The 57,200-nt window shown below is 68.0% G+C and carries 52 protein-coding genes and 1 tRNA gene (1 of these 53 running past the window's edge); 30 read left to right on the top strand and 23 right to left on the bottom strand.

Translation table 11 applies throughout. The features are described 5' to 3' along the window. The 9 genes from ABD260_RS23050 to ABD260_RS23010 form a co-directional block, all read left to right on the top strand. Positions 1-213, top strand: the final stretch of a protein-coding gene (locus ABD260_RS23050; RefSeq protein WP_344236188.1) for a GNAT family N-acetyltransferase. 318 nt of this gene lie to the left of the window's left edge; only the last 213 of its 531 coding nucleotides appear in the window; its start codon lies off the left edge, out of view; the stop codon is at positions 211-213. Between the two features lie 96 nt (positions 214-309). Further along, the gene (locus ABD260_RS23045; protein WP_344236186.1) at positions 310-531 is read left to right on the top strand and encodes a hypothetical protein; all 222 of its coding nucleotides are present in this window, start codon (positions 310-312) and stop codon (positions 529-531) included. 119 nt (positions 532-650) lie between these two features. Next, a complete protein-coding gene (locus tag ABD260_RS23040) occupies positions 651-800 on the top strand; it encodes a hypothetical protein (RefSeq protein WP_344236184.1) in 150 nt (49 codons plus the stop codon). A gap of 66 nt (positions 801-866) precedes the next feature. Further along, positions 867-2,099 (top strand): PucR family transcriptional regulator, encoded by a 1,233-nt coding sequence (locus ABD260_RS23035; RefSeq protein ID WP_344236182.1) that lies wholly within the window; start codon positions 867-869, stop codon positions 2,097-2,099. A 205-nt stretch (positions 2,100-2,304) separates the two neighbouring features. Further along, positions 2,305-3,645, top strand: coding sequence for an MFS transporter (locus tag ABD260_RS23030; RefSeq protein ID WP_344236180.1), 1,341 nt, complete (start codon positions 2,305-2,307; stop codon positions 3,643-3,645). Next, positions 3,642-4,883 (top strand): metal-dependent hydrolase family protein, encoded by a 1,242-nt coding sequence (locus ABD260_RS23025; protein ID WP_344236178.1) that lies wholly within the window; start codon positions 3,642-3,644, stop codon positions 4,881-4,883. The genes ABD260_RS23030 and ABD260_RS23025 overlap by 4 nt, the downstream gene beginning before the upstream one ends. Positions 4,884-4,915: 32 nt before the next feature. Further along, complete coding sequence (locus ABD260_RS23020) at positions 4,916-5,833, top strand: alpha/beta hydrolase (RefSeq protein WP_344236176.1); 918 nt, start codon at positions 4,916-4,918, stop codon at positions 5,831-5,833. 70 nt (positions 5,834-5,903) lie between these two features. Then, positions 5,904-7,283, top strand: coding sequence for an FAD-binding oxidoreductase (locus ABD260_RS23015; RefSeq protein WP_344236174.1), 1,380 nt, complete (start codon positions 5,904-5,906; stop codon positions 7,281-7,283). 31 nt (positions 7,284-7,314) lie between these two features. After that, entirely contained in the window at positions 7,315-8,610 is a 1,296-nt protein-coding gene (locus ABD260_RS23010) for an NAD(P)/FAD-dependent oxidoreductase (RefSeq protein ID WP_344236172.1), read from the top strand. A gap of 128 nt (positions 8,611-8,738) precedes the next feature. Here ABD260_RS23010 and ABD260_RS23005 read toward each other — a convergent pair. After that, positions 8,739-8,827, bottom strand: a tRNA-Leu gene (locus ABD260_RS23005). A gap of 343 nt (positions 8,828-9,170) precedes the next feature. Here ABD260_RS23005 and ABD260_RS23000 point away from each other — a divergent pair. Further along, the gene (locus tag ABD260_RS23000; RefSeq protein WP_344236170.1) at positions 9,171-10,502 is read left to right on the top strand and encodes a M20/M25/M40 family metallo-hydrolase; all 1,332 of its coding nucleotides are present in this window, start codon (positions 9,171-9,173) and stop codon (positions 10,500-10,502) included. On the opposite strand, the gene ABD260_RS22995 is transcribed toward ABD260_RS23000, so the two are convergent. Beyond that, complete coding sequence (locus ABD260_RS22995) at positions 10,493-12,880, bottom strand: glycosyl hydrolase (RefSeq protein WP_344236168.1); 2,388 nt, start codon at positions 12,878-12,880, stop codon at positions 10,493-10,495. The two genes, ABD260_RS23000 and ABD260_RS22995, sit on opposite strands and share 10 nt — an antisense overlap. A gap of 33 nt (positions 12,881-12,913) precedes the next feature. Beyond that, on the bottom strand, positions 12,914-13,552 hold the full coding sequence (locus ABD260_RS22990; protein WP_344236166.1) for a lysoplasmalogenase: 639 nt from the start codon (positions 13,550-13,552) through the stop codon (positions 12,914-12,916). Positions 13,553-13,702: 150 nt separating this feature from the next. Here ABD260_RS22990 and ABD260_RS22985 point away from each other — a divergent pair, with 150 nt between their 5' ends. Next, entirely contained in the window at positions 13,703-13,900 is a 198-nt protein-coding gene (locus ABD260_RS22985; protein ID WP_344236164.1) for a hypothetical protein, read from the top strand. Positions 13,901-14,063: 163 nt separating this feature from the next. After that, positions 14,064-14,186, top strand: a complete 123-nt coding sequence (locus ABD260_RS22980) for a PIN domain-containing protein (RefSeq protein WP_344236162.1) — start codon at positions 14,064-14,066, stop codon at positions 14,184-14,186. Positions 14,187-14,250: 64 nt separating this feature from the next. On the opposite strand, the gene ABD260_RS22975 is transcribed toward ABD260_RS22980, so the two are convergent. Beyond that, entirely contained in the window at positions 14,251-15,111 is an 861-nt protein-coding gene (locus tag ABD260_RS22975; RefSeq protein WP_344236160.1) for a LysR family transcriptional regulator, read from the bottom strand. 73 nt (positions 15,112-15,184) lie between these two features. On the opposite strand from ABD260_RS22975, the gene ABD260_RS22970 reads away from it, so the two are divergent. Further along, complete coding sequence (locus tag ABD260_RS22970; protein ID WP_344236158.1) at positions 15,185-16,372, top strand: MFS transporter; 1,188 nt, start codon at positions 15,185-15,187, stop codon at positions 16,370-16,372. On the opposite strand, the gene ABD260_RS22965 is transcribed toward ABD260_RS22970, so the two are convergent. The 5 genes from ABD260_RS22965 to ABD260_RS22945 form a co-directional block, all read right to left on the bottom strand. After that, positions 16,353-17,171, bottom strand: coding sequence for an ABC transporter permease (locus tag ABD260_RS22965; protein ID WP_344236156.1), 819 nt, complete (start codon positions 17,169-17,171; stop codon positions 16,353-16,355). The two genes, ABD260_RS22970 and ABD260_RS22965, sit on opposite strands and share 20 nt — an antisense overlap. Continuing rightward, a complete protein-coding gene (locus ABD260_RS22960; protein WP_344236154.1) occupies positions 17,131-17,988 on the bottom strand; it encodes an ABC transporter ATP-binding protein in 858 nt (285 codons plus the stop codon). The genes ABD260_RS22965 and ABD260_RS22960 overlap by 41 nt, the downstream gene beginning before the upstream one ends. Next, positions 17,985-18,440: a MarR family winged helix-turn-helix transcriptional regulator gene (locus ABD260_RS22955; protein ID WP_344236152.1), complete on the bottom strand. Its 456-nt coding sequence runs from the start codon at positions 18,438-18,440 to the stop codon at positions 17,985-17,987. Before ABD260_RS22955 ends, ABD260_RS22960 begins: the two co-directional genes overlap by 4 nt. Positions 18,441-18,508: 68 nt before the next feature. Then, positions 18,509-18,694 (bottom strand): DUF5703 family protein, encoded by a 186-nt coding sequence (locus ABD260_RS22950; RefSeq protein WP_145811853.1) that lies wholly within the window; start codon positions 18,692-18,694, stop codon positions 18,509-18,511. A gap of 32 nt (positions 18,695-18,726) precedes the next feature. Beyond that, the gene (locus ABD260_RS22945; protein ID WP_184832174.1) at positions 18,727-19,668 is read right to left on the bottom strand and encodes an aldo/keto reductase; all 942 of its coding nucleotides are present in this window, start codon (positions 19,666-19,668) and stop codon (positions 18,727-18,729) included. A 51-nt stretch (positions 19,669-19,719) separates the two neighbouring features. Here ABD260_RS22945 and ABD260_RS22940 point away from each other — a divergent pair, with 51 nt between their 5' ends. Both ABD260_RS22940 and ABD260_RS22935 read left to right on the top strand, forming a co-directional pair. Continuing rightward, positions 19,720-20,763, top strand: coding sequence for an LLM class F420-dependent oxidoreductase (locus ABD260_RS22940; protein ID WP_344236147.1), 1,044 nt, complete (start codon positions 19,720-19,722; stop codon positions 20,761-20,763). After that, entirely contained in the window at positions 20,763-21,590 is an 828-nt protein-coding gene (locus ABD260_RS22935) for an undecaprenyl-diphosphate phosphatase (RefSeq protein ID WP_344236145.1), read from the top strand. Before ABD260_RS22940 ends, ABD260_RS22935 begins: the two co-directional genes overlap by 1 nt. A gap of 18 nt (positions 21,591-21,608) precedes the next feature. Here ABD260_RS22935 and corA read toward each other — a convergent pair whose 3' ends face one another. Further along, positions 21,609-22,592: a magnesium/cobalt transporter CorA gene (corA, locus tag ABD260_RS22930; RefSeq protein ID WP_344236143.1), complete on the bottom strand. Its 984-nt coding sequence runs from the start codon at positions 22,590-22,592 to the stop codon at positions 21,609-21,611. 58 nt (positions 22,593-22,650) lie between these two features. Between corA and ABD260_RS22925 the strand changes: the two genes are divergently transcribed. From ABD260_RS22925 to ABD260_RS22915, 3 genes are all read left to right on the top strand, one after another. Continuing rightward, positions 22,651-23,346: a histidine phosphatase family protein gene (locus tag ABD260_RS22925; RefSeq protein WP_344236141.1), complete on the top strand. Its 696-nt coding sequence runs from the start codon at positions 22,651-22,653 to the stop codon at positions 23,344-23,346. A gap of 179 nt (positions 23,347-23,525) precedes the next feature. Beyond that, the gene (locus ABD260_RS22920; RefSeq protein WP_344236139.1) at positions 23,526-24,101 is read left to right on the top strand and encodes a DUF3090 family protein; all 576 of its coding nucleotides are present in this window, start codon (positions 23,526-23,528) and stop codon (positions 24,099-24,101) included. Beyond that, positions 24,098-24,892: an SCO1664 family protein gene (locus tag ABD260_RS22915; RefSeq protein WP_344236137.1), complete on the top strand. Its 795-nt coding sequence runs from the start codon at positions 24,098-24,100 to the stop codon at positions 24,890-24,892. Before ABD260_RS22920 ends, ABD260_RS22915 begins: the two co-directional genes overlap by 4 nt. Here the strand turns inward: ABD260_RS22915 and ABD260_RS22910 are convergent. Then, entirely contained in the window at positions 24,889-25,587 is a 699-nt protein-coding gene (locus tag ABD260_RS22910; protein WP_344236135.1) for a DUF6882 domain-containing protein, read from the bottom strand. The genes ABD260_RS22915 and ABD260_RS22910 overlap by 4 nt on opposite strands. A 102-nt stretch (positions 25,588-25,689) precedes the next feature. Here ABD260_RS22910 and mshC point away from each other — a divergent pair, with 102 nt between their 5' ends. After that, complete coding sequence (mshC, locus tag ABD260_RS22905; RefSeq protein ID WP_344236133.1) at positions 25,690-26,910, top strand: cysteine--1-D-myo-inosityl 2-amino-2-deoxy-alpha-D-glucopyranoside ligase; 1,221 nt, start codon at positions 25,690-25,692, stop codon at positions 26,908-26,910. Between the two features lie 48 nt (positions 26,911-26,958). Here mshC and ABD260_RS22900 read toward each other — a convergent pair whose 3' ends face one another. The 3 genes from ABD260_RS22900 to ABD260_RS22890 form a co-directional block, all read right to left on the bottom strand. After that, positions 26,959-27,861, bottom strand: coding sequence for a hypothetical protein (locus ABD260_RS22900; protein WP_344236131.1), 903 nt, complete (start codon positions 27,859-27,861; stop codon positions 26,959-26,961). Between the two features lie 11 nt (positions 27,862-27,872). Then, positions 27,873-28,643, bottom strand: coding sequence for a L,D-transpeptidase (locus ABD260_RS22895; protein ID WP_344236129.1), 771 nt, complete (start codon positions 28,641-28,643; stop codon positions 27,873-27,875). A gap of 127 nt (positions 28,644-28,770) precedes the next feature. After that, positions 28,771-29,619: a PAC2 family protein gene (locus tag ABD260_RS22890; RefSeq protein WP_344236127.1), complete on the bottom strand. Its 849-nt coding sequence runs from the start codon at positions 29,617-29,619 to the stop codon at positions 28,771-28,773. Positions 29,620-29,836: 217 nt separating this feature from the next. On the opposite strand from ABD260_RS22890, the gene ABD260_RS22885 reads away from it, so the two are divergent. The 7 genes from ABD260_RS22885 to ABD260_RS22855 all read left to right on the top strand — a co-directional run bounded on the left by ABD260_RS22885 (position 29,837) and on the right by ABD260_RS22855 (position 38,425). Next, positions 29,837-30,490: an HAD family hydrolase gene (locus ABD260_RS22885; protein WP_344236125.1), complete on the top strand. Its 654-nt coding sequence runs from the start codon at positions 29,837-29,839 to the stop codon at positions 30,488-30,490. 66 nt (positions 30,491-30,556) lie between these two features. Then, on the top strand, positions 30,557-32,125 hold the full coding sequence (locus ABD260_RS22880) for an ABC transporter substrate-binding protein (RefSeq protein ID WP_344236123.1): 1,569 nt from the start codon (positions 30,557-30,559) through the stop codon (positions 32,123-32,125). Between the two features lie 227 nt (positions 32,126-32,352). Next, positions 32,353-33,345, top strand: coding sequence for an ABC transporter permease (locus tag ABD260_RS22875; protein WP_344236121.1), 993 nt, complete (start codon positions 32,353-32,355; stop codon positions 33,343-33,345). A 56-nt stretch (positions 33,346-33,401) separates the two neighbouring features. Then, positions 33,402-35,180: an ABC transporter substrate-binding protein gene (locus ABD260_RS22870; RefSeq protein ID WP_344236119.1), complete on the top strand. Its 1,779-nt coding sequence runs from the start codon at positions 33,402-33,404 to the stop codon at positions 35,178-35,180. A 70-nt stretch (positions 35,181-35,250) separates the two neighbouring features. Then, complete coding sequence (locus ABD260_RS22865) at positions 35,251-36,303, top strand: ABC transporter permease (protein WP_344236117.1); 1,053 nt, start codon at positions 35,251-35,253, stop codon at positions 36,301-36,303. Continuing rightward, positions 36,300-37,340 carry an ABC transporter ATP-binding protein gene (locus ABD260_RS22860; RefSeq protein ID WP_344236115.1) on the top strand — a complete coding sequence of 347 codons (1,041 nt, stop codon included), beginning with the start codon at positions 36,300-36,302 and terminating at the stop codon, positions 37,338-37,340. The genes ABD260_RS22865 and ABD260_RS22860 overlap by 4 nt, the downstream gene beginning before the upstream one ends. A gap of 11 nt (positions 37,341-37,351) precedes the next feature. Then, on the top strand, positions 37,352-38,425 hold the full coding sequence (locus ABD260_RS22855; RefSeq protein WP_344236113.1) for an ABC transporter ATP-binding protein: 1,074 nt from the start codon (positions 37,352-37,354) through the stop codon (positions 38,423-38,425). 10 nt (positions 38,426-38,435) lie between these two features. Here ABD260_RS22855 and ABD260_RS22850 read toward each other — a convergent pair whose 3' ends face one another. The 3 genes from ABD260_RS22850 to ABD260_RS22840 form a co-directional block, all read right to left on the bottom strand. Then, entirely contained in the window at positions 38,436-39,245 is an 810-nt protein-coding gene (locus tag ABD260_RS22850; RefSeq protein WP_344236111.1) for an SGNH/GDSL hydrolase family protein, read from the bottom strand. Next, positions 39,242-40,537 carry an alpha/beta hydrolase gene (locus tag ABD260_RS22845; protein ID WP_344236109.1) on the bottom strand — a complete coding sequence of 432 codons (1,296 nt, stop codon included), beginning with the start codon at positions 40,535-40,537 and terminating at the stop codon, positions 39,242-39,244. Before ABD260_RS22845 ends, ABD260_RS22850 begins: the two co-directional genes overlap by 4 nt. A gap of 93 nt (positions 40,538-40,630) precedes the next feature. Next, positions 40,631-44,095 (bottom strand): NACHT domain-containing protein, encoded by a 3,465-nt coding sequence (locus ABD260_RS22840; protein ID WP_344236107.1) that lies wholly within the window; start codon positions 44,093-44,095, stop codon positions 40,631-40,633. A gap of 197 nt (positions 44,096-44,292) precedes the next feature. On the opposite strand from ABD260_RS22840, the gene ABD260_RS22835 reads away from it, so the two are divergent. Genes ABD260_RS22835 through ABD260_RS22825 form a run of 3 tightly spaced genes read left to right on the top strand, consistent with a single transcriptional unit; the run spans position 44,293 to position 48,458 of the window. After that, the gene (locus tag ABD260_RS22835; RefSeq protein ID WP_344236105.1) at positions 44,293-45,126 is read left to right on the top strand and encodes an MIP/aquaporin family protein; all 834 of its coding nucleotides are present in this window, start codon (positions 44,293-44,295) and stop codon (positions 45,124-45,126) included. Positions 45,127-45,174: 48 nt separating this feature from the next. After that, positions 45,175-46,692 (top strand): glycerol kinase GlpK, encoded by a 1,518-nt coding sequence (glpK, locus tag ABD260_RS22830; RefSeq protein WP_344236103.1) that lies wholly within the window; start codon positions 45,175-45,177, stop codon positions 46,690-46,692. Between the two features lie 53 nt (positions 46,693-46,745). Beyond that, positions 46,746-48,458, top strand: a complete 1,713-nt coding sequence (locus tag ABD260_RS22825; protein WP_344236101.1) for a glycerol-3-phosphate dehydrogenase/oxidase — start codon at positions 46,746-46,748, stop codon at positions 48,456-48,458. 51 nt (positions 48,459-48,509) lie between these two features. Here ABD260_RS22825 and glpK (ABD260_RS22820) read toward each other — a convergent pair whose 3' ends face one another. From glpK (ABD260_RS22820) to ABD260_RS22795, 6 genes are all read right to left on the bottom strand, one after another. Then, positions 48,510-50,021: a glycerol kinase GlpK gene (gene glpK / locus ABD260_RS22820; protein WP_344236099.1), complete on the bottom strand. Its 1,512-nt coding sequence runs from the start codon at positions 50,019-50,021 to the stop codon at positions 48,510-48,512. Continuing rightward, a complete protein-coding gene (locus ABD260_RS22815) occupies positions 50,014-50,406 on the bottom strand; it encodes a hypothetical protein (protein ID WP_344236097.1) in 393 nt (130 codons plus the stop codon). Before ABD260_RS22815 ends, glpK (ABD260_RS22820) begins: the two co-directional genes overlap by 8 nt. Positions 50,407-50,669: 263 nt before the next feature. Further along, entirely contained in the window at positions 50,670-51,422 is a 753-nt protein-coding gene (locus ABD260_RS22810) for an IclR family transcriptional regulator (protein ID WP_344236095.1), read from the bottom strand. Between the two features lie 110 nt (positions 51,423-51,532). Then, the gene (locus ABD260_RS22805) at positions 51,533-54,055 is read right to left on the bottom strand and encodes an ABC transporter permease (RefSeq protein ID WP_344236093.1); all 2,523 of its coding nucleotides are present in this window, start codon (positions 54,053-54,055) and stop codon (positions 51,533-51,535) included. Further along, positions 54,055-54,849 carry an ABC transporter ATP-binding protein gene (locus ABD260_RS22800; protein ID WP_344236091.1) on the bottom strand — a complete coding sequence of 265 codons (795 nt, stop codon included), beginning with the start codon at positions 54,847-54,849 and terminating at the stop codon, positions 54,055-54,057. The genes ABD260_RS22805 and ABD260_RS22800 overlap by 1 nt, the downstream gene beginning before the upstream one ends. Positions 54,850-54,923: 74 nt before the next feature. Then, positions 54,924-55,811, bottom strand: a complete 888-nt coding sequence (locus ABD260_RS22795; protein ID WP_319041061.1) for a RecB family exonuclease — start codon at positions 55,809-55,811, stop codon at positions 54,924-54,926. A gap of 113 nt (positions 55,812-55,924) precedes the next feature. Between ABD260_RS22795 and ABD260_RS22790 the strand changes: the two genes are divergently transcribed. After that, a complete protein-coding gene (locus tag ABD260_RS22790) occupies positions 55,925-57,079 on the top strand; it encodes a site-2 protease family protein (protein WP_344236087.1) in 1,155 nt (384 codons plus the stop codon). Positions 57,080-57,200: the final 121 nt, after the last annotated feature.

The following is a 57,200-nucleotide window of genomic DNA, read 5'->3' as shown; positions in this document are numbered from 1 at the left end:
GGGCTTGGCCTCGAGTACGGATTCCAGGAACTAGGCCTCCGTGAGATCTGGGCAGAAGCAGTAGATGCAAATCAGGCGTCGATTCGCATCCTGACGGCCCTCGGCATGACGGAAACCGGCCGAGGACACGAGGAACAGTTCCTCGGTGCCACAACCTTCTACAGACAGTTCAAGATCACCATGGCGAACTGGGAACGCCAGACGACCTCCTGAACCTCGGCCGCCTGGACCGCGACCCTGTCCAACCCCCGAGAACCTAGACCAGCGTGCGGAGACACCCTTACCCGCCGTGAAGTCGAGGTGCAGGTGATGATCCACAGATTTCGCTGCGGCATCAAGCGGTATGGGTCTGTGGCATCGTCGGTGTCCGGATCGATTCCGGCCGATGCGCCGTCGGTGTCCTCTAGCGGTCAGCAGGTCTGTCAGGCGGACCTGTCCGTGCGGAACATCGGGAAGCAGCGGCTCAAGAATGGAGTGCACGTGGACGGTCCGGTCCTCACCGCCATGCTCCGCCCAACGCGGCCAGCTTGACGGGGCTGCGCGTTGTAGATGTCTGTCTGAGGCAGCGCCGCGACGCACGAAAGTTGATCTGACCGCGAGCGAGCTCGGCAGCTCGTCCGGTACTTGGTGCCGCTCTGGAGTCGTTGTCGGTGCAAAGCGAGTCCGCCGCCGAAGGCGGCCAAGAGAGAGCGAGTCGCCAGGTGCTGGTCCGCGCGGCCGTGGACGCGTTCGAGCAGGTGGACGAGGACATGTTTCCGGTGTTCAGGGCGGACCTGCGGTCTGTGCGTCCGGTCGAGTGACCGTCTCAGGTGTAGGTGTGGCGCCTAGTATGGGTGGGTTCGGTACACCGGGAATGGAGTGTGTCCATGGCTGAGGATGAGTTGCAGGCCATTGTGGACGGGCTCGCTGAGCGGCTGGAGCGGTCGGTGGCGATCGATGATCCCGGTATCCGGCTGCTGGCGGCGAGCAGGCACTTCGGTGACGAGGATCGGCTGCGGATCGGGTCGGTGCTCAATCGGACGGTTCCGCCCGAGGTGGTTGAAATGATCCGCGCCCACGGTGTCTCGCAATGGACCAAGCCGGGCAGGCTCGACTTGGGGCTCCCGGACGCGTCGCCGAGGCTGTGCACACCCATTCGCTGCCAAGGGCAACTCCTCGGCTACCTGTGGCTGCTCGACCGCGTCGGAACTCTCGGGGATGCCGAGGTGGCCGCGGCGCGCGAGGCTGCCGATTGGGCCGGCACCGTCCTGTACCGGCGTCTGCTGGTGCGGCAACGCTCTCAGGCCCGCCACGAAGCCATCCTGCGGGACCTGGTCTCGCCCGACCTGATGATCCGGTCGCAGGCGATCGATGACCTGCGTACCGAGGACCTGTTTCCGGAGAGCCCCCTGCACCTCACGGTGCTGGCCGTGCAATGCGAATCCGGCGCTGAAGCACACGCCGAATGGGGAGTCGAGTTGGAGGCCGCGGTCGAAGAAGGCTGCCGTGCGGTCGTCGAGGACGTCGCATTGCTCGCCACCCACCGGTCCCGAGCCTGGCTGCTCCTCGCCCAACGGTGCCCACCCACGCGCGATCTCGTCGACACGATCGCCAACCGGATCACGATCCGGTTCAAACACCTCACGCACAGCAGGGCGGCACTCGTCTTCGGCCTCGGGCCGACAGTCGAGCGGCTCGACGAAGTAGCCGACTCCTATCGTAAAGCGGTACGAGCCGCACGGACGGCTGTGCTCGTCCCTGGCGTCGGCAACATCGCGCGCTGGGGCGAGCTCGGCCCGTACGAGCTTCTGGTCACCCTCGCCCCGGACGATCTGGCCGAAGCCTCCCGGACTCCAGACCTGGCCGCACTCGAGGACGCCGACGCGCGCGGAGTCCTGATAGCCACCCTCACTACCTTCTTCGACCACGGCGGCAGCGCCCAGCATGCCGCCGACGCCCTGCGCATCCATCGCGCGACCTTGTACCAGCGCCTCAGGCGCATCGAACAGGTCACCGGCCGCAACCTCCAGGACGGCGACGACCGCCTCGCTCTCCATCTCGGCCTCAAGCTCCGCGCCCTCGCGATCGCCTTCCGCGTCAACCCGCACGGCCACAGCTGACAGCCACCCCCGCCGACGTCAGCAGCAACCGTGACGCCACCGGCTCGGGCCCGTTGTCAGCGCGATCGGCAGGGTTCGCGACATTTGTCGTTCTGATCCGGGAGAACTCACGACACCTGACCACAGCCCCGCCCCGCCGGCATGGGCAATGCTGTGTCGATCAAGGCATCGAACAGGAACCGGTGGCGTAGCGGAGGGAAGCTTCGTGAGCGTTGAGAACGCAGGTCCGCGCCAAGGTGCGGCAGAACCGAGCCTGAGCCGGACGATTGTCGCGGCGTCGATCGGGAACTTCGTCGAGTGGTACGAGTTCGCCGTGTACGGCGTCGTCGCCGCCTTCATCTCGGTCGCGATGTTCCCTGCCGACGACCCAACGGCGGCCATGCTGAACACCTGGGCAGCGTACGGAATCGCGTTCCTCGTACGTCCGATCGGCGGCGTCCTGCTGGCGCGCCTCGGTGATCGCTACGGCCGGCGCCACATTCTGTACGTCACGATCACGCTGATGTCGGTCGCGACGTTCTCCATCGCGATGATTCCGTCGTACGCCACCATCGGGATCGCCGCACCGGTGCTCCTGATCTGCGCTCGCATCGCACAGGGCATCGCGGCAGGCGGCGAACTGGCCGGCGCTGCCGCGTTCCTCTACGAGCACGCGCCAGTGCATCGTCGCGCCAGGGTGGTCAGCTTCCTGGGTGTGAGCACGTTCTGTGCCATGGTTCTGGGGTCGACATTGGGGACCGTGCTCACCGTCGCGCTGCCGGCCGATGCGATGCAGTCGTGGGGCTGGCGCTTGGTCTTCGCCACCGCTCTGCCCCTCGGCTTCGTCGGGGCCTACATCAGGCGCTCCCTCCAGGAGACGCCCGCGTTCCAGCAAATGCACGCGCAGCGAGACACCCCGATGGCCGAACCGAGTCCGGAGGGCTTCTGGCGCGCGATGCGACAGAACGGCCGCGCCATCCTCCTGTACCTGGGTTTCGGCACGTTCTACTCGATCGCCGTCTACACCAGTGTCGCCGCGTACCTCGCGTACATGCTGGCCAACGGCTTGTCGAAGGAAGCAGCGTTGGCGATCAACACCATCGCCGGTCTGGCGATCATCGCGGGCATCCTTCTCTCGGGCGGCCTGGCGGACCGAGTCGGAAGGAAGCCGATCCTGATCGGTGGTGCCACGGCCATGGCGGTGGGCGTCGTGCCGACCTTCTTGCTGGGATCGACAGGCACCTTCGCCCTCGGGCTGGTGGGGGCACTGATCTTCGTCATCCCGCTGTCGGTGTTCATCACTCCGGCCGTCATCAACGTGGTGGAGCTCTTCCCGGCCAAGGTCCGCGTCACGGCGGGTGCCGCGGCCTACAACCTCACGGTCATCGTCGGCGGCTTCATGCCGTTCGTCGCCGTCTGGCTCGCCGATGTCACGGGCTCCCGCCTGGCCTTCCCGGTCTTCGTCGCATCGATGGCGGTCGTGGCGCTCACCGTTGTGCTGAGGTGGTACCGCGAACCGGAGACTGGTCACGTATCGATCCCAGTGGTGGAGGAAACGCGAAGATGACGCAGATCGTCCTGGAGAACGCCCGAGTCTTCGACGGCGTAGCCGAGGAATGTCCCGAGGGGATGTCGGTGCTGGTTGCCGACGGCAAGATCCGCGAGGTGTCCGATCGTCCGGTCCGGGCGGACGAGGCACACCGGATCGACGTCGGCGGCAAGACCCTGATGCCGGGCCTGATCGACATGCACACCCACTCGTACTTCTCCGATCTCGATCCCCGGGTGCTCAACGATCGTGATGCGCCCTACCGCACCGCGTACGCGATCAAGAAGCTCGGCCATGCCCTCGACAGCGGGTTCACGACCGTGCGCGACATCGGCGGTGGCGACTATCCGCTGGCCGCGGCCATCGCCGACGGACTGATCAGGGCGCCGCGGTTCTTCTACGCGGGCAAGATCCTGTCGATGACCGGCGGCCACGTCGACTACCGCACGCCCAACGAGAAGCACCACACGCACGGATACTGCTCGTGCGCCTCGATGAACTGGGCCGGCGTGATCGCGGACGGAGTCGACGAGTGCATCAAGGCGACGCGCGAGGAGTTGCGCCGCGGTGCGCACTGCATCAAGATCGTCGCCTCGGGCGGCGTGATGTCACCGAGCGATCCGATCTGGATGAACCAGTTTCGCGAGGACGAGATTCGCGCGATCGTCCAGGAATGTGCCGAGCGGCGTACCTACGTGGCCGCGCACTGCCTGACGAGCGAGTCGACGCGCCGGTCGGTCGAGTTCGGAGTGCGCTGCGTCGAACATGCGGCACTCATCGACGCCGAGACAGCGGCCTTCGTCGCGGAGCGTGGCGCGTACGTCGTACCGACCATGGCCTGCCTCTTCTCGCTCGTCGAGCAGGGCTTGGAGATGGGCTTGCCACCGGACCGCATGGACGGTCTGCGTACGGTCTATGAGAACTCCATGGCCGGGCTGGAGGTGATGCGGAGCGCGGGCGTCAAGATCGCCTACGGCACGGACCTGCTGGCCGGCTTCTACACCCAGCAGACGCGGGAGTTCGAGCTCCGCCGCGAGGTCTTCACGCCGCTCGAGCTGCTGCGTCAGGCCACCTCGGTCGGCGCGGAGATCCTGATGCAGCCGGGCAAGCTGGGCCGGGTCACACCGGAGGCGTACGCAGACCTGATCGTCGTCGACGGTGACCCGCTCCAGGACATCGGCCTCCTCGCGGCGGAGGGCCGGAACCTGGATCTCATCATGCGCGGCGGAGAAGTCGTCAAGAACCGGCTCGACTAAGACGCTCAACAGGAACGACCGAGGAGAAACGCATGACTGAGGAAGCCAAGACCGGCGATCAGCAGGGGAGTGTGGCCGTCTCCGCGATGTCCGCTGACCAGGTGCTCGGCGCCACGGAGTACTTCGAGCTGGAGTCGACGTCAGTCGGTGCCCGGTTCGCGATCTGGGTGACGACCTCTCCGAGGTACGCGCAGGACGAGCAGTCGGCCTATCCGGTCCTCTACGTGACCGACGGCAACTTCAGCGTCGGCCAGACGGCGCCGCTGGCGGCGATGCAGGGCGATCTGGCGCTTCCGATCGCTCCCTACCTGCAGGTGACCATCGGCTATGCCGGCGACGACGCCCGAGACTGGACCCGGGTACGCAACCGTGATCTCGTACCGCCGGGCGAGCCTGTTCCGCCGGCGATGCGGTCCTCGCTGGAGCTGGCGGTGGAGAAAGGGCTGATGACCCGGTCGGATGCCGAGGCCTATCTGGAGGACCTGGCCAACACCCGAGCCGACGCGTTCCTCTCGTTCATCACGGATGAGCTCCACCCGGAGATCAGCCGTCGCTACCGGGTTGCTCCCGAGGGCCACGGGCTGTTCGGCTATTCCTACGGTGGCCTCTTCACCTTGTACGCCCTGCTCACGGGGTGTTCCCTGTTCACCGCCTACGGAGCAGGCAGCCCGGGCGTTGCCTCGCTGGAGAGCAAGGCGCTCGTACTCGCCGGAAAGCCTCTCGATCTCACCGGCAAGCGACTCCATCTCACGATCAACGGGCCTGAGATGACGGGTGAGCTGCCCATCTACCGACTGATCGGACGCGGGTACACCCTCCTTGTCGAATCCCTGCGCTCGGCCGAGTCGGGACTCACGCTGACTACGCAGGTGCTGGGCGAAACCCACCTCACCGGCCTCCAGCCTTCGTTCCTCAGCTTCATGCGCACCTGCTGGTCGAGTCCTGCATGAGTTGTCGCAGGCGACGCGGCGCGGCGGCAGAGCACAACGGCGCGGCAGCGACGCGATGCGGAGGCGCCGGATGCTGATCGAACGCCTCCGGGAGCTGATCCCCGCTGATCGCATTCAGCTCGATCCCGCGGTGACGGCGAGCTATGCCCACGACGAGGCCGAGTGGGCTGCGTACGGGACGCCGCTCGTCCTTGTCCGGCCGCGCACCGCCGAGGAGGTCCAGCAAGTGGTGCGCGCCTGCATCGAGTACGAGGTGCCTGTCGTACCCCGCGGCGCCGGCACCGGCCTGTCCGGCGGAGCGAACGCCGTCGACGGGTGTGTCGTCCTGTCCACCGAGGCGATGACGGCGATCACGGAGATCAACCCCGTGGAGCGGCTGGCCGTGGTGCAGGCGGGTGTCGTCAACGATCACCTGCGGAACGCGTGTGCCGAGCACGGGCTCTGGTACCCGCCCGACCCCGCCTCGGCGCCGTGGTCGACGATCGGCGGCAACGTCGCGACGAACGCGGGCGGCATCTGTTGCGTGAAGTACGGCGTCACTGCGGACTACGTACTCGGACTGCAGGTCGTCACCGGTACCGGCGAGCTGGTCCGGCTCGGTCGGCGTACGGCGAAGAGTGTCGCAGGGTACGGTCTCGCCGGACTGCTCGTCGGCTCCGAGGGGACCTTGGGCATCATCACCGAGGTCACGCTCAGGCTGCGCCCTCAGCGGTCGCCCGAGCACACGGTGGCCGGCTACTTCTCATCGCTCGTGGACGCCGGGCGCGCCGTCACCGCCGTGGGCGCGGCGGGCATAGTTCCGTCCGCCCTGGAGCTCATCGACCGGCACTGCCTCGAGGCCGTCGACCAGTGGAAGAAGATGGATCTGGCCGTCGAGGCCGATGTCATCCTGCTGGCGCGGTGCGACGCCCCTGGCCCGGCGGGGGAGGAGGAGGCAGACGCGATCCGCGACTGCTTCGAGCGAGCCGGTGCGACCTGGGCGGCTCGTTCGACCGATCAGACCGAGGCGGATGCGCTGTTCGAAGCGCGGCGCCTGGCGTACCCGGCCCTTGAGCGTCTGGGGCCCGTGCTCACCGAGGACGTCTGCGTGCCCAAGGCGGCGGTTCCGGAGATGCTCGCCCGGATCGAGACGATCGGAACGAAGCACGAGACCCTGATCGCCAACATCGCCCACGCCGGGGACGGCAACCTGCATCCCCTGCTGATCACGCCGCGTGGAGACCACGAGGCCAGAGAACGTGCGCAGAGAGCGTTCCGGGAGATCATCGACGAGGCAATCGCACTGGGCGGCACGGTCACGGGGGAGCACGGAGTCGGCCTGCTCAAGATGGACGGACTCGCCAAGGAACTGCCCGCGGAGGTCTTGGAGCTCCATCGCGCGGTGAAGGCCGCCCTGGACCCGCACGGCATCCTCAACCCCGGCAAGGTCATTGCCGTGGACAACGAATGAGCCGCCGGAACACAGACCTCGGAGGTACCACATGAGCACGACCGCCGACGCCATCATCGTCGGGGCGGGTGTGGTGGGCGCGTCCACCGCGCTGGAACTGACCCGAGCCGGGTACTCCGTGCTCGTCGTCGACAAGGCAGGTGGACCTGGCTTCGGCTCCACGAGCGCGTCGAGCGCCATCGTCCGGTTCAACTACTCGACCTGGGACGGCATGGCCGCCGCGTGGGAGTCGAAGTTCCGGTGGGAGGCCTGGGCCGACCACCTCGGCTACGCCGACGCGACGGGACTGGCCTCGTTCAAGCGCTGCGGTCTGGCGTTCCTCGACGTCGACATCATGCCTCGCGAGCGGTTGGCGAGGATGTTCCTCGAGGCGGGGATCCCGTTCGAAGAATGGGGACCTGCCGAGCTCGCAAAGGCATTCCCCCATCTCGACACGGGTCGCTACTTCCCGCCGAAGCCCGTCACCTCCGACGAGTTCTTTGAGGCCCCCAAGGGCGTACTCGGCGCCATCTACACGCCTGACGCGGGGTACGTCGACGATCCCCAGCGCGCTGCGGCGAACCTCGCTGCTGCCGCGGCGCACATCGGTGCGACGTTCCGCTACAACAAGGCCGTCACCGCCGTCGAGCAACGACAGCAGTCGTGGACGGTGACTCTGCACGACGGCGACGTCCTCGAAGGCGCCATCGTCGTCAACGCTGCCGGGCCTTGGTCCACCGGACTGAACAGGCTCGCGGGGATCGGGTCGGACTTCACCGTCAAGGTCAGACCGGTACGGCAGGAGGTCCACCACGTCGCCGCACCGCCGTCGCTGCCCACCGGCTTCCCGATCATCGCCGATGCCGACCTCGGCACCTATCTCCGCGAAGAGTCGAGCGGCAACATGCTCATCGGCGGAACCGAACCCGCCTGCGACCCCTTGGAGTGGATCGACGATCCCGACGCCGCGAACCCGCACCCCACGACGCAGCGCTTCGAAGCACAGGTGCTGCGGGGGGCACGCCGTCTCCCCGATCTCGCCGTTCCCAATCGTCCACGTGGAATCGCAGGCGTGTACGACGTAGCCGACGACTGGACGCCCATCTATGACCGAACCGAGCTGCCCGGGTACTACGTCGCCATGGGCACCAGCGGCAACCAGTTCAAGAACGCCCCACTCATCGGCTCCCTGATGACCACCATCATCGACGGCGTCACAAACGGCGCCGACCACGACGCACACCCCTTGACGTACACAGCACCCCACACCGGCCACATCATCAACCTCGCAGCCTTCTCACGCCGCCGCCAAACCAACACCGCGTCGTCGGGAACCGTCCTCGGCTGAAAACCCGACGAAGTGACAACGCGGTCACAGCCGGGGCATCCGCATGAGACCCGCACGGGCCTACTGGAGACGGTGGGTACACGGGTCGATCCGTATACCCACCAGCCGACAAACAACCTGCTCAAAGCTGGTGTCCGAGGGGGGACTTGAACCCCCACGCCCTAAAACGGGCACTAGCACCTCAAGCTAGCGCGTCTGCCTATTCCGCCACCCGGACGAGTGGTCTGCGCCGCTGGTGCGGTGCCGACCGGAGAACAGTAGCAAACTTCAGGGGTGGAATTCACATCGGGGAGGGAGGGCGGGGGGAGGGGGTTGGAAAAGGTGGTGGTTGCGGAGGGTGAGCGGGTGGAAGGGGTGTGGGTGCGGGGTCGGCAGGTCGACAGGAGGTGGGGGCTGGTGGTGGGGGAGTTCAGGCGTGGCTGGGTGTCGGGTTGGCTGTAGTGGGCGTGTACGTACTGTCGAGCTGCCGGCTTGCGGGCGTGGGGTGGATCACAGTGTGGGTGGCGGTGGGGGATGGGTTGGGGAGTGCTTGGGGTTAGGTGCTGGGGCAGGATTGGGGCATGACTACTTCTGCCGCCGGGGATCGTTTGTCGTACGCCGCTGACGGTGAGGTGGTGGAGCTTTGTAGTGAGTTGATTCGGATTGATACGACGAACTACGGGAATGGGAAGAGCAACGGCGAGCGGGGGGCGGCGGAGTACGTTGCCGCGAAGCTGGATGAGGTTGGGATCGAGTCGACGATCTACGAGTCGGAGCCGGGGCGGGCGACGTTGGTGGCGCACTGGGAGGGGGAGGACCAGAGCGCGGACCCGCTGCTCGTGCACGGGCATCTCGATGTCGTACCGGCGGATCCGAAGGACTGGAAGGTCGACCCGTTCGCGGGCGAGATCTTCGACGGGTGCGTGTGGGGGCGCGGCGCGGTCGACATGAAGGACTTCGACGCGATGGTGCTGTCGGTGGTGCGGGCGCGGCAGCGGGCGGGCGTGAAGCCGCGGCGGCCGGTGCGGCTGGTGTTCACGGCTGATGAAGAGGCCGGCGGCGTGTACGGAGCGCAGTGGCTGATCAACAATCACCCGGAGACCGTCGCGGACTGCACCGAAGGGATCGGTGAGGTCGGCGGGTTCTCGATCACCGTCAAGGACGACCTCCGCCTGTACCTGATCGAGACCGCCGAAAAGGGCATGAACTGGATGCGCCTCAAGGCCCGCGGTACGGCCGGGCACGGCTCGATGGTGAACACGGACAACGCGGTCACGAACCTGGTCGAGGCGGTGACGCGGATCGGGTCGCACGAGTGGCCGTTGCGGGTCACGCCGACCGTCCGTGAGTTCCTGAAGACGCTCGAGGACGTACTCGGTACCGAGCTGGACCCGGATGACATGACCACGACGCTGGCGAAACTCGGCAGCTTCAGCCGGATGTTCGGCGCGACGATCCGCAACACCGCGAACCCGACGATGCTCAACGCCGGCTACAAGGTCAACGTGATCCCGGGTGACGCCGAGGCGCACGTCGACGGGCGGTTCCTGCCCGGGTACGAGGACGAGTTCTACGCGACCATCGACGAGCTGATCGGCGACAAGGTGCAGCGCGAGACGGTGGTGACGGACATTGCGCTGGAGACCGAGTTCAGCGGTGGTCTGGTCGACGCGATGAAGGCGTGCGTGCAGGCCGAGGACCCGCAGAGCCGGTTCGCGCCGCTGCTGATGTCGGGCGGTACGGATGCCAAGTCGTGGAGCCGGCTGGGCGTACGGTGCTTCGGGTTCGTGCCCTTGCAGTTGCCGCCGGATCTGGACTTCATGGGCATGTTCCACGGCATCGACGAGCGGGTGCCGACGTCGGCGCTGGAGTTCGGGTCGCGGGTCCTTGATCGGTTCCTCGATCAGGCCTGACGGATCACGGACGGTACGGCGAGTAGGCCGGAGTTGACGTAGTCGGCGGCATGCTCGATGTGCTGGAGGTCGAAGCGGTGGCCGAACTCATTCGTTACGGCCGCCGCGGTGTCGATCAGGTGCTGGTCGGCGGAGAGTGCGTTGGCGGCGGTGTTGTGTACGACGATGCGCAGCGCGTTGATGCCCGGTTTGGCGGCGGCCGTGATGTCCACGCGGAACGGTGGTGCCCAGATCGAGCCGCAGCGGACGTCGTTGAGCCAGATCTCGGCGGCTACTCCGATGGGTGGGGTGATCAAGGCGCGGTACGAGTTCGGTGGGAGGTAGGACTCGGTGCCGGGGGCAACGGGTTCGCCTGGGCCGAAGTCGAGGAACAGGCGGGCAGTGCGGTCGTGGAGGTGCAGGTCGGTCGTATAAGCGGCTGAGCCCGAGTACGCCTCCTGCTCGTTCTCCCAGCGGTGGGGGAGGTCGACGGGTCGCGGACCGTTGCCGAAGTCAACGAACCACGGGCCGGGGACAGGTGCACTGGTCAGAGGGTCGGCCCGAGGTGCGAGCTCTCGGTCCTGCGCGGCGGTCGGGAACAGCACGGCTGCCTCATAGGGGTGCAGAGTGGCGTACTGGCTGGTGGTGGGCTCAGCCGCGTGAGTGGTCCACTGTTCCATCGGTTGGGGCAAAGTCAGGGTCTGGACTGAGGCACCGGTGTTGGCGATGAAATAGACGTCGCCGTCGTCGAGGCGGCGGTGGGCGAGGCCGACGTCCGGGGGTGGGGTGATTGGTGCTGGGGGCAACTTCTCGGCGAGGGTCGCGGCGTCGGTGACGACGGTGCCACCGGCAGCGCGAACAGCATCCAACCAGCGGGAAGTCTCCGGCGGCAGAGTGGCGCCGGCCCCCTCGGGTACGACGATGAGCGCAATCTCCGTGGGATCGAGGACCGTGATCGCGTCGTCGTCCACCAGGTCGAAGTCCAACCCGGCCTCGCGGATCGTTCGCGGCACGCTCTCCGGGATCGACCGCCGCACGGCCCGGTACAGATTCAAGTCGCCCAAGGGCGGGACGTAGATCTTCACAGGGCGGACCGGTGTGCCCTGTTGGAGTAACCATGAGATTCGGTGCAATGAGGCGAACAGATCGGCCGCGACCGGCCACCACGGGTTGCGGTCGTCCAACGCCCCGGCGGCGTAGAAGATCCATCCAAGCCCAGGACGGTCAGACGGCGAGTACGGCCAACCATGGCCGATCAGCTGATTGACTCCGGACAAGAAATGCTCGTGCGCCTCACCCTGCAGATCCAGCGGCGTAGCGCGGAACGACGGTGAATGCACCCACGTCCACACCTCCGCCGACACCACCGATCGCCCGTAGATGCCAGCCGCCGACGACGCCCACCGCGTCTCCGGGATGCCCTTCCACCCCCACCCCTCGCCCTCGAACAGATCGGCGAAGCGGTAGCTGCTCATCGTCGCTGGCGGTTCGCCGTAGCTCTGGATGCGGAACGGTACGCCGTGCCCGGCCGCCCACCGCTGGAACACCTTGACGAAGTTGTCCTCGTACAACTCCGACAACGTCCGCCGGAAGTCGACCCGCAATGGCGTATCCGAAAGCAGTTCGTACAAGCGCGGTCGCAGTTCGTACCCGCGTCGGCGTGCGAACTCCTCGAAGATCGCCGGCGTCCAATCGGCGTCGTACGCCTCGAGGCTGTCGCAGAAGACCGAGCCGAGCAGCTCCGGCGTCGCGGCGCGTACGAGCGGCTCCGCCACGCAGCGGATGTGCTCCTCGGCCGCCGCAGCCGAGTAGTGATCGAGCGTCGGCCCCTCCGCCCCGGCGGCGGCGCGCTTGACGTTCTGCCCGGTCAGCCGGGAGGTCGCGATCAGTACCTCACGCGGCTGCCCGCCCGCGGGTACGTGGATCGCCCCATCGTTGAATGGCACCTCAACGTACGAAGTACCATCGCCGACGTACGCCGCGATGAACTCGTCACCCGGCCAACCAGGCACGATCGGTACGTCGTACGCGCGGCCGCCGATCTCCCGCCGATCCCAATGCAGGCGCCGGGCCGCGTGCTCCGGCCCTATGTGCCCGCCGCCGTACGACCAGCCGCTGCCCAGCGTCACGTCGAACCGCAGCCCCAGCGACTGCGCCGTACGCGCCGCGTGCCTGACCAGTTCAAGCAGCTCCGGCGAACCGAACGGCGCGGTCACCGGACCCATCGGGTACACGAAGGCGACCTCGACGCCGCCGAGCCCGGCCGCCGCCATCGCGTGCAGCTCGCGGTCCAGCTCAGCGGGTTCGATCGAGGGACCGAACCACCACCAGCGCATCATCGGCCGCGCCTCGGGCGGCGGGTTCCGGAACTGTCGTCGCACGTCGTCGACGGTCGCCATGCACTTCACCCCATAGCACCCACCGGCCGGACGTCAACGCGGATGACCAGTACTGGTCAGATTGTCCTGCCTGGTGACGCCGGACGCGATCAGGTACTGGCCGATCGTGTACGTGGACATGACCAGCGCCCCGCGGCCCCGGAAATCGCGACCGGCCATCCGGAGCGCGATCAGGCTGTCCGAGATCAGGAACAACGCACCGCCGAGACCGCTGCGCGAATTGTGCCAGCGCGACGAGATGGCGGTTGCCGTCAGCAACAACGCGTACGCCGCGACCGGTATCCGCTGGTTGCCGAGCCCCGGCGCGAGGATCGCGATCAAGGCGGCCCACAGTGCGGCGTACGCAGCCAGCACCCGCCACGACCGCTGCGCCGGATCGGCGAGGAACACCGCGAGATAACACGCATGCGCCGCCGCGAAAGCAGCCATGCCGGCGAGCTGCTGATCGGCTTCCAGCAACAGATCACCCGCCGCCGACGCAAGCAGGGCCGCCTGCAAGAGCGGCGGCGCGCCCTGCGTACGCGACCACTGCCACAGCAACGGCATCAACGCCGGCTTACTGGCCAGCTTCAAAACCTTGACATCGGCAACAATCGCGGCCACGTGCACCACCGTCGCCCCCCAGTACCCCGCCAGAACCCGCCGCCCCCGCGCCATCCCCGTAAGCCCCATACCCCCGAGTCTGCCCCACCCAACCCCCAAACCCCCCACAGTTCACGACAAGTTCAACGTGGTGCGGAGGATGGAGTCAGAGCGGGAGCGCGGTCAGGCGCCTGGGCCGTACAATGGCTCCGGAGGGGTCAGCGGGACTCAGGAGGGCTCATGGATCCAGAAAACGCAGATCGGTCGGGCGTTCCGTACATCCGGCCGTCGCAGTCCGTCACGGAGTTGCTGGCCGCAAAGCGGACAGAGCCGATCAAGTCACTCGATGAACTCGCCGCGGACACCTTTGGGTCGAACGAGGAACTGGATGACTTTCTCCAGTACACCTACGCCGAGCGGCACCGAGAGATCGCCTGATCCGTGCAGCCCGTCGTTCTGGACACCGACGTAGCATCACTCGTTCACAAGCGGAAGCTGACCGGTCAGCTGACGACGCGCCTGATCGGGCGCCAACCAAGCGGCGGCTGCCACCTGGGGACGGTTGTCGGCGGCGGCTGTTGAGCGAGGCCGGCCTCGACCGATGAACGACATGTGGGTCGCTGCTTGCTGCCTGACGCATGACCTGCCGCTCGCGACGTTGAACCTCAAGGACTTTGAGGACTTCCGGTCCTTCCACGGTCTCCGAATCCTCGGCACTGACTAACCTGCGCCAACCTCCCGCCTCAAACCAGTTCAGCCGAGATGGTGAGCTGGCCGATCTCCCTGCCTCATGACAAGTTCAACGTGGTGCGGAGGTGGGGGAGGTAGGTGAGGAGGGGTTTGGGTGGGGTGGGGGTGGTGACGAGGGAGAGGGTGAGGCGGTAGCGGAAGGGGGCGGCGGTGAGGTGTTCGCCGGGGCGGAGTTCGGTGGCCAGGGCGGTGTGGGGGACCAGGGCCAGGTGGGAGCGGCGGCGGGCCATGGCGACTGTGGTGCCTAGGGTGACGCCGCGGCGGGGGAGGGCGCCGAGGGCGGCCAGGCGGTTGTGGATTTCTTCGCTGCCGCGGTCGTAGGTGGAGAACGCGATGGGGCGGTTCTTCAGCGGCTGGCGGCCGCGGCCGGGTGGGCGGGCGCCGGGTGGGACGAACAGGACGAGCTCGTCGCGGCCGACCCGGCGGTGTACGGCGCCGCGCGGGAGTGTCATTTGTTCCGCGATCGCGATGAACGCGGCGTCCATCGTGCCCTCGGCGACCCGTTCGACCAGGAAGTGACCGTGGTCGACCTGTTGCTGGATCTCCAGCTCGGGCAGGTCGGCGTCGAGTACCGGGAACAGGATCGGCGCCAGACTCGCGAACGTGCCGACCACGAGCCGTTGACCGGCGGCGGCCGCGCGCGGGGCGTCGTACACCTCCTCCAGGTGGCTGAGGATGTGATCGGCGCGGCGGGCGAACTCCGCGCCGGCGGGGGTCGGCCGGGCGCCGCGGGTGTCGCGGTCGAACAGTTTGGTGCCGCAGCGTCGCTCCAGCCGAGCCAGGCGCTGCGACGCGGACGGCTGCGAGATCCGCAGCTCTCGGGCCGCGGTACCGACCGCGCCGGTCCTGGCGACGGCTTGGACCAGCCGCAGATCCTCGACCGAGGGTAATGAAGCCATAGGTTCAGCCTATGGCAAGGGTGCAAGGTTCAACGGCTACCCGGAGCTCAGCGGAACGCCAAGAATCAAAGGCATGAGAGCGAAGGCGGAGGCGCTGGCGTTGCTGGCGGGGAGTGGTACGGCGGACTTCGCGTTCCGGCTCGCGCAGGTCGCGTTGCCGTTGGTGATCCTGCGGGAGACCGGTTCAGTTGCCGCGACCGGGCTGGTGGGCGGCGCGGCCGGGATACCTGTGCTGTTGTCGCCGTGGTGGGCACGGAAGGCGCGGCAGTGGGTTGACTCGGGACCGCGGCTGGCGATCGTGGCGTTCGTATCCGCTCTCGCGCTGGCCTCAGTACCAACCGCGGCCGTACTAGGCGTACTGTCACCCGCGCTACTCGTGCTCAGCGGACTACTGCTCGGCTGCGGAGACGCCCTGTCGAACCCAGGACGCTCAGCGCTACTGGCCGATACCGGAGACCGCTGGGGTGACGGCCGCGCAGTTCTGCTCCTCACCTGGCAGGACGGACTCCGCCGCATCGGCATGCTGCTCGGCCCGTCCGCCGGTGCGTTCGCCGTCGCAGCGGGCTTCACCAACGAGCTGCTCTGGGTGGAATCAGCCGCTGTAGCAGCGTCCGGGCTACTGGCCTGCACTGTGCAACCAACCCGCGCAGCGGGCGCACCCGAGGAACCCCCGTCGATCCGCCAGAGCCTGCAGGGCCGCCGCGACGTGCTCTACGGCTGGATCGTCAGAGGCACCGGCTGTGTCACCTGGTTCGCCTTCACCCTGGGCCTGTCGGTACTAGGAGAAGAGCGCGGCAAACCAGGCGTGTACCTGGCAGCAGGAATGACCGGGTACGGCGTCGGCGCACTACTAGGCACTGCGGTCTCGCTAGCGATCGTAAAGCGAACCAAACCGGTAGTCGCCGCATCAGTCGCCTGGGCCTGGATGGGACTGTGCTGGGTCGGGATGGGCGTCTGGACAACCCCAATTGTCGTAGCCGTCATGGGCGCACTGTCCGGCGTCACGGTCGTGATCGGCATTGCCGCGATCTCCATGCTCATCACCCGCACGTCAGTCGGTGCCGAGCGGCGCACGTTGCTGTCCGGCCAAACAGTTGTCGTGAACGCAGGAAGCGCAGCCGGCTTGCTAGCGGGCGGTCCGATCATCGGCGCGGTCGGTGCGGCGAGCGCGCTTGTAGGTGCCGGCATCGTCACCACAGTCGTCGCCGTACTCATCCTGATCCGCTGCCAGGCGGTACCTGCTACCGCGCAAGTCGGCTGAGCAAGGACGACGCGGCGCAGATTCCGGCAATCGCGGCGACGATCAGGACAGTGAAGTCGAGCCAGTAGTTCGTCGGCGTCCCGATGAGCAGTCCGCGCAGAGCGCCGACCTCGTACGTGAGTGGGTTGGCGTGCGAGAGTGCCTGCAGCCAGCCGGGCATCAAGCTGACCGGATACAGCGCGTTCGAGGCGAAGAACAGCGGCATCGTGATCGCCTGCCCGATCCCCATCAACCGGTCCCGGCGCAGGACCAGGCCGGCGATCGTCATCGACAGGCACGAGAAGAACGCCGCACCCAGTACGACGACGGCGAACACGGCGAGGATCTTCAACGGATTCCACGTCATGCTGACACCGAGCAGCGCGGCCACGATCAGTACGACGATTGCCTGCGAGATGGTGCGTACGCCGGCCGCGAACGCCTTGCCCGCGACCAGGGCCGACCGTGGGCTCGGGGTGACCAGCAACTTGGTCAGAATCCCGGCGTCACGCTCCCAGATGATCTGGATGCCGTAGAAGATCGCGACGAACAGCGCGGACTGCGCGATGATCCCGGGCGCCAGATAGTCCAGGTACGGAACGTTGCCGGTCGGAATCGCCCGGATGCGGCTGAACGTCTGCCCGAAGATCACCAGCCACAGCACCGGCTGGATCGCCCGGGTGACCAGCTCGGTCCGGTCGTGCCGCAGCTTCTGCAACTCGACCAGGCAGAACGTGCCGATCCGCGAAACCAGCCGCAGCGCGGCCCGGGGCCGGCTCTCAACCCAGGCGCTGGGCGGTGCGACGCGTGCCACGGACATCCCGCAACCCTCCCTTCCCAGACCGGCCAGACCGACCAGACCGCCCGTCCGGACCGGCCCCGGCGAGACTCTCCCCGGTGTGATGCCGGAACACGTCCTCCAAGCTCGCGTCCGGCCCAAGCTCAGCTTTCAGCTCAGCCGGCGTACCAACAGCGCGCAGCCGTCCGAGATGCATCAAGGCGACCCGATCGCACAGCACATCGGCCTCCTCCATGTAGTGCGTGGTGAGCAGCACAGTCATCCCGAACCGCTCCTGCATGTCCTGCACCCGCGCCCACACCGAATCCCGCGCCACCGGATCGAGCCCGACCGTCGGCTCATCCAGTACGAGCAGCGCCGGCCGATTGACCAGTGCCTGCGCAAGCTCGAGCCGGCGCACCATGCCGCCCGAGTACGTCGACGCGAGCCGATCGGCCGCTTCGGTGAGATCGACGAGATCAAGTACTTCCGCGACCCGCGCGGCGCGTTCCCGGCGTGGTACGTCGAACAAGCGCGCGAACCAGGACACGTTCTCCCGGCCGGACAATGCGCCTTCGATGGACAGTTGCTGCGGTACATACCCGAGCAGCCGTCGTACTGACATCGCTTGATGCCGGACGTCCAGGCCGAAGACGCGTACCCGGCCGGATTGCGGTGGGTAGAGGGTGTTGAGGACGCGCAGGGTGGTGGTTTTGCCGGCGCCGTTCGGGCCGAGGAGGCCGAAGCACTCGCCGGGGGAGACGGTCAGGTCGAGGTCGTCGACCGCGAGGTGGTCGCCGAATCGGTGACTCAGGCCGGTGAGTTCGACGGCCGGCGCGGAGTTGGGTTCCGGAGTCATACGCGCTCCAGTTCTTCGGGGTGTAGTCGCTCGGCGAGGACGGCCAGGACCGGGAGGGCGGCTCGCAGCGCGGCCTGGTCGGCCGGGGCGAGGTCGTCGATGGCGGCGGTGACGAGGGCGGTTCGGCGGTCGCGCCAGGCTTCCACCTGCTGGCGGGCCGGGTCGGTGAGGGTGAGGCGGGCGATCCGGCGGTCGGTGGCGTCTTGGGTACGGCGTAGCAGACCGCGCTCGGTCAGCTGACTCACCAAGGTGGAGACCGTGTTGGCGGCGAGGCCGAGCTCGGCGGCTGCTTCCGCGACGGAGATGCCCGGGTTGCGGCGGACGGTCCGGACCAGCTCGGCTTGCGCGTCGGTGAGGACGGACAGTGGGAATGGTCGGCCGACCGAACGGCGCAGATGCCGCCGAACCAGACCCATAGCAGCCAGCAGCTCTTCCGCAAGTACATCGGTCACAGATCTAAAATACCTCTGATGCAGAGATATTTCTCGATGAGAACGGCCCGGAAAAGTGCCGGGCCGGGTTACAGGGTGCGCATGACTCGGATGATGCGGCGGCGGAGCCAGACTCGGCGGGTGCCGTCCGGGTAGCGGCGGAGGCGGGCGAGCTCCCAGCCGCCGTACTCGGCGTGTTCGGTGAGTAGTTTGCGCACCGCCCCGCGGGACTCTGTCCTGGACACCTCGAACTGCTGCAGCTCGTATTCAGCCATCCGCACCTCCACCTGCGTCAACAACAACTACCTCACGAAACATCCTCCAAAGCCGCCGCGATCGCGGGCGGCAAGGTGAGCTCCTCCACTCCGAGGATCGATTTCAGTTGCAGCGCCGTGCGGGCCCCGGCGATCGCCGCCGACACGCCGGGCCGGTCCCGCACCCAGGTGAGGGCCACCTCGAGCGGGGTCCAGCCGAGCCCGTCGGCCGCGCGCGCGACCGCTTCCACGATGCCCGATGCGCGGGCGTCGAGATAGGGGTCGACGAATCTGGACAGATGCTGAGACGCCGCCCGCGAGTCTGCGGGGATGCCGGTCCGGTACTTCCCGGTCAGCACGCCGCGGCCCAGCGGGGACCAGGCGAGGATGCCGATCCCGAGCCCGGCCGCCGCTCGGATCGCGTCCATTTCGGCGTCCCGGGCGAGCAGCGAGTACTCCACCTGGTTCGCCACCGGGACCGCGCGCCCGGGCCAGGCCTGCTGCCAGGTGACCGCGCGGGCCGCCTTCCAGCCGGCGTAGTTCGACACCGCGACATACCGCACCTTGCCCGAGCTGACCGCGTGGTCGAGCGCCGACAGCGTCTCCTCGAGCGGCACGTCGTCGGACCAGGTGTGCAGCTGCCAGAGGTCGATGTGGTCGATGTTCATCCGCCGCAGCGAGCCCTCGAGATCGCGCAGCAGGGCGCCCCGGGAGGTATCGGTGATCCGCTCGCCCCGGCGGACGCTGAAACCGGCCTTGGTCGCGATCACCAGGTCGTCCCGGTCCACGACGTCACCCAGCAGCGACCCGATCAGCAACTCGCTGTCACCGTCGCCGTACGCCGCCGCGGTGTCGATCAGGGTGCCACCGGCGGACACGAACGCGGCCAGCTGCTCGCGGGCCTCGTGCTCGTCGGTGTCCCGGCCCCACGACATCGTGCCCAGGCCGAGCCTGCTGACGGCGAGTCCACTGTGACCGAGATAGCGCTGTTGCATGGTCCGAGCCTATTGCGGTCCACCGACAACCTCTCGCTAGGCTCGCCAGTCATGCGACTCGGACTCAACATCGGCTTCGTCTACGGCGGCGACGACCATCTGGACCATCTGAGGCTGGTGAAGGAGGCCGAGACGCTCGGTTTCTCGGTCACCTGGGCCGCGGAGGCGTACGGCTCGGACGCGGCCACCGTGCTCAGCTGGATCGCCGCCCAGACCACCACGATCGACGTCGGCGCGGCGGTCTTCCAGATCCCGGCCCGGACCCCGGCGATGACCGCGATGACGGCGGCGACGCTGGACCGGCTCTCGAACGGCCGGTTCCGGCTCGGCCTCGGCGTGTCCGGCCCGCAGGTTTCGGAGGGCTGGCACGGCGTACGGTTCGAACAGCCGCTGCGCCGGACCCGGGAGTACGTCGACATCGTCAATGCCGCGATGCGCCGCGAGACGGTCGCGTACGAGGGCAAGTACTTCACGCTGCCGCTGCCCGACGGACCGGGGAAGGCGCTGAAGCTGACCGTCCGGCCGATCCGCGACCACGTGCCGGTCTATCTGGCCGCCGTCGGTCCGAAGAACCTCGAGCTGGCCGGTGAGATCGCCGACGGCTGGCTCGGTATCCTGAACGACCCGGGGTTCCTGGGCGAGCAGCTGGCGCACATCCGCACCGGCCGCGGCCGCGAGCTCGACGACTTCGACGTGGTCGCGTCCGTACCGCTGATGCCCGGCCCGGACATCCACGCCGCGGCCGACCCGATCCGTGGGTACGCCGCGCTGTACATCGGCGGGATGGGCAGCCGGGAGAAGAACTTCTACAACGCGCTCGCGGTCCGGATGGGGTACGCCGACGAAGCGAAGGAGATCCAGGACCTGTACCTGGCGAAGAAGCACCGCGAGGCGATGGCCGCCGTACCGTTCGGGTTCCTGGACTCGATCTCGCTGCTCGGTGACAAGGCCCGGCTGGCCGACAAGCTGACCGCGTACGCCGAAGCGGGCGCGACGACCGTCGCCGTGACGCCCTTCGCGCCGACCGTGGAGCAGCGGATCGCCGACCTGAGGACACTGGCTGAGGCGCTGGACCTGGCTGGAGTCGGTCACTGATGACGATCTGGGACTCCATCATCCTCGGCATCGTCGAGGGCCTGACCGAATTCCTGCCGGTCTCGAGCACCGGCCACCTGACCATCGTGTCGAAGATGCTCGGCCTGAAGATCGACGACCCCGCGATCACCGGGTACACCGCGGTGATCCAGATCGGCGCGATCGCGGCCGTGGTGCTGTACTTCTGGAAGGACATCCGGCGGATCGCGGTGGCCTGGGTCCGGGGGCTGGTCAACCCGGAGCACCGCGGCGAGTTCGACCACCGGATGGGCTGGTACGTGATCGTCGGTTCGGTGCCGATCGTGATCGTCGGCTTCCTGGCCCGGGACCTGATCTCCGGCCCGCTGCGGAGCCTGTGGTGGGTGGCCGGCGCGCTGATCGGCTGGTCGTTCGTGATGGTCGCGGCCGAACGGCTGAGCTCCAAGGCGCGCCCGCTGGAGCGGATCACGCTGGTGGACGCGATCGTGATGGGCGTGGTCCAGTGCCTCGCGCTGATCCCCGGCGTGTCCCGGTCCGGTGCGACCATCTCGGCCGGTCTGTTCCGCGGTTTGGACCGGGTTGCGGCGACCCGGATCGCCTTCCTACTGGGCATCCCCGCGCTGGTCGGCGCGGGCATCTACGAGCTGAAGGACGCCCTGAACGGCGGCGTCGGCGCACTACCCCTGATCGTCGGCACCATCGTCAGCTTCGTGGTCGCGTACGCCTCGGTCGCGTGGCTGCTCCGATTCGTCGCCAAGCACACCATCGAGGTCTTCGCGCTCTACCGCGTACTCCTCGGCATCGTCCTGATCATCCTCCTCGCCACCAGCACAATCACCGCCACCTGACCGGCTGCCGGGTGTGCGTTACAGCCAGCCGACTTTGCGGAAGAAGCGGTACATGGTGAAGCAGACGACGGCCATCAGGAGGAGGACGGCGTAGTAGCCGAAGTGCCAGCGTAGTTCGGGCATGTTGTCGAAGTTCATGCCGTAGATGCCGGCCAGCATCGTGGGCACCGCGGCGATGGCGACCCAGGCGGAGATCTTTCGCATGTCGTCGTTCTGCTGCACCGAGACGCGGGCCAGGTGGGCGTTCAGCGCGGAGGAGAGCAGGGTGTCGATCGCTTCGGTCTGGTCGGAGACCCGGCTGAGGTGGTCGGCGACATCGCGGAAGAACGGGCTCGCCTTGGCGCTGATCCCGTTCACGCCGTGCGCGAACTGGACCATCGGTTCGCGCAGTGGATCGATCGCGCGGCGCATTTCGAGTACCTCACGCTTGAGCCGATAGATGCGCTCCGCGTCGCTGGTGCGTTCGGGCGAGAACACCGACGACTCGACCTCGTCGACATCGATCTCGACCTGTTCGGCCACGGTTTCGTAGTCGTCCACGACCGCGTCGCAGATCGCCCACAGCACCGCGGCCGGCCCGTGCCCGAGCACGGCTGCGCGCGCCTCCAGCTCGTGCCGGGTGGTGGCCAGTTCGCCGCCTTCGCCGTGCCGGACTGTCACCACGTACCGCGGGCCGACGAAGACCGTCACCTGGCCGGTTTCGACGGCGTCGCCCTCGTCGACGTACCAGAGGGTGCGCAGGACGACCAGGATGGTGTCGCCGAAGCGCTCGACCTTCGGCCGCTGGTGGATCTGCAGCGAGTCCTCGATGGCCAGGTCGTGCAGGCCGAACAGTTGCTGGACGCGCTCCATCTCGGCGTCGGACGGCTCGTGCAGGCCGATCCAGCCGAAGGCGCGGCCGTCGTCGTCGATGGCCTGGGCAACGGTCTCCGGGTCCTTGGGCAGCTGCCGGCGCTCACCCCCGGCGTACACCCCGCAGTCCACGATCACACCCACCATCATGAACCACAGCCTGGCCAACCCACGGCACCGCTTGGCGGGACCAGCTAACGTGCCTGTCATGCCTACGGTGATTCTGGTCCGCCACGGCCGCAGTTCGGCGAACACTTCCGGCACGCTGGCCGGGCGAACCCCTGGCGTGAAACTCGACGGCACCGGCGTCGAGCAGGCCGCGGCGGTCGCTCAGCGGCTGGCCGGCCTGCCCCTCGCCGCGATCGTCACGTCCCCGCTGGAGCGGTGCAAGCAGACCGCGGCGGCGATCGCCAAACAGCACGCCGGGTTGCGTACGGCAACTGATCGGCGGCTGACCGAATGCGGGTACGGCGATTGGACCGGGCAGAAGATCAGCACGCTGGCGAAGGACCCGCTCTGGGCAGTGGTCCAGCAGCACCCGTCCGCGGTGACCTTCCCGAACGGCGAGTCGATGCGGGCGATGCAGCAGCGGGCGGTCGACGCGGTACGGGCGCATGACGCGGAGCTGGCGAAGAGTCACGGCGACAATGCGCTCTGGGTGGCCGTCTCGCATGGCGATGTGATCAAGTCCATCGTCGCGGACGCGCTCGGTCAGCATCTGGACACATTCCAGCGGATCGTGGTGGACACGGCGTCGACCACGATCATCACGTACACCGCGACCCGCCCGTTCCTGGTCCGGCTGAACGACTCCGGCAGCGAGCTGGCCTCCTTGGTCCCTAAGCCGACAGCGAAAGCCAAGCCGAAGAAGCGGTCGTCGGACGCTGTCGTCGGTGGACGGTAACCAGAACATGCTCGATTGTCCCGTGCCTACTGCGCGGCACACGGTGGCGCATCTGGCTGCACTGGGGGCAAGGTCACGATGCGCCGCATCGAAACCTCGCCCCCAGCACACCCAGCTACACCACCGTGCACCTGCTCGCAACGGCACGGGACAACCGAGCATGTTCTAGGGTCTAGGACATGGCGCGAGTTGTGCACTCCTACGACGACCCCGAGCGGTTCGTCGCCGGCACCGTCGGGGAACCAGGTGCGAGGACGTTCTTCCTGCAGGCGCGAGCCGGGCACCGGCTGACGTCGGTCGCGTGCGAGAAGGAACAGGTGATGGCGCTGGCCGAGCGGCTGGACGTGATGCTGGACGAGGTCGCGCGCCGGTTCGACCGGGATCCGGTCGCGGCGTCCGGCGTCGACGACACCGCGCCGCTGGAGCAGCCGATCGAGGAGGAGTTCCGGGCCGGGACCATGACGCTGGCCTGGGAGGCGGACGCCGAGCGGGTGGTGATCGAGGTGTTCGCCGTCGTCACCGGCGACCCGGCCGAGCTCGAGGAGAGCGACCCGGTGGCGGCCGCGATGGAGTCCGACGACGCCGAGGTGTTCGTGGTCCGGATCACCGAGGAGCAGGCGCGCGCGTTCGCCCGGCGCGCGGTCGCGCTGGTCGCGTCCGGCCGGCCGAGCTGCCCGTTCTGCGGCCGGCCGATCGATGCCGACGGTCACATCTGCCCACGCGCCAACGGCTACCGCAGGCACCTGCCGGAATGACGATCGACCCCGAGCTCCTCGCCCTGGGGGAGCTTTCCCTGCACGGCCGCCTGGTCGCGGCCTCGAACGGTACCTATCAGGGCTCGGTCAGCCGGGACGGCGAGACCGCGACCGTGGTCTACAAGCCGGTCGAGGGGGAGCGCCCGTTGTGGGACTTCCCGGACGGCACGCTGGCGCAGCGCGAATTCGCCGCGTACGTGGTGTCGGAGGCACTGGGCTGGTCGGTCGTACCGCCGACGCTGCTGCGGGACGGACCGCTCGGCGTCGGCATGGTGCAACTGTGGATCGACGAGGCCGAGCTGACAGCGGGGGAGACCGAGCTGGTCGACATCGTCCCGCAGGGTCGCGTACCGGCCGGCTGGGTCGGCGTACTTGACGCGCTGGACGGCCGGCACAACCCGGTGACGCTGGTGCACGCGGACAACGAGGCGCTGCGGCGGATGGCGGTGTTCGATGCCGTGGTCAACAATGCCGACCGCAAGGGCGGCCACGTCCTGAACCCGGGCGACGGCCGCGTGTACGGGGTCGATCACGGCGTCACGTTCAACGCCGACGACAAGCTGCGTACGGTGCTGTGGGGCTGGGCCGGTGATCCGATCGCGGACGAGCTGAAGAACGACCTCCGCAAGCTCGCCGATCAGCTTGCCGGGGCGTTGGGGCAGCAGTTGTGCGAGCTGATCACCGCGGTCGAGCTGACCGCGACCAGGGAACGGTGCGCGACGCTGCTGAAGACGGGTACGTTTCCGTACCCGAGCGACGAGTGGCCCGCGATTCCCTGGCCCGCCTTCTAGGGCTTCGGTTCGACGTGTACGTTGCCGAGCCGGTCGTGCTCGTCGTACGTCGTGACGATCACGCCGCCGTTCGGTGCCGTGCCGCGAATCGCATCGGGCGCTTCCTCGTACGGCACGCCGAAATGCTGGAAGTAGCCGCGGACGACCCGTCGGTGGTCGGCCGGGAACACGCTGACCGCGGTGAGCAGCAGTCGGGGCGTAGCGATCGGGTCGAAGCCGGCGCGCGGGAGCTGCTCGTCGGCGACATGCAGGTACACGTGCCCGCGTCCTTCGTTGATCGCCGTCGACCAGACGCCACGACCGCCGAGCACCGAGCCGGCCGTGATCGCGAGCGTGATCGCCGCCTGGGCCGGCTGCGGGAAGCCGCTCAGATCGGGGCTCTCGGTGGTGAACTCCTCGATCCCGTGCCGCTCGCCGAACTCGCGGATGGCGAGCGTCGGCGCGACCGCGGGCGCGTCCCGGCCGAAGCCCGGGTTCGCCCAGCCCCACAACCAGGTGTGGTCCAGCTCGGAGAAACTGCCGAGCAGCGACACGCCGCCGAGAGTGCCGCGTTCGCCGGTCAGGGTGCGCAGGTCGAGGTCGGCCTGTAAGGAGTCCGGGCCGACCACCTCGTTGAACAGGTCCTGCTGCTGGATCGCGGCGGCGGCGATCCAGCCACCGTACGCCTGGAGGCCGGGGCTGAAGTCAGAGTTCATCGCGGGCGACAGTATCCGGCACCGGGGTGCAGCGGAACCGGCCGACCACGGAATGGAACCGTGTCGCGTCATTGAAAATCGGACTGGCATAAGCTCCGATACATGCAGGCGTGGACGAAACCAGACATCCCGGCGGTGCCGGGGCCGGCCCGGCGGCTACGCCTCCACGACACCGCCTCCGGTGGGCTGGTCGAGGTGCCACCGGCCACCGGCGGAACCGCCCGGATGTACGTGTGCGGCATCACGCCGTACGACGCGACGCACATGGGCCACGCCGCGACTTATGTCACGTTTGACCTGATCAATCGCCTCTGGCGGGACGCCGGGTACGACGTGCTGTACACCCAGAACATCACCGACGTCGACGACCCGCTGCTGGAACGCGCGACGGCGACCGGGGTCGAGTGGACGGATCTCGCGGCCCGGGAGATCCAGCTCTTCCGGGACGACATGACCGCGTTGCGGGTGATTCCGCCGCAGCACTACATCGGTGTAGTCGAATCGATCGACCTGGTCGCCGGCGCGGTCGAGGAGCTCAAGCGGGCCGGAGCCGTGTACTCGGTCGACGGCGACCTGTACTTCGCGGTGAAGGCCGACCCGGCGTTCGGTGGCGTGTCGAACTACGACCGGGACACGATGCGCGAGCTGTTCGCGGAGCGCGGCGGCGACCCGGACCGGGACGGCAAGCAGGACCCGCTGGACAGCCTGCTCTGGCGGCACGAGCGCCCGGGCGAGCCTGCCTGGGACTCGGCGCTCGGCCGCGGCCGCCCGGGCTGGCATGTGGAGTGCTCGGCGATCGCGCTGAAGTACCTGGGGATGACGTTCGATGTGCAGGGCGGTGGGTCGGATCTGATCTTCCCGCACCATGAGATGTCCGCCAGTGGCGCGCAGGTCGCTACCGGAGAGCATCCGTTCGCGCGGGCATACGTACATCAGGGGATGGTCGGGCTCGACGGCGAGAAGATGTCGAAGTCCAAGGGCAACCTGGTGCTGGTGTCCAAGGAACGGCTCGGTGGTGCCGACCCGATGGCGATCCGGTTGGCGCTGCTGGCGCATCACTACCGCACCGACTGGTACTGGATGGAGTCCGACCTGGCCGCTGCACAGGCCCGGCTTGATGCGTGGCGGGGCGCGATCGGCCGAGGCTCCGGACCGGATGGTGGCGCGGCGGTGGATGCGGTACGTGCGGCGCTGACGAACGACCTGGACAGCGCGGCCGCACTCGCCGCCGTCGACGCCTGGGCCGAGAGCGAAGGTGACGACCACGAAGCACCCGCCCTCGTCGCCCAAGCTGTAGACGCACTGCTGGGCGTAAAGCTCTAACCCCGAAACCCCCAGCCGCCCCAAACAGGTTTGGGGCGCCGGGTGGGGTCAGCCGGTGACGGGCTGGTGCGTCTTGACCGGGGTCGGGACCGGGGCGGACGGGGGAGTGGCTACCTGGGCGGGGGCCGGGTTCACCGGTTGGGGCTTCGGCTTGGGCTTGGTCTTCGTGGCCGGCTTGGCGCAGGTTGCGGACGCCAGGTTGATGGTTTCGGCGCCGCCGAGGTTGATCGTCAGGCCGGTGATCGTGAAGGCGCCGTCGGAGTGCTTGCCCTGGCTGTTCACTGTGATCGTCGCGAGCGGTGCGGCCGGCAAAGTCGCGCCCTGCTTCGTGCTCGGCAGCTTGATCGTCTGCCCGAGCAGCGTCAGCGACCCGATGTCGACACCACCCTGATTACCGGAACACCACACGTTCAGCGAGTCGATGCCGAGCAGCGACTTGGGCGGGTTGAGCAGCAGGTTGCACAGGTCCGGCAGGTTCTTCACCGGCAGGTCCTTGGTGGTCAGCTTCGGCAGCGGCAGACCGAGATCCGGCAGCGCGAGGTCGGGCAGCGGCAGGTCGGCCGCACCCGTCTTCGGCAGCGAAGCGCACTGCTGCTGGAGCTCCGGCGGCAGCTTCACCTGACTGAGCAGATCCGGCCCGATCACGATGTCGAACAGCTCGACCGAAGCCGAGTCGTTCCCGGCCGTCGCGGTCCCGGCCCGGACCGAGATCAGCGGGTTCTTCGGGAGCTCGAGCGCCGTCGACGTCTGCCGCTTCCCGTCGAGCGATTCCGCGTACGGGGTCTTGGCGATCGGCACCTGGCCTTCCGCGCTGACCGCGTACGCCGAGGACGGGCGGGCCGCCGCGTTACCGGCGGGGGCACTGGCGACCAGGCTGAACGTCACCACACCGGCCACGGCCGCGGCCGTCAGGACGGTCGGCGTCAGACGCCGTCGCACCTGTAGTCGCATCAGGGATCTCCTTACTTGCTGTCGATCAGGACCAGAGTCCCGAGCGGAACCTTCTGCAGATGGGCGAGCGCGGCCTTGGGTACCCGGACGCAGCCCGCGCTGATCGCCGCCCCGAACACGTGCGGATTCGGCCAGCCGTGGATCGCGACCGTACCAGGTCCGCCACCGAACGTGTCCAAGGTGGGACTGTGCGCACCCAACGGGAGCACGATCGGGGACGCGGAGCGCTTGTGGTCGATGATCGAGCCGAGCAGGAACGTCCGGCCGGGTGGCGTCGGCGTCTTCGTCGCGCCGACCCCGGCCTTCCAGCTGCCGAGGCTCTTGTTGTTCAGGAACAGCTCGAGCGTGCGCGAGCTGGTGTGTACGCGGATCAGGTACGAGGAGCTGGCCCGGTCGAGGTCACCGTCCTGCATCCAGGCCGTGGAGCGATTCGGCTTGGAGGGCAGCAGGACGCGTACCCAGCCGTCGGACTGCTCCACCACCGGAAGCCAGGTCGGCCCGAACTGGGTCGGCCCGATCTTGCCGAACGCGTCACCGTCCGGCGCACTGAACAGCGCCGCCTCGTTGCGCGGATGCACGACCAGGCCATCGGTCCCCGAGTACGGCTGGGTGTCCAGCGGCGCGGTCGGGATCGTGGTGGCGGTCGTGGAAGCGGTCAGCGTACTGAGGTCGACGGTGACCGTCTTGTCCTTGTTGCCGAAGATCCCGATCGCGGCGACGACCCCGAGCAGGATGAGCACCGCGAGCGCAGGAATCGAGGTGCCGCCCCGCTCGTCGCGCATCTCGTCACTCCCCGTGGTCACGGTGACGGCAGCCCGTCACCCCCCAGTTGTCGGGTCGACAATAAACCCATTGGTAACAACGCGCCACGGGTCGCGAGGTTACTTCTCTGAAAAGTGGGTAGGGCGGTCAGTCGCTCGGGTGGTTCTTGTTCCGGCGCTTCAGGTAGCGCTCGAACTCGGCCGCGATCGCCTCGCCGGTCGCCTCGGGGAGGTCGGCGGTGTCGCGCTGCTCCTCCAGCGAGTGCACGTACTCGGCTACCTCCGGGTCTTCCTCGCTCAGCTCGTCGGCGCCGCGCTGCCAGGCCCGGGCGAGCTCGGGCAGCTCACCTTCCGGGATGGCCAGGTCGAGCAGCTCCTCGACCTTGCCGAGCAGTGCCAGCGACGCCTTCGGGCAGGGCGTACCGGCGATGTAGTGCGGGATCGCCGACCAGATCGACACCGACGGCACCCCGAGCGTCGTACACAGGTCGGCGAACACGCCGGTGATCCCGGTCGGTCCTTCGTACGTGGACGGCTCCAGGCTCCAGGAGGCGGTGAGTTCCTCGTCCGAGGAGGTGGCCGAGACGGGGATCGGGCGGGTGTGCGGCGCATCCGCGAGCAGGGCGCCGAGGACGACGACGACCTGCGCGTTCGAGTCGTCGACGAGCTCCAGCAGCTCCTTGGAGAACGCCCGCCAGCGCATGTTCGGCTCGATGCCGCGGATCAGCAGGACGTCCCGGCCGGTGTCGGCGGGGCGCGCCAGGTACACCCGGGTGGTCGGCCAGCTGAGCTGGCGGCCGCCGTCGTCGTCGAGACCGACCTGCGGGCGGTTCACCTGGAAGTCGTAGTAGTCCTCGGGATCGATGGCCGTGACGAGCTCCGCGTCCCACTCGTCGATCAGGTGGTCGACCGCTCCGGTGGCCGCCTCGGCCGCGTCGTTCCAGCCCTCGAACGCGGCGATCACGACCGGGTCTCTCAGGTTCGCGAGATCAACCACTCGCAGGCCCCCTGTCGTCTCTCGAGCCAAACCCGGCGCTGGCTTGCTCCAGGCACCGGAAACCGGACTGTCAGCCTACGTGGTCACCCCCGTACCGCGCTCAGTCGCCGCACCAGGGAGAATGGCCGGACAGACTCTGCGAACCCACCGCGCGTTTTCGGGCTCCGGACACGCGCGGTGGGTTCTCAAAGTGAGGGCGTGACGTGAGGAGTGCTGGGTGCCGGGCCTGCAGGCGGTGTTGTGGGACATGGACGGGACGTTGGTCGACTCCGAGAAGGTCTGGGCGGAGGTGCAGATCGAGCTGCTCGGCTCGCTCGGGGCGGAGTGGACCCTCGAGGACTGCATGACGCTGATCGGGAGCGACCTGCGCGACGCCGTGCAGGTGTGGATGGCGCGGATTCCGGCCGGTGTGATCGGCGCGGACGAGCTGGCCGACCGGATGTTCTCCGAGGTGGTCGTGGCACTGCGCCGCGAGGTGGCGTTCCAGCCCGGTGCGCTCGAGCTGCTGCAGGCGCTCCGCAAGGAGGAGGTGCCGTGCGCACTGGTCTCCGCGTCGTACCGGACGATGATCGATGCCGTACTCGGCCACCTGCCGCCGAACCCGTTCGACGTGATCGTCGCCGGTGACGAGGTGACGCTCGGCAAGCCGAACCCGGAGCCGTACCTGACCGGTGCCGCGAAGCTCGGCGTCGACCCGGCGAACTGCATCGTGATCGAGGACTCGGTCACCGGTACGGAGGCGGGTACGGCGGCCGGCATGTTCGTCGTCGCGGTACCGCAGTTCGTGACCATCGAAGAGGCACCGCGGCGGCTCGTGGTGAAGTCGCTCGAACCGCTGACGCCGGAGTCCCTGCGCGCATTGCTCCGTTGACGAGCTACCGTCACTTGGTGCCCTCGGGGGCGTTGTCGGGGTAACGGGCTGGGGAAAGGTGAGACGGTGGGTGAGTTGGTGCGCCGAGTGTCGGCGGCCGTGGTTGTCAGTGCGCTGGGGGTATCGCTGGCTGCCTGTGGTCAGCCGGACGACAACGCGCCACACCCGGGCGAGCAGACGCCGAAGCCGGTGCTGCTCAAGCTGGCGACGACCGACTCGATCGCGTCCCTCGACCCGGCCGGCCCGTACGACGCGGGCTCCCGCACCGTCCAGGCGAACCTGTTCCAGACCCTGCTGACGATCCTCCCGGACAAGCCGACCCCGGTACCGGACGCGGCGGACTGTCAGTTCGATTCGCCGACCACGTACACGTGCAGCCTGAAGGATCAGCTGACCTTCCCGAACGGGCACAAGCTGACCGCCTCGGACGTGAAGTTCAGCTTTGAGCGCCTGGTCCGGCTGAAGACGCCCGGGGGAGCGGCGTCCTGGTTCAGCTCGGTGAAGTCCGTGAGTACGCCGGACGAGCTGACCGCGGTGTTCAACCTGACCCACCCCGATGCCCGGTTGCCGTACCTGCTGACCACGACCGCCGCGTCGATCGTGGACGAGCAGTCGTACCCGGCGAACGCGCTGCTGGAGAACAAGGCGGTCGGTTCGGGGCCGTACCAGCTGGCCTCGTACTCGCCGGGGTCCGAGCTGACGATGACGAAGTTCGCCGGGTACCGCGGTTCGCGGGCGGCGCAGAACGACGGCGTGGCGATCAGCCTGAAGAAGGACTCGGCCGCGCTGTACGAGGCGATCACCACCGGCAAGGCGGAGCTGGCGTACCACGGGTTCGGCCCGAGTCTGCTGGACAACCTGCGGAAGTCCAATCAGGTCCAGGTGGTCGAGGCGAACTCCGCGGAGATCCGGTTCTTCACGTTCCAGATGAAGTCGCTGATCGCGCGCAAACCCGCCGTACGCCAGGCTGTCGCGCAGTTGATCGACCGGCCCGCGATCGCGAAGAAGGCGTACGGCGATCACGTCAACCCGCTGTACTCCGTGGTGCCACCGGGCTTCGGCGGACAGGTCGACGCGTACAAAGCGGAGTACAAGCAACCGAACAAGGCAACCGCCGCCGCGTTGCTGAAGGCGGCGGGCATCGTCACGCCGGTGCCGCTGACGGTCGGCTGGACCCCCACGCAGTACGGAGCCGGTGCCAAGGCCGAGGTTCTTGAGCTTAAGCGTCAGCTGGAGACGTCCGGCTTGTTCAAGGTGACATTGCGCAGCGCGGAGTGGCCGCAATACCAGGTCGGCACCAAGGCCGGCGCGTACGACATGTACCAGGCCGGATGGACCCCGGACTACCCGGACGCGGACGACTACGTGGCCCCGTTCGTCGCCACTGACGGAGCGTTCGCGAACGGCTACCGTTCGTCGGCGGCCCTGAAGCTCCTGCAGCAGGAGCGGACCGAACAGAACGGGCTGAAGCGCGACGACCTGATCAGCCAGCTACAGGGCGTACTCGCGCATGACGCGCCGGTGATCCCGGTTTGGCAAGGGCGAATCGCGGTCGCGGCCGCGAAGAACCTGCAAGGCGTTCAAACGGCTATTGACCAGCTGTCTTTGCTGTATTTCTCACCTTTGCGGAAGTGACACAAAACTGCCATGGCAGTAACGGTTCGCCTTGCTCCGGCGACCGTGGGTGGACAGGCGTGGTTTACTGCGGTTTGTCCACGATACGGGACGATTTCTTGCCGGTCACGATCGCGCAACGCAGGTCTTTCTGCCTTTGACTCCGCGCTGTAATGGCGGCAGGTTAAGGCGGCAGTCAGGCCGGATTTCGTCCCGGTTCACCCACACCAGGTAGGGGTACAGATCGCGTGAGCGCGCCACTCGAGGTCGATCCCGCGGCGTCGTCCGCTCAGCCGGAGGCGCTGCTGGCGGGTGCCGGCAAGATCGAGGGCCGGTCGCTCTGGCAGATCTCCTGGATGCGGCTGAAGCGGGACAAGATCGCGATCGCCGGTGGCATCTTCGTGCTGTTCCTGATCGTGGTCGGCATCTTCGCGCCGCTGATCTGCAAGCTGGTCGGCGTCACCCCGAACGACTTCCACCAGGACCTGGTCGACCCGTCGCTGCAGATCCCGATCGGCAAGCTGGGCGGGATCAGCGCCAGTCACCCGTTCGGCGTCGAGCCGGTGAACGGCCGCGACATCTTCGCCCGGATCCTGTACGGCGCCCGGATCTCGCTGCTGATCGCGTTCCTCGCCACCTTGCTGTCGGTGGTGATCGGGGTCGTGCTGGGCATCACCGCCGGGTACTTCGGCGGCTGGGTGGACACCCTGATCAGCCGGCTGATGGACATCTTCCTGGCGTTCCCGCTGGTGCTGTTCGCGCTCGCCCTGGTCGGCGTGGTGCCGGACTCGATCCTCGGGCTGAAGGGCGACGCGCTCCGGGTGGCGCTGATCGTGTTCATCATCGGCTTCTTCAGCTGGCCGTACATCGGCCGGATCATCCGCGGCCAGACGCTGTCGCTGCGGGAACGGGAGTTCGTCGACGCGGCCCGGAGCCTCGGCGCCCGGCGTCCGTACATCCTGTTCACCGAGCTGCTGCCGAACCTGATCGCCCCGATCCTGGTGTACGCGACGCTGCTGATCCCGACCAACGTGCTGTTCGAGGCCGGCCTGTCGTACCTCGGTGTCGGGGTCCGGCCGCCGACCGCCAGCTGGGGCGACATGCTCTCCAACGCGGCGAACTGGTACCAGGTCGACCCGATGTACATGGTCCCGCCCGGGCTGGCGATCTTCCTGACCGTGCTGGCCTTCAACTTGTTCGGCGACGGGTTGCGCGACGCCCTCGATCCGCGATCGCGGTAGGTCTTCTCTCCAACCAGGGAGCCTGGGCTCTCACGAATAAAGGGGTGCAACAAGAGATGAGATGGAATCGCATCACGACGGCCACCGCCGTCAGTGCGGCCGTCGCCTTGAGCCTGGTGGCTTGTGGTGGACCGAAGGCGCAGTCGGGGGGCTCGAACAGCGGCGGCGGTGGCGCCACTCCCGAGTTCAACGCGGCCGTGGACAAGGTGTTCAACCCGAGCGACAAAAAGGGTGGCACCCTGCGGATGGCGATCACCGAGAACTGGGACTCGACCGACCCCGGTGACACCTACTACGGCCTGTCCTGGAACCTGGTCCGGAACTACGTCCGGCCGCTGATGACGTTCAAGGCGGCTCCGGGCGCCGAGGGCGCGAAGCCGGTACCGGACCTGGCCGAGGCGCCGGGCGTGCCGAGTGACGGCGCGAAGACCTGGACCTACAAGATCCGCAAGGGTGTGAAGTTCGAGGACGGCACCGAGGTCACCTCGAAGGACGTCAAGTACGCGGTGGCGCGGTCGCTGGACAAGGCGACGCTGCCGAACGGCCCGACCTACTTCAATGACTTCCTGCTGGACGTCCCGAAGGGCTACAGCGTCTACAAGGACAAGACGCTGGCCGGGGTGGCGAAGGCGATCGAGACGCCGGACGACCAGACCATCGTCTTCCACCTGAACAAGCCGTTCTCCAGCTTCGACTACTTCGCCCAGCTGCCGTCGACGGCTCCGGTGCCGCAGGCCAAGGACACCGGAGCGAAGTACAAGGAACACCCGATCTCGACCGGCCCGTACAAGTTCGCCAGCTACGACGCGAACTCGGGCATCAGCCTGGTCCGCAACGATCAGTACGACGCGTCCACCGACCCGGACTCGGGCCGGAAGGCGCTGCCGGACAAGATCACCGTCGCGTTCAACGTGAACGGCACCGACATCGACAACCGGCTGATCGCCGGTGACCTCGACGTCGACATCGCCGGTACCGGCGTGCAGCCGGAGACCCAGGCGAAGATCCTGGCCGACCCGAAGCTGAAGGCGCACGCCGACAACGTGCCGGCGCCGCGGCTGAACTTCACCGTGCTGAACAGCCAGGTCGCGCCGCTGGACAACATCCACTGCCGCAAGGCCGTGCTGTACGCCGCGGACCACGAGGGCTACCAGCGCGCGTACGGCGGACCGATCGGTGGCGACATCGCCACCAACCTGATGCCGCCGTCGATCACCGGCGCGGAGAAGTTCGACGACTACGGCTTCGAGACCGACAAGAACGGCAACGTCCAGAAGGCCAAGGACGAGCTGAAGCAGTGCGGTCAGCCGAACGGCTTCCCGATGAACATCGCCTACCGTGCCGACCGGGCCAAGGAGAAGGCGGTCGCGGAGACGCTGCAGCAGTCGCTGGCGAAGGCCGGCATCGTGCTGACCACCAAGCCGTACCCGACCGGTGACTACACCAAGCGGTTCGCCGGCAAGCCGGACTTCGCGCTGGCGAACAAGCTCGGCCTGATCGTCTACAGCTGGGGCGCGGACTGGAACGACGGCTTCGGCTTCCTCAGCCAGATCGTCGACAGCCGGGTGATCCGGGCGACCGGTGGTAACACCAACCTGGGCATCCGCATCCCCGAGGTCGACAAGCTGATCGACCAGGCGATGTCCACCACCGACGAGACCGCCCGGAACAAGCTCTGGGTGGACGTCGACAAGAAGGTGATGGAGCAGGCAGCGGCGCTGCCGGGCATCTGGGCCAAGGGCCTGCTGTACCGGCCGGACACGCTGGCCAACGTGTTCTCCAACCAGGGCCAGAACATGTACGACTACGCGGCGATCGGGCTCGCGCAGAAGTAGTTGCCCAAGTGGTTGCCCTGTTCAACCATCATTGTCGCCAGCAGAGGTAGGTGAAGGCTGACGGTGGCCGGTGATCAGCGATGATCCCCGGCCACCACCGCCGCGCACGGTGCTCGCATATCTGATCCGCCGGGTGATCGGGGCAGTGATCCTGCTCTTCATCGTCACGGCAGTCACGTTCTCGATCTTCTTCATGGTCCCGAAGCTCGGCGGTGCCACCGCCGACGATCTGGCGTCCCGCTATGTCGGCCGGAGCGCCAGCCAGGAGCAGGTCCACGAGACCGCAGTCAGGCTCGGCTTCACCGATCCTCTCTACGTGCAGTACGGCCGGTTCGTGAAGGGCCTGGTCGTCGGCCAGGACTACAACTACGGTCCGGCCACCGAGCACTGCCCCGCGCCGTGCTTCGGGTACTCCTTCCTGACCCAGCAGCCGGTCTGGCCGGACCTGGTCGCGCGAATACCGGTGACCGCGTCGCTCGCCGGTGGTGCCGCCTTCATCTGGCTGGTCACCGGCGTCGGCACCGGCATCATCTCGGCCCTCAGACGTGGGTCGGTCCTGGATCGATCACTGATGTCGGTGGCGCTGGCCGGGGTTTCGCTGCCGATCTTCTTCACCGGCCTGCTGTCGCTGTCGATCTTCAGTTACAACCTCGGCTGGACCCAGCAGGGCGGGACGAACCCGCTCGACGAGACCAATCCGATCTGGTGGGCGTACGACCTGATCCTTCCGTGGGTGACGCTCGCGTTCCTGTACGCCGCGGCGTACGCGCGACTGACCCGCGCGGGCATGCTCGAGACGATGAACGAGGACTACGTCCGGACCGCCCGGGCCAAGGGCCTGACCGAACGGGACGTGATCATCAAGCACGGCCTGCGGTCCGCGCTGACCCCGATCCTGACCATCTTCGGCCTGGACCTCGGCCTGCTGCTCGGCGGTGCGATCCTGACCGAAACCACGTTCTCGCTGCCGGGCATCGGTCAGTACGCCGTGATCGCGCTGCGTGCCAACGACCTGCCGAAGGTGCTGGGCGTGACGCTGGTCGCCGCGTTCTTCATCGTGCTGGCGAACCTGATCGTCGATCTCCTGTACGCCGTCGTCGACCCGAGGGTGCGGATCTCATGACCGAAACCATTGAGCGTGGTGAGGCGTTCCTCGACGTCCGCGACCTGAGGGTGCATTTCCCGACCGACGACGGACTGGTCAAATCGGTGGACGGCGTCTCGTTCAAGCTGGAGCGCGGCCGGACGCTCGGCATCGTCGGCGAGTCCGGCTCCGGGAAGAGCGTCACCAGCCTGTCGATCATGGGCCTGCACAAGCCCGGCGTGGCGAACATCAGCGGCCAGATCTTCCTCGACGGGCAGGACCTGGTCAGCTCGTCGCGCGAAGAGGTGCGGCTGCTGCGCGGCAAGCGGATGGCGATGATCTTCCAGGACCCGCTGTCGGCGATGCATCCGTTCTACACGGTCGGAAAACAGATCATCGAGGCGTACCGCGTACACAACGCGGTCAGCAAGCAGGTCGCCCGCAAGCACGCGATCGACATGCTCGACCGGGTCGGCATCCCGCAGCCGGACAAGCGCGTGGACGCGTACCCGCACGAATTCTCCGGCGGGATGCGGCAGCGCGCGATGATCGCGATGGCGCTGTCCTGCGACCCGGACCTGCTGATCGCGGACGAGCCGACGACCGCGCTGGACGTCACCGTGCAGGCACAGATCCTGGACCTGATCCGGGACCTGCAGCGGGAGTTCAACTCGGCCGTCATCATCATCACCCACGACCTCGGCGTGGTCGCCGAGCTCGCCGACGACATCCAGGTGATGTACGCCGGCCGCGCGGTCGAGTACGGCACCGCCGAAGACATCTTCGACCGGCCGCAGCACCCGTACACCTGGGGTCTGCTCGGTTCGATGCCGCGGATCGACCGGGAGCGCACCGAGCGGCTGATCCCGATCAAGGGCACGCCGCCGAGCCTGATCAACGTACCGAGCGGCTGCGCGTTCAACCCGCGCTGCAACTACGCGCACCTGAACAACGGTGCCAGCGAGACCGAGCGGCCGGAGCTGCTCGACACCGGGAACGGCCACATGGTCGCCTGCCATCTCTCCCCGCAGAATCGCCGGCAGGCGTGGGAGAACGACATCAAGCCGAAGCTGTGAACGGGACTCCTGTGACCACTACTGACACCGATTCGACGCCCGAACCCACTCCGGCGGTCCCGGAGCTGGGCGAGGAGCTGCTCGCGGTCGACGGCCTCGTCAAGCACTTCCCGATCCGCAAGGGCATCCTGCAGCGGCAGGTCGGCGCGGTGCAGGCGGTCGACGGCCTGACCTTCAACGTGACCCGCGGCGAGACGCTGTCGCTGGTGGGGGAGTCCGGGTGTGGCAAGACCACCACCGGCCGGCTGCTGACCCGGCTGCTGGAACCGACCTCCGGGACGATCCGGTTCGAAGGGCGGGACATCAGCCACCTCGGCGAGGGCAAGATGCGCCCGATGCGCCGCGACGTGCAGATGATCTTCCAGGACCCGTACGGTTCGCTGAACCCGCGGCACACGGTCGGCAAGATCGTCGGCGCGCCGTTCCGGCTGCAGCACGTGAAGACCGAGCACGGCGTGAAGAAGGCAGTCCAGGAACTGCTCGAACTGGTCGGGCTGAGCCCCGAGCACTACAACCGGTACCCGCACGAGTTCTCCGGCGGTCAGCGGCAGCGGATCGGGATCGCCCGGACGCTCGCGCTGCGGCCGAAGCTGATCGTGGCGGACGAGCCGGTGTCCGCGCTGGACGTGTCGATCCAGGCGCAGGTGGTGAACCTGCTGGAGGACCTGCAGGAGGAGTTCGATCTCACGTACGTGATGATCGCGCACGACCTGTCCGTCGTCCGGCACGTGTCGGACCGGGTGGCGGTGATGTACCTCGGCAAGATCGTCGAGCTCGCGGACCGGGTCAGCCTGTACGAGCGGCCGATGCACCCGTACACGGTCGCGCTGCTGTCCGCGGTGCCGGTGCCGGACACGAAGCGGAAGGGTAAGCAGGAGCGGATCCGGCTGCAGGGCGACGTGCCGAGCCCGATCAACCCGCCGCCCGCGTGCCGCTTCCACACCCGGTGCTGGAAGGCGCAGGAGATCTGCAAGACCCAGGAACCGCCGCTGATCGAGCTCGCGCCGGGGCACCAGACCGCGTGTCACTTCCCGGAGAACCAGGACGCGCCGGCGGCGAAGCAGGACACCGCGCCGGCGACCTGACAAACGGCGCCTAGCCCTTGTGGACTGCCGCCTTCACGTGGCTGGGCGTCGCGTTCAGCAGGATCTGCGCGATCAGGGCGTGCCCGGCCGCGTTCGGGTGGTCGCCGTCGGGGGCGAGCAGCGCGGTGATGTTCGTCGCGTCGTCCTCGAACGGCGTGTAGATGTCCACGTACGTCGCGTCGTCCGCATGCGCCGCCGCGGCGATCGCGTCGTTCGTCCGCACGGTGAGCTGGTCGCTCGCGACCCGGCCACTCGCCGGGTACTGCTGCTGGGCGACCGCGCCGTCCTTGAAGACGTTCCAGTACCCGGTCATCAGGATCGTGGTCGGCAGGTGATCTCGGAGGACGTGAATCCGGTCCAGGATCTTGCCGAGGTTGACGGTCAGCTGCTCGAACTCGTCCGCGACGCAGTCGGAGGTGCACTGGCCGCTGGTGACGTCGTCGTGGTGGTCGCCGAAGTCGTTCGCGCCGATCGTCAGCAGCACCACACTGGCGCGGGCGGTCGCGACCTCGGCGGTCGAGTCGTCCTGGTTCAGGCTCTGCAGCAGGCCGGCCGAGTCCAGTCCGCCGACGCCGAGGTTGTCGACGTGGACGGGCTTGCCGCGCTTCGCCTGCAGCGCGTCGGCGTACATCTGTGGAAACGCTGAACAGTTACAGTTCGTGCCCGAGGTGACCGAGTCGCCGAGGGCGACCACGTTCATCAGGCCCGGGGTCTGCAGTTGCGCGAGGTCGACCTCACTGACCGTGTCGCCCGCGTTCAGCGCGGAGAGGATCACGATCAGTAGCAAGCCGGTGGTGAGCCGTCGCAGTATTTTGATCACGCCGGTTTCGTATGCCTCGTTTCGTGGTGCCGCCCGGCAGGGGGAGCGAACTGACTGACCAGCCAAGGATAAGCGGTCGCGAACGCCGGAGCCGCGAACTGCCACACGTGCGTGCCGGGCGAGACCTCGACCCGCGACCAGATCCCTACCTTGGCCGCCGCCTTCGAGAGCTCGTTGGCCTCGCGCTGGTGCCGGCGCTCCTGCGTGCTGGTCAGGAACAACCCGTTCACTCCCGTGTACTTGCCGTGGGCGCGCATCACCAGCAGCGGCTCGTTCGCCTTCTCCAAAGCCACATTACCGCCATACAGATCGTGCAGGCTCGCCGCGGGGGTGCTCGTGTACGGAGCGAGGTCGCCGGAGATGTCCATGAAGTGGTTGAACACGTCCGGGTGCTCGACGACCAGATCGAGCGCGCAGGTGCCGCCCATCGAGAACCCGGCGACCGCCCATTCATGCGGGTCGCTGGAGGCGCCGAACGTCTTCTCGACGTACTTCGGGATGTCCTGGTCGAGGTGATCGGCCGAGTTGCCCTTCGGCCCGTTCACGCACTCGGTGTCGTTGTTGAACCGCTCGGTGGCGTCGGCGAAGACCAGGATCGGGGCGAAACCGTGGTGCAGGTGGGCGTACGCGTCGGAGACCTGCACCGCGTTGCCGAGCCGGACCCAGTCGCCCGGTCCGCCACGCTCGCCGCCGATCAGCTCGACCACCGGCAGGTGGTGCCGGTGCGCGCTCTTCACGAACCAGATCGGCGGCAGGTACACGAGCTCCTGGCGGTGGCCGAAGTGACTGTACGTGTCCGGAATGTTCACGGCGACCAGCCGTCCGGCCGCGGGCACCTTCACGCTGGCGCCGCCGCGCAGGCCGGCCATCGAGACCTGGCCCGGGAGCGGCGCGTTGGTCCAGTCGTTCACCGCGGAGTCGATGGTGGGGTAGTACCCGACGAACTGGTTGACGCCGTTCGCGCAGACCAGGGCAGCGAGCGCCGCCGCGACAACCGCGGTACCGCGCCGCCACCAGCGCGCCGTACGCCACCCCGCCGCCAGGACGATCAGTGCCGAAATCGCGATCCCGAACCAGAACCAGACGGAGAACGGCAGCGGATCGGTGATCCCGGCCGCTTTCGCACCCGGGTACGCCGCGAGCAGGGTCAGCAGCAACGTCGCACCCGCGATCAGCGGAACCGCCCGCCACCGCCAGTTCCTGTTCCGCCACCCCACCGCGGCAATCAAAGCCCCCGCGGCCAGCACATCCAGCATCGCCGGAAACCATCCCCCAAGCAGCGATACGCTCATCCAACCCTCCGAAATGTCCAGTGGACCCAACCCCCAGACGCCCAGAATCACGGATAGGTTGGCAACCACCAACTGAGCAGACTCAGCGTCCCCTCAGCTTCGCGCCAGCTTCCCCAGAAGTTGGTACAGGTCGGTCCCGGCACCCCAGTGCACGTTCCGGGCCCGGAGATACTCGTGCACAAACTCCCCGGCGTACTCCCGCCAGGTCTCCGCGACGTAGAGCGCGTCCACCGGCGCGATGGTGGCGAGAGCCGCTTTGTTGAGCCCGGCAAAGATGTTCGGAACCGGTCGCTGCCGGGTCCAATGCGGGGGCTGCTCGACCCGCAGGTAGGTGACGAAGTCAGGCGTGAAATGGGACGACTGACAACCGGTCAACGGGCGTCGCGCGTATCGGGCGTCGGTCTCGACTCGAAGTTGCCGCAACTGCTCTCGTTCGGCTCCGTCGGCGCGGCCTTCGGCGAGCCAGAGCGCGGCGACCACCGCCGGGGCGATGTGTGAGCCGACGGCGACGATGTGCTCTCTGAGCCCGGGCACGTCGACCAGCAGGTTGGGGTGACTTGTCGCGATGGCTGCCAACTCGGTCTCGCGGTTCGTCCCTGCCGTTGGCGGCCGAAGTGTGTGAGCGAGCAACTCGGCAACGAGGCCGGCGGGGATGCGCGAGGCACGGTTGGCAAGCAACGCCAGCAGCGTGCGCTTGACGTTGTGATTGATGGCCGGCTGATCGGCGAGCGTGATCCGGAGATTGTTGTACCACTCGTAGTCGTACGGAAGCACCCGATCGGATTGCGGTCGGGCGGAGCTGAGGATGTCGATGGCCGCGATCTGTTCGATTGCTCCTACGTCGGCGGCGCGCCACTTCCCGTTCCCGATGCCGGCAGCCAGGTAACCGACTCGGAGCACCGCCTCTCGCTGGCGGTCGCCCAATAGTTCTGCCTCACCGACTGCCAGGTTCTGCGCCCGTTCGGTCCGGAGCTGCAACCGCAACTCCCACCATGGCGGCTGCTCCACGGGGTACCCGACGTCGAGGACCCCGATGAGTGTCGCCCACGCTGTGGTGTCCAGGCCGGCGCGCCACAGGCGGACAAGTGATCGCCAAGGGTCGCCTGCCGAGTCGGGGTCGACGAGTTTCAGGACCGGGACCGGGTGCTTGTCCAAGCTGACTCGGAGGATGGTCAGGTTGGCGGTGTACGCCGCTCGGCGGCGGACGGGGTCGTAGGGGAGGGGGTGGTAGAGGGGATCGCCCAGGTCGGGGCGGGGGAGTTCTCGGCGGAGGAGTTCGCTGATGGTGTTGCGGAGGGATTGTTGCTGGTCGATGGGGAGGCGGTCGGCCAGCTCCGTGATGAAGAGGCGGATCGGGGTGCGGGTGCTGATTGGTTGGTGCGCCAGGAGGCGGCGGAGGAGGGTGTCGTCGAGGGCGATTGGTTGCGGGTTGAGGTCAGTGGATTCGAGTTCGTGGTGGCGCATCAGCCGGACGAGCAGATCCAGGATGAGCTCGGCGACCAGGAACTCGCCGAAAGTCGCGTGCAGGAACTCGTACGCGCTGCGTTGTTCCCGGTCGGCGCGCGGATTGTGCACGAACATGAATTCGCCGAGCACCCGGTCAGCTGAGGTCAGCGGTTGCACACCAAGGGAGCCGGCGGCCGGCTCGTCGAGCGCGGTCAGGTCGGCGTTGAGCTCGGCGTCGGTGATGTGTTGCCGGCCGCGGTTGAACATGCCGAAGGCGGCATATTGGAGCTGCCTTCGCTGCCGGCGCTGCAGGACCGCCTGCTGAGCGGCGGTCTGATCCGGGGCCGACTTCTCCACCACTTGCCGGCTGATGAAGCGGTCCATGATGCGCTGGTACAGCTCGCTCTGCGTCAGGTTCGCGCCGCTCAGCTGATTCGTGCCGAGCTCGGCCAAGTACACCGCAAGCATCAGCAAGAGCAGCGGCTGACAGGTGAGTTCGCTGATTTGCTCCGAGTCGGTCATCTCGTCCGCATCCAGCGGTACGAAACCAGCAACGCCCTGATGCGCGGCGTTCCACCGTTCGAGCCACCGTTCGATTCGCGGCCGGTCGAACTCCCGCAGCTTGATCATCGGCGTACCGGGCGCGATCTCCGCGCGATCCGCCACGACCGTGCGGGACGTGACAATCACAGCGGTCGGCGTACCCAGTGTCCGGGCGCGCTTCTGAAAGGCCTCGACCTTCGACAGGTACGCCGACTGCGTCACGCCGGTCGCCTGGACGAGCTCGTCAAAACCGTCGAGCAATACGACCAGCCGGCACCGATGCGTACAGGTCAAGTCGGCGCACGACCCGCACGCACACTCCTCGCGAAGGTCCTCCAGAGCCGCGTTCGGCCGCTGGAGCGTACGTTGCAACTCCGTGTTGATCTGGCTCGTCAGGTCGTCGTCCGGATTCACCGACCGAAGCGGAATCCGTACGACAGCGAACGCATCGGCCGGCAGCTGAGCGGCCAGCACCTCGGTCAGCAGGGACTTCCCGGCGCCCGGATGCCCGAGCAGGAGCAACGGCAACTGCGCTCCCTCCGGACTGGCCAGGTAGCTCGCGAGGTACTCGACCAGCGACGAGTCCTCCGGCTGCTCCGACCACCACTCCTCGTCGGTCGGGCGCGAGTGCTCGTCGGCGACGGCGTAGTGAAACGACGGCTCGACGAACCCGTCCCGGACGGTCGGCGATGCGACGGCCGGATTTCGCGTACGCAGCAGCGGCTCGTCCAGCACTTCCCGAGCCACCAACTCCAACTGCTCGCGGTAACTGTTCCGCCCGGGCCGGCTGCCCGGCAGCGCCATTGTGAGCAGCGTACGAAGCTCGCCGAGCGCTGACGTGTGGTTGTGGATGATCTCCCGCGTCGCAGTGTGCTCGTTGAGCATCACCCAGAGGCTGAACGGCGCCGACCGGCCGAGCTCCAGCATCCGGCTCCGGTAAAGCCACACGGCCCTGTCGACGATCGCGTTCTGTACGGCGGCCGGTGGCGCGGGGTCGTTCTGGTTCCAGGCTTCGAGCCCGCTGAGGAACTCCACGCAGCGGGCGGCGAGCCGCTCGTAGTACGGCCGGAGGTTGCGTTCGAGGTTCGCGTCGAGCCCGAGCGCCGGCGACGACATCGGGACGGTCGCGCCGAACAGGTCGTCGTGCTCCGATCCAGGCACGTCGAACAGCAGGCGCCGCTCGCGGTCGGTGAGCGCAAGGTCCCGGTGCGCCGGCCCGGTGATTTGCGGCAGCGCGTCGAAGAACGACGACACGGTCGTGATCGTGTGGGCGGCGGCGATCAGTTCGAGCTGGTCCTTGTCCTTGGTGCCGCGGAGCCGCTTGGCCACCTGGCTCACGACCGAGTCGAGCAGGCTCACGGTCTCGTTCTTGGGGTCCGTCAGCGACAGCCAGGCCGCGGCGGTCAGGCCGGCCACTGGGCCACCGGCCACGGCCGCGGCACCGGCACCGGCGAAGAGGGCCGCGCCGAAGACGCGCTCCAGGACCGACCGGGTGCGGTCGTCGAGGTCCAGGACGGCCAGCGCGCCGCGGAAGGTGTACGGAGACAAGGTGTACGGGGACAGAGCCACGACCGGTGCTCCTCGGGCGAGATGGAAACGAGGGCCAAACGTTACAGTCGGCGACCGGTTCGCGCCGCCTCGGCGAGTACGTTTCGTCGCAGGTTCCGGTCGTTCGACAATGTCGAACGATGAGCGTTGTGCCGCCTCGCGATCGCTCCTAGATTCCAGCCAGCCGTGGTTGGCACGGCGGGGAAGGGAGGTTCGGTATGGCTACGACCGAAGCGGTCAAGGCGAAGACCCTTCTGGGGGAGTGCTCAGCCGAGTTCCTGGGCACGTTCATCCTGATCCTGTTCGGCGTCGGTGTGGTGGCGCAGGTGGTGGCCGGCGGCCTCGGGAACCACGATTCGATCGCGTGGGCCTGGGGTCTCGGGGTGACGATGGGGGTGTACGTCGCGGGCCGGATGACCGGCGCGCACCTCAATCCGGCGGTGACGATCGCGCTGGCGGCGTTCCGCGGTTTCAGCTGGAAGAAGGTGCTGCCGTACTCGGTGGCCCAGTTCTTCGGTGCGTTCGTGGCCGCGCTGGTGGTGCGCTGGAACTACACCGAGGCGCTCGGCAAGTTCGACCCCGGGCACACCATCAAGAGCCAGTTCGTGTTCTCGACGCTGCCCGGCAACGGCAGTACCGAGCTCGGGGTGCACATGTGGGGCGGTTTCCGCGACCAGATCATCGGTACCGCGATCCTGATGCTGCTGATCCTGGCCATCGTCGACCTCCGCAACACCGCGCCGGCGGCCAACCTGGCGCCGCTGCTGATCGGCCTGGTCGTCGTCGGCATCGGCATGGCCTGGGGCACGAACGCCGGGTACGCGATCAACCCCGCCCGTGACTTCGGACCGCGGCTGGCGTCCTTCATCACCGGCTACGGCGGGGCGTTCAAGGACCAGTTCGGCGAGGTCTATTTCTGGGTACCGATCGTGGCGCCGATCATCGGCGCGCTGGTCGGTGCCGGCCTGTACGACCTGCTGGTCGGCCGCTTCCTGCCGATCGCCGACGAGGAAGAAGAACCCGGCCGGGTGCCGGACGAGAAGACTGCATGACACATCCCCTGGGTTCGCTGCGTTCGCAGTGTGAGGAGAGGACTATCCATGGCTGACTTCGTCGGTGCCGTCGATCAGGGCACCACGAGTACGCGCTTCATGATCTTCGACCATTCCGGCAACGAAGTGGGCATCCACCAGCTCGAGCACGAGCAGATCCTGCCGCAGGCCGGCTGGGTCGAGCACAACCCGGTGGAGATCTGGGAGCGGACGAGTTCGGTGATCCGGACCGCGATGAACGCGAAGGGCCTGCAGGCCAGCGACCTCGCCGCGCTCGGGATCACCAACCAGCGCGAGACCGCGGTGGTCTGGAACCGGAAGACCGGGCGGCCGTACTACAACGCGATCGTCTGGCAGGACACCCGTACGGACCGGATCGCCGCCGCGCTGGAGCGGGAAGGCAAAGGCGATGTGATCCGGCAGAAGGCGGGCCTGCCGCCGGCGACGTACTTCTCGGCCGGCAAGGTGCAGTGGATTCTGGAGAACGTCGACGGGGTCCGCGAGGCAGCCGAAGCCGGTGACGCCGTGTTCGGCAACACCGACACCTGGCTGCTCTGGAACCTGACCGGTGGCACCGAGGGCGGCGTACACATCACCGACGTCACCAACGCCAGCCGGACGATGCTGATGAACCTCGAGACCCTGGACTGGGATGACGAGCTGATCAGCTTCTTCAACATTCCGCGGCAGATGCTGCCGGAGATCCGTCCGTCGTCGGACCCGAACAAGTACGGCGAGACGCTGCGGAACGGGCCGTTCGGTGGCGTGATCGGACTGACCGGCGACCTGGGCGACCAGCAGGCGGCGACAGTCGGCCAGGTCTGTTTCAACCCGGGCGAGGCCAAGAACACGTACGGCACCGGTAACTTCATGCTGCTGAACACCGGTACGGAGCTGGTCCGGTCGAAGGCCGGTCTGCTCAGCACGATGGCCTACAAGTTCGGCGACGAAGCGCCGGTGTACGCGCTGGAGGGCTCGATCGCGGTCACCGGCTCCGCGGTGCAGTGGCTGCGCGACCAGCTCGGCATCATCTCCGGTGCGAGTGAGACCGAGACGCTGGCTCGTCAGGTCGCGGACAACGGCGGCGTGTACTTCGTACCGGCGTTCTCCGGTCTGTTCGCGCCGTACTGGCGGTCCGACGCGCGCGGGGCGATCGTCGGCCTGTCCAGGTTCAACACCAACGCGCACCTGGCCCGCGCGACACTGGAAGCGATCTGCTACCAGAGCAAGGACGTCGCCGACGCGATGGAGAAGGACTCGGGCGTGAAGCTCGACGTGCTCAAGGTCGACGGTGGTGTGACGGCGAACGAGCTCTGCATGCAGATGCAGGCGGACATCCTCGGCGTGCCGGTGAGCAAGCCGGTGGTGGCGGAGACGACGGCTCTCGGCGCGGCGTACGCGGCCGGGCTGGCGGTCGGGTTCTGGAAGAACAAGGACGAGCTCGTCCAGAACTGGAACGAGGACAAGCGGTGGTCGCCGGAGTGGAACGACGAGCAGCGGACCAAGGGGTACGCCGGGTGGCAGAAGGCCGTTCAGCGCACTCTCGACTGGGTCGACGTCGACTGACCAGCGGCACCTGACGGCAGTACTGAATCACTGAATTCGGAAGGAACACCACAGTGGCTGTAGTGGCTCTGTCACCGCAAGCAAGGGCTGCCGCGATCGACGCGATGGCCGACGGACGGGAACTGGACGTCCTGGTGATCGGTGGCGGGGTGGTCGGCACCGGCTCGGCGCTCGATGCCGCGACCCGGGGCCTGACCACCGGACTGCTGGAGGCCCGCGACTTCGCGAGCGGGACCTCCAGCCGGTCCAGCAAGCTGATCCATGGTGGTCTGCGCTATCTGGAGATGCTGGACTTCCGGCTCGTACACGAGGCGCTGCAGGAGCGCGGCCTGCTCCTGCAGCGGCTGGCGCCGCACCTGGTCAAGCCGGTGCCGTTCCTGTACCCGCTCCAGCACCGCTGGTGGGAGCGGTTCTACGCGGGCGCGGGCGTCGCGTTGTACGACGGTATGGCGGTGTCCTCCGGTCTTGGCGCCGGACTGCCGATCCATCGGCACCTGACCCGCCGTGGCGCGATGCGGCTGGTGCCGTCGCTGAAGAAATCCGCACTGGTCGGCGCGTTGCAGTACTACGACGCGCAGGTCGACGACGCCCGGCACACGATGGAGCTGGCGCGGACCGCGGCCTCGTACGGTGCGCACGTGGCGAACCGGGTGAAGGTGACCGGCTTCCTGCGCCAGGGCGAGCGCGTCACCGGTGTCCAGGCGAAGGACCTGGAGAGCGGGCGCGAGTTCGAGGTACGGGCCAAGCAGGTCGTGAACGCGACCGGGGTCTGGACCGATGACACGCAGGCGATGGTGGGGGAGCGTGGGCAGTACCACGTCCGCGCTTCGAAGGGCATCCACCTGGTCGTACCGAAGGACCGGATCCAGTCCAGTACCGGGATGATCCTGCGGACCGAGAAGTCCGTGCTGTTCATCATCCCGTGGGGCCGGCACTGGCTGATCGGTACGACCGACACCGACTGGCACTTGGACAAGGCGCACCCGGCGGCAACGAGCAAGGACATCGAGTACTTGCTCGACCATGTGAACGCCGTCCTCACCACACCGTTGACCCGGGAGGACGTGGAGGGCGTGTACGCGGGTCTGCGGCCGTTGCTCGCGGGCGAGTCGGAGAGTACGTCGAAACTGTCCCGCGAACATGTCGTCGCGCACGCGGCACCCGGTCTGGTAGTGGTTGCCGGCGGCAAGTACACGACGTACCGGGTGATGGCCAAGGACGCGATCGACGCGGCCGCGGACGCACTCGACGGACGCGTACCGCGGAGTGTCACGAAGAACATCCCGCTGGTCGGCGCGGACGGGTACCAGGCGCTGTGGAACCAGCGGTACCTGCTGTCGCAGCAGTCCGGCCTGCACGTCGCCCGGATCGAGCACCTGCTGAACCGGTACGGCGTACTGGTCAACGAGGTGCTCGCACTGGTCGAGGAAGATCCTTCGCTGGGCGAGCAACTGCCCGGTACGCAGGATTATCTGAAGGCCGAGATCGTGTACGGCGCCAAGGCCGAAGGTGCTCGGCATCTCGACGACATCCTGGCCCGGCGTACCCGGATCTCGATCGAAGCCTGGGACCGCGGCGTCGGCGCGGCCGAGGCGGCCGCCCGCCTGGTCGCCCCGATCCTCGGCTGGGACCAGGCGACGATCGACCGGGAGGTGTCGTTCTACCTGCAGCGGGTGCAGTCCGAACGCGACTCCCAGGACCAGCCCGACGACGAGTCGGCCGACAAGGTCCGGCTGGGCGCGCCGGACATCGTCTCCCCGGCCTGATCGACCGCCCCTGGAGGGGTGAGGAGGGCCGCTCGGGCGGCCCTCCTTCTTTCACCGGTCCTCGGGGCGGATCCAGTTGAAGGTACGTTGGACGGCGGCCTGCCAGTTGGCGTATTCGGAGGCTCGGCGGGCCTCGTCCATGTGGGGCATCCACTGGCCGGCGCGGTGCCAGTTGCTACGGAGTCCCTCCAGGTCGGGCCAGTAGCCGACGGCGAGACCAGCTGCGTACGCGGCGCCGAGTGAAACCGTCTCGCTCACCATCGGGCGGACCACGGGTACGTCGAGCAGGTCCGCGATGAACTGCATCAGTAGGTTGTTGGCGGTCATCCCGCCGTCGACCTTCAGCGCCGTCAGTGCGATGTCGGAGTCGGCGTTCATCGCGTCGACCACTTCGAGGGTCTGGAAGCCGGTTGCTTCCAGTACCGCGCGGGCCAGATGCCCTTTGGTGATGTAGCCGGTCAGTCCGGCGATCACCCCGCGCGCCTCACTGCGCCAGTGCGGCGCGAACAGCCCGGAGAACGCCGGCACGATGTACGCCCCGCCGTTGTCCTCGACCGTCCGCGCCAGCGTCTCGATCTCGGCGGCGGTGTGGATCATCCCGAGCCCGTCGCGGAACCACTGCACCAGCGATCCGGTCACGGCCATCGAGCCCTCGAGTGCGTACGTCGCCGGATGATCCCCGATCTGGTACGCGACCGTGGTCAGCAGCCCGTGCTTCGACCGGGCAATCTCCTGACCGGTGTTCATCAGCAGGAAGGAGCCGGTGCCGTACGTGCATTTCGCCTCGCCGGGACTGAAGCACGTCTGGCCGAACAGTGCCGCCTGCTGATCGCCGAGTGCGGCGCCGATGCGGACGCCCGGGAGTACGTCCGTCGCGGTGCCGAACACGCCGGAGGACGGCCGGATCTCGGGGAGGATCGCGCGCGGTACGTCGAAGGCCGCGAGCAGCGTGTCGTCCCATTCGAGCGTCTCGATGTTCATCAGCATCGTGCGGCTCGCGTTGGTCACGTCCGTGACGTGCAGGCCGCCGGACGCGCCGCCGGTGAAGTTCCAGATCAGCCAGGTTTCCATGGTGCCGAACAGCACCTCACCACGCTCCGCCCGCTGGCGCAGCCCTGGCGTGTGGTCGAGCATCCAGCGGATGCGCGGCGCGGAGAAGTACGTGGTCAACGGAAGGCCGCACAGGTCGGCGAAACGGTCCGGGCCGTCGTCGCCCTCCAGTTCGGTGACGAGGCGATCGGTCCGGGTGTCCTGCCAGACCACCGCGTGCCCGATCGGCTCGCCCGTCCGGCGATCCCAGAGCAGGCTGGTCTCCCGCTGATTGGTGATGCCGATGGCAACGACCTGCGACGCCGCGGCCCCGATCTGCCGGATCGCCGCCGGCACCACCCGGGTCACGTTCCGCCAGATCTCCGCCGCGTCGTGCTCGACCCACCCCGGCCGCGGAAACACCTGCCGATGCTCCCGCTGAGCCACCGAAACCAACCGCCCGCGCCGATCAAACAGAATGCACCGAGTCGAATTCGTCCCCTGATCCACCGCCGCCACATACTGCTCAGCCATCCCCCCACCCCCCACCAACCACATCCCCCACCCCACTCACCACAGCCCCCACCCACACCCCACTGTCCACAGTCCCGCCCCGTACGCCGCTCACCGCATCCGCGACCCGTGCGCCGCTCACCACAGCCCCGACCCGCACCCCTCTCACCACAGCCGCCACCGGTACGCCGCTCACCACAGTCCTGGCGCGTACGCCGCTCACCACAGCTGCCACCGGTACGCCGCTCACCACAGTCCTGGCGCGTACGCCGCTCACCACAGCCCCGACCCGTACACCGCTCACCACCCGTGCGCCGCTCACCACATCCCCGACCCGTGCGCCGCTGACCACAGCCGCGGCCCGTGCGCCGCTGACCACAGCCGCGGCCCGTGCGCCGCTCGTCACGGTCCCGGCCCGTACGCCACCCCACCGGCCCAACCGGCCCAGCGCCGTCCTGCCCCACCCCGGCGCCCCGCCCTGCCCCGACCCGGCGAACGTCTGAGGGGCCAGCCCCTGAGCCGGTGGGTTGCCCCCTGAGAATTCCGGGGGGCAACCCACCACGTCAGGGGCTGACCCCTCAAGCGTCTTGCGGCCGGGTGCGGAGGTGGGGCGGTTGCTGGGGTGGGTGCTGGGGTGGGTGCTGGGGCGGGTGATGGGGTGGGTGGGGGTCATGTGTCGTCCCGGAGGTCGCGGGCGATGGCTTCGGCGGTGGCTCGGACCATGGTGACGAGATCGGGGCGGTGGCGGAGTTTGCTGTCGCAGATGCGTTCGACCCGGCCGGCCAGGCCGACGGCGCCGACGACCAGGCCGCCGAGGCCGCGGATCGGGGCGGCGATGCCGGCCAGCTCAACCGTGTGTTCCTCGAACTCACCGGCCCAGCCTCGGCTGCGTACGGTCGCCAGCTCCTTGGCCAGCCGCGCGGGATCGGTGATCGTCCGGGTCGTGTACGCCTCCAAGCTTCGCGGTCGCGCACTGGTGTCGTACGCGAGGACCGCCTTTCCGAGAGCGGTCGCGTGCGGCGGGAGCGTCGTACCGACGTCGAGGTTCTGGTCGCTGTCGTCCGGACGGAAGACGTGATGTACGACCTCGACCTTGCCCTCGACCAGCCGCCCGACCCGGACCACCTCGCCGCTCCGGGAGGCGAGCGAGTCGGCCCAGTTGATCGCCCGGCTGCGCAGCTCGTTCGGGTCCAGGTAGCTTTCGCCGAGCCGGCCGAACGCGTCGCTCAGGTGGTAGTTCGCGCCGGTGTGATCCTGCTCGACAAACCCGACCTGATGCAGCGTACGCAGGATGCCGTGCACGGTGGTTTTGGCGAGCCCGAGCGCGTTGCCGAGGTCCGCGACCCCGAGACCGTCCGGCGCGGCGGCGAGCAGTCGCAGCACCGCCGCGGCCCGCTCGATCGACTGCACGGTCCCCGGCACACCCGCAGGCTACCCGTGAAGTCACCAGCCTGGCTCCACCTCACCGCGCGGCTCACTCCGAGACCACTCTGAGGCTCACCCCGAGACCACTCCGAGACTCAGTCCGGGGCTCACTCCGAGGCGATCGCCCGGAGTACGTCCAGCCGGGCCGCCCGGCGGGACGGCCAGACCGCGGCCAGTACGCCGAAGCCCCCCGCCACCACCGCCGCGATCACCAGTTGGAGCACCGGGATGGCGCGTACGGAGAGCCCGTTGTCGACCATCGCGGACTGCACCGACGCGGCGATCGTGACCCCGAGCAGCAGCCCGAGCACCGTACCGAGCAGGGTGATGGCGATCGACTCGACCCGGAGCATCCGGCGCAGCTGCGGCCGGTCCATCCCGATCGCGCGCAACAGACCGATCTCCCGGGTTCGCTCGACCACGCCGAGGGCCAAGGTGTTCACGACGCCGAGCAGCGCGATCAGGATCGCCATCGCCAGCAGGAACCCGAGTCCGGCCAAGACACCGTTCACCGGCGCGCGGGCAGTCGCGGCGTACGCGTGCTGATCGCGGACCTGGATCGACGGGTAGTCCTTCCGGACCTGATCCAGGATGCCGGCCCGTACCTGCGCAACCTGCTTGCCGTCGGCAACATCCACGTAGAGCGTGCTGTCGCTCGCGGTGCCGCCGACGGACTCGTACGCCGGGATCGACAGCACGACCGCGTTCAGCTGCCGGTTCGGGGCCAGGATCGCGCCGACCGTGAGCTTGTGCTTGCCGGTCGCGGTGGCCACCTCGATGGTCTTGCCGACCGTCACGTTCAGGGTTTTCGCCAGGTTGCGGGGGAGTACGGCCTCGCCTTTCGCCAGCACCGCAGTGGAGCCGGTGTCGTACTTGACCGTGATCGGGCCGTCGAGCGTGCCGTCGCTGACGCCGGTGACCCGGACGGTGGCCGTGCCGACCTGGCCGTCGAGCTGGCGGACCCGGTGTACCGACCGGACGCCGTCGACCTTCGCGGTCCGGTCCGCGACCTGCGGGCTGAAACTGGGCGGTCCGTCGGAGTCGATCACGATCTCGGAGTTGCCGAGCGCGTCGGTGATGGACTGGTCGATCGATGCCTTCACGGACGCGGCGAGCACGAGCAGGCCGCTGATCAGCGAGACCGAGATCATCAGCGCGGACGCGGTCGCCGACGTACGCCGTGGGTTGCGCTCGGCGTTCCGGCGGCCGAGGGTGACCGGGGCCTTGCGGCCGAACGGCGCCATCAGCCCACGGACGACGTACCGGCTGATCAACGGGCCGAGCAGGACCACGCTCAGGATGACCATGGCGCCGCCGAAGACGATCAGGATGGCGCCGGGCAGTCCGCCGGCGTTCAGTCCGATCGCGTACATCACCAGCGCCATCAGCAGCATGAAGGTGCCGATCAGGATCCTGGTCAGGATGGAGCGCTCCGGAACGATCACGTCGTCGCGCATCGCGGCGATCGGCGGCAGCTTGCCGGCCCGGCGCGCGGCCGGGATGGCGGCGGCGACGGTGATCCCGATGCCGAGCAGGTACGAACCGATGATCGTGGCCGGACTGACCTGAAGCGACGCGGACGGGATCGCCAGGTCGAGCGTCTCGTACACGATCCGGCTGACGACGGCGACACCGATGCCGATCAGCAGTCCCAGCGTCGACCCGGCGATACCGATCGTGACACTTTCGGCGAGCACGGTCGCGGTGACCTGACCACGGGACGCACCGATCGCCCGCAGCATCGCCAGCTCGCGCGACCGTTGGGCGACGACCATCGAGAACGTGTTCACGATCAGGAACGTGCCGACGAACAGCGCGATCCCGGCGAACACGATGAGCACGCTGCTCAACCCGCCGAACGTGCTGTCGAGTTGGCGCTCGCCGTCGGCGGTGACCTGCTGGGCGGTGCGGACCTTGACCGAATCGCCCAGTGCCTTCGAGATCGCCGTACTCACGGTGTTCGCGTCGGCGCCCGGTTTGAGCGCGATCGAGATCGACGTCCAGCCGGTCGTACCGAGCAGGAGCCGCTGCGCGGTGGCGCCGTCGAAGCTGACCATCGGCGCACCGGCTGCGGCTCCGGAGGCCGCGGGTGTGGTCGTCGCGGCCAGAGTGGCGGTGATGGATTCGGTTGGCGTGACGACCCGGACCTGGTCGCCCACCTGGTAGCCGGCCTGGTTGGCCGTCCGCTCGTCCAAGGCCAGTTGGCGTACGCCCGAGGGTGGCGAGCCCGTGACCAGCTTGAACGGCGCGGTCCGGGCGTCGCGCGGCCAGGACGCGCCGAACATGGTCCGGTTGTACGTGTCGATCAGCTTGCCGTCCGGGGTGAGGATCTGGACGCCGCTGACGAGTAGTTGCGGAGTGGCGACCGCGACACCGGGAAGCGCGCTGATCGTGTCGGCGAGCGAGGACTGGAAGGTCGCCGGGCGGTCCGTACCGGCGTCGATCGGGGTGACCGGGGTGACGGTGAGATCAGCCGTTTTGACCGCGAAGTTCTTCTTCAGCGCGGTCGACAAGGTGTCGGTGAAGACCATCGCGCCGCTGGCGAACGCGATGCCGAGGGTGACCGCGACCGTACACAGCAGGAACCGGAGCCGGTGCGCGAGGACCGACCGGATGGCGAGCTTGAGCATCAGCCGGCCAGGTGCTCGGCGCCGGCCGCTTCGAGCTGCTTCATCGTGTCGAGCACCGACTCCGCGGTCGGATCGATCAGCTCGGACTCCAGCGCGCCGTCGGCAAGGAACAGCACCCGATCGGCGTACGCGGCGGCGGCCGGATCGTGGGTGACCATGACGACTGTCTGGTTGAAGTCCCGGACGGACCGGTGCAGGAACGCCAGCACATCGGCCGACGACCGCGAATCCAGGTTGCCGGTCGGCTCGTCGGCGAACACCACGTCCGGCCGGGAGACCAGCGCGCGGGCGCAGGCGACCCGCTGCTGCTGACCACCGGACAGTTCGGTCGGTTTGTGGCTCAGCCGGTCGGTCAGGCCGATGGTGCCGATCACCGTCGTCAGCCAGTCCTGGTCCGGTTTGCGGCCGGCCAGGTCCAGGGGGAGGGTGATGTTCTCCAGCGCGGTCAGCGTCGGGACCAGGTTGAACGCCTGGAAAACGAAGCCGATCCGGTCCCGGCGCAGATGGGTGAGCTGCTTCTCGGGCAGCTTCGTCAGGTCGACGTCACCGAGGAAGACCTGCCCGTCGGACGGCTTGTCCAGCCCGGCCAGACAGTGCAGCAATGTGGACTTCCCGGAGCCCGACGGGCCCATGATCGCGGTGAACCGGCCCTTGCCGAAGTCCGCGCTGACGTCGGCCAGGGCTTCCACCCTGGTCTGCCCACCGCCGTACACCTTCCACACGCCGGCGGCGCGCACCGCAACCTCGCCCACTGCGCTACCTGGGCCTGTCGCGCTCGTTGCGTCCACTGTCATGCGACGAACGCTATCGACTCAGGGTTCCTCCGCGGCCGCCGACTCAGGTGTTCGCCGCTCAGCTGTTCACCTCCTCAGCCGTCGACGCCGACCAGGTCGACGCCGGCCGACTCGGCCGCGACTTCCTCGACCGAACGGGTCGGCAGCGGCGGAGGCGTACCGCCCCAGGCCGGGCAGATCGCCTTGTGGTCGCACCAGTCGCACAACGGCCCCGGGCTCGGTCGCCAGTCGCCCGAGTCGAGCGCGCGGGTGATCGCGGTCCAGAGCGCCGACACCTTGCGCTCACAGGCGCGGAGATCGGCCTCATCAGGTACGTACCGGACGATTTCGCCGTTGCCCAAGTACACGAGTTGGAGCATCGCCGGGACGACGCCGCGCAGCTTCCACAGCACCAGCGCGTAGAACTTCATCTGGAACAGCGCCTTCGCCTCGAAGAACTCCGACGGCGAGCGGCCGGTCTTGTAGTCCACCACCCGGAGCTCACCGGTCGGCGCGACATCGAGACGGTCGACGTACCCACGCAGGACCAGACCGGAGTCGAGCGCGGTCTCGACATACAGCTCCCGCTCGGCCGGCTCCAGCGCGTTCGGGTCCTCGAGAGTGAAGTACTTGCCGAGTAGCTGGTGGGCCTCGGCCAGCCACTTCGCCAGCTCGTCGCCGCTCGCGTCGTCCGCGAACAATTCGGCGATCTCGGGCTCTTCCTCGATCACGCGTTGCCATTGCGGCTCGAGCATCTCGGCGGCCTGCTCGAGTGTCCGCTGACCTCGCGGCAGGTCGAACAATCGCTCCAGCACGGCATGCACGACAGTGCCGCGGACGGCGGCCGGTGACGGTTTCTCCGGCAATCGGTCGACGACACGGAACCGGTACTTGAGCGGGCAACTCATGAAGTCCGCGGCGCGGGACGGGGACAGGGCCCCACGCGGGTGCTGGTGCGGATCGGCTGCTGCTGCGACGCTCATGCCAGAACCCTAGGCGCAAGCACCGACAGTTCGCGCCCACCCCACGCCTACCTGTGGAAAACCCAGGAGGGTGCGTCGCACGGAGTTACCGGTGGCCAAGTAGCGTTGGCTTGATGCCAGAGTCGCGTGACCCCCAGACCCCAGCCCAGCCGGCCGGCCCGCCACCGCCGGGCACCTGGGTGCTCGGCCGTGTCCGCGGAATCCGGCTGACGATGCGGTTCACCTGGCTGCCGGTGGCGATGCTGCTGGCGCTCGGGTTCGCGACCATCATCGGGCGGCAGTTCCCCGAGCTCGGCGGCTGGCGGTACCTGGCCGCGTTCGCGTTCGTGGTCGCGTTCACGCTGTCGATCCTGGTGCACGAGCTCGCGCACGCGCTGATGGCGATGAAGTTCGGCATCGGTGTCTCCGAGATCAACCTCGGCTTCTTCGCCGCCGGTACGCATATCGAGGGGGAGCGGAAGTCCCCGCTCGAGGAGTTCGCGGTCTCGGTGGTCGGCCCGATCGCGTCGCTGATCGTCGGCGGGCTCGCGTACTTCGCCTCCCGTGCCTTCGACGAAGGCGTCGGGTACGTAGCGCTCTGGGAGCTCGGCGTCGCGAACCTGATCGTCGGCGTCACCAACCTGCTGCCCGGCCTGCCGCTGGACGGTGGCTGGGTGCTGCGCGCGATCGTCTGGAAGTTCACCGGCAACATGCACACCGGCACCCTGGTCGCGGCCTGGGCCGGCCGGGTGCTGGCGATCTCGGTCCTCGCGGCGCCGGTGCTGCTGGAGGAGATCTGGGGCCGGCCGGCGTCGATGATCGACTTCGTGATCGCGTTGCTGGTCGGGTTCTTCCTCTGGAGCGGTTCGACCGCTTCGCTCATGCAGGCGCGGTTGCGGCGAAAGCTGCCCGCGCTCCAGGTGCGTACGCTGGCCCGCCGCGCGATCGCTGTACACTCCGGGACGCCGTTGTCCGAGGCGGTCCGGATGGCGTCCGAGGCGAATGCCGGCGCGGTCGTGGTGATCGACGGCGACGGCAAACCGCACGCGCTGGTGTCCGAGACCGCGGTCGCCGCGGTGGCACCGAACCAGCGGCCCTGGACCTCCGTCAGCGAGGTTTCCACCCGGATCGCCGCGGGCCACATCATCGGCGTGAACGACACCGGCGAGGAGATCCTCGCCAACCTGCGCGCCCAGCCCGCCTCGGAGTACCTGGTCCTGGACGCCGACGGCGGCGTGTACGGCGTCCTCGCCACCGCAGACGTGGAAAAGGCCTTCCGCACCCGCTGACCCACCAACCACGGCCCCACCAACCACGGCCCCACCAACCACGGCCCCACCCACCAACCACGGGCCCACCCACCAACCACGGGCCCACCCACCAACCACGGGCCCACCCACCAACCACGGG

This window comes from Kribbella hippodromi (assembly GCF_039531045.1).
In the GTDB taxonomy this organism is placed as follows: domain Bacteria; phylum Actinomycetota; class Actinomycetes; order Propionibacteriales; family Kribbellaceae; genus Kribbella; species Kribbella hippodromi.
Note: the sequence above shows the minus strand (reverse complement) of the source record. Positions and strands in the feature narration are given on the sequence as shown.

Coding starts and splice junctions, on each gene's coding strand:
- ABD260_RS23045 (WP_344236186.1), top strand. CDS start 310: ATGATCCACAGATTTCGCTGCGGCATCAAGCGGTATGGGTCTGTGGCA.
- ABD260_RS23035 (WP_344236182.1), top strand. CDS start 867: ATGGCTGAGGATGAGTTGCAGGCCATTGTGGACGGGCTCGCTGAGCGG.
- ABD260_RS23025 (WP_344236178.1), top strand. CDS start 3,642: ATGACGCAGATCGTCCTGGAGAACGCCCGAGTCTTCGACGGCGTAGCC.
- ABD260_RS23020 (WP_344236176.1), top strand. CDS start 4,916: ATGACTGAGGAAGCCAAGACCGGCGATCAGCAGGGGAGTGTGGCCGTC.
- ABD260_RS23015 (WP_344236174.1), top strand. CDS start 5,904: ATGCTGATCGAACGCCTCCGGGAGCTGATCCCCGCTGATCGCATTCAG.
- ABD260_RS23010 (WP_344236172.1), top strand. CDS start 7,315: ATGAGCACGACCGCCGACGCCATCATCGTCGGGGCGGGTGTGGTGGGC.
- ABD260_RS23000 (WP_344236170.1), top strand. CDS start 9,171: ATGACTACTTCTGCCGCCGGGGATCGTTTGTCGTACGCCGCTGACGGT.
- ABD260_RS22995 (WP_344236168.1), bottom strand. CDS start 12,880: ATGGCGACCGTCGACGACGTGCGACGACAGTTCCGGAACCCGCCGCCC.
- ABD260_RS22990 (WP_344236166.1), bottom strand. CDS start 13,552: ATGGGGCTTACGGGGATGGCGCGGGGGCGGCGGGTTCTGGCGGGGTAC.
- ABD260_RS22985 (WP_344236164.1), top strand. CDS start 13,703: ATGGATCCAGAAAACGCAGATCGGTCGGGCGTTCCGTACATCCGGCCG.
- ABD260_RS22980 (WP_344236162.1), top strand. CDS start 14,064: ATGAACGACATGTGGGTCGCTGCTTGCTGCCTGACGCATGACCTGCCG.
- ABD260_RS22975 (WP_344236160.1), bottom strand. CDS start 15,111: ATGGCTTCATTACCCTCGGTCGAGGATCTGCGGCTGGTCCAAGCCGTC.
- ABD260_RS22970 (WP_344236158.1), top strand. CDS start 15,185: ATGAGAGCGAAGGCGGAGGCGCTGGCGTTGCTGGCGGGGAGTGGTACG.
- ABD260_RS22965 (WP_344236156.1), bottom strand. CDS start 17,171: ATGTCCGTGGCACGCGTCGCACCGCCCAGCGCCTGGGTTGAGAGCCGG.
- ABD260_RS22960 (WP_344236154.1), bottom strand. CDS start 17,988: ATGACTCCGGAACCCAACTCCGCGCCGGCCGTCGAACTCACCGGCCTG.
- ABD260_RS22950 (WP_145811853.1), bottom strand. CDS start 18,694: ATGGCTGAATACGAGCTGCAGCAGTTCGAGGTGTCCAGGACAGAGTCC.
- ABD260_RS22945 (WP_184832174.1), bottom strand. CDS start 19,668: ATGCAACAGCGCTATCTCGGTCACAGTGGACTCGCCGTCAGCAGGCTC.
- ABD260_RS22940 (WP_344236147.1), top strand. CDS start 19,720: ATGCGACTCGGACTCAACATCGGCTTCGTCTACGGCGGCGACGACCAT.
- ABD260_RS22935 (WP_344236145.1), top strand. CDS start 20,763: ATGACGATCTGGGACTCCATCATCCTCGGCATCGTCGAGGGCCTGACC.
- corA (WP_344236143.1), bottom strand. CDS start 22,592: ATGATGGTGGGTGTGATCGTGGACTGCGGGGTGTACGCCGGGGGTGAG.
- ABD260_RS22925 (WP_344236141.1), top strand. CDS start 22,651: ATGCCTACGGTGATTCTGGTCCGCCACGGCCGCAGTTCGGCGAACACT.
- ABD260_RS22920 (WP_344236139.1), top strand. CDS start 23,526: ATGGCGCGAGTTGTGCACTCCTACGACGACCCCGAGCGGTTCGTCGCC.
- ABD260_RS22915 (WP_344236137.1), top strand. CDS start 24,098: ATGACGATCGACCCCGAGCTCCTCGCCCTGGGGGAGCTTTCCCTGCAC.
- ABD260_RS22910 (WP_344236135.1), bottom strand. CDS start 25,587: ATGAACTCTGACTTCAGCCCCGGCCTCCAGGCGTACGGTGGCTGGATC.
- mshC (WP_344236133.1), top strand. CDS start 25,690: ATGCAGGCGTGGACGAAACCAGACATCCCGGCGGTGCCGGGGCCGGCC.
- ABD260_RS22900 (WP_344236131.1), bottom strand. CDS start 27,861: ATGCGACTACAGGTGCGACGGCGTCTGACGCCGACCGTCCTGACGGCC.
- ABD260_RS22895 (WP_344236129.1), bottom strand. CDS start 28,643: ATGCGCGACGAGCGGGGCGGCACCTCGATTCCTGCGCTCGCGGTGCTC.
- ABD260_RS22870 (WP_344236119.1), top strand. CDS start 33,402: ATGAGATGGAATCGCATCACGACGGCCACCGCCGTCAGTGCGGCCGTC.
- ABD260_RS22860 (WP_344236115.1), top strand. CDS start 36,300: ATGACCGAAACCATTGAGCGTGGTGAGGCGTTCCTCGACGTCCGCGAC.
- ABD260_RS22845 (WP_344236109.1), bottom strand. CDS start 40,537: ATGAGCGTATCGCTGCTTGGGGGATGGTTTCCGGCGATGCTGGATGTG.
- ABD260_RS22835 (WP_344236105.1), top strand. CDS start 44,293: ATGGCTACGACCGAAGCGGTCAAGGCGAAGACCCTTCTGGGGGAGTGC.
- glpK (WP_344236103.1), top strand. CDS start 45,175: ATGGCTGACTTCGTCGGTGCCGTCGATCAGGGCACCACGAGTACGCGC.
- glpK (WP_344236099.1), bottom strand. CDS start 50,021: ATGGCTGAGCAGTATGTGGCGGCGGTGGATCAGGGGACGAATTCGACT.
- ABD260_RS22805 (WP_344236093.1), bottom strand. CDS start 54,055: ATGCTCAAGCTCGCCATCCGGTCGGTCCTCGCGCACCGGCTCCGGTTC.
- ABD260_RS22800 (WP_344236091.1), bottom strand. CDS start 54,849: ATGACAGTGGACGCAACGAGCGCGACAGGCCCAGGTAGCGCAGTGGGC.
- ABD260_RS22795 (WP_319041061.1), bottom strand. CDS start 55,811: ATGAGCGTCGCAGCAGCAGCCGATCCGCACCAGCACCCGCGTGGGGCC.
- ABD260_RS22790 (WP_344236087.1), top strand. CDS start 55,925: ATGCCAGAGTCGCGTGACCCCCAGACCCCAGCCCAGCCGGCCGGCCCG.